Origin of the sequence: Phenylobacterium terrae (assembly GCF_042681205.1) — a bacterium.
Lineage (GTDB): Bacteria > Pseudomonadota > Alphaproteobacteria > Caulobacterales > Caulobacteraceae > Phenylobacterium > Phenylobacterium terrae.
Map to the genome: position 1 here is coordinate 55,324 of NZ_JBHUEY010000012.1, position 55,747 is coordinate 111,070.

Below are 55,747 nucleotides of genomic sequence, written 5' to 3' on the forward strand. Positions count from 1 at the left end.
GCGAATTCGCCACCCGCGGTCGGTCGGGACGAGGAGCATGGTGAGGACGCCAGTCCGGTCCTCAGCAGTAGCCAAGGCGCTCGACCGGAAGCCCGGCCATTCCCAGGCCGCATGTGCGAGCACGATCCCAGTGGCGAGCGCGCTGGCATCCAGGGGGCGCAGCACATAACCGCCAGTCTGGGCCTGCACCCATTCGTCCACCTTACGGTGGCCGGCGATGATCTCAGCGCGGGAGCGCCACCACACGCCGCCCCAGGTCACGAAATCCGCGTCCTCTTGGAAGAGCGAACCCCAGGCCTCCCAGTCCGCTGACCTGAACGTCTGCTGATAGACGCCCGCGAGCGACATGAACTCCGTGGGAATCGACATCGGCAACCTCCTGCTATCGCGAAACAGGTGGATTCTTGAACGCCGGAGCGAAAGACAGGAGAAAGGGAACCCATCGTCCACAGGAATGAACGACGCTTGAGGCACCTCACCGAGCTCTTCGTCTTCGCCCATGTCGTGGACCATGGCGGCTTCACCGCCGCGGCCCGCCGGCTCCGGCTCCCCAAGTCCACCGTCAGCAAGCGCGTCTCCGACCTGGAACAGCGGTTTGGAGCGACCTTGATCGCGCGCACCTCGCGAACCTTCCACGTTACGGACCTCGGCCGAGAGGTTCATCGTCACGCGAAGGCGATGATCGCAGAAGGCGAGGCGGCGGCGGCGAGCGCCGAACGGCGACAGTCCGAACCGATGGGCGTGGTCCGCATGACCGCTTCCGCGGCCAGCTGCCAGTCCGGGCTAACGTCGGTGCTGGCCGACCTGACGACGCGGCTGCCGCGAATCCAGGTCGTACTGCACGCGACGAACCGCTACGTCGACCTGGTCCAAGAGGGGTTCGACCTCGCCGTCCGCGCGCACCGGAATCCGCTGCCCGACTCCGAGCTGGTACAGAGACGCATCGGTGAGGCTGTCTCGATACTGGTGGCCTCACCCGACTACCTCCGCCGCCGCGGCGAACCGGCGGCGCCGGAGGATCTACATCAGCACGATGGACTGCTGAACGCTCCAGAGACGGGCGCTTGGGTCGTCCGCAGCAGCGAACGGCTGTTCGAGGCGCGGCCATCGGCTCGACTTTTCGCCGACGAGCCCTCCACCTTGGTGCGCGCCGCCATGGAAGGCTTCGGGATCGCCGCCCTGCCGCTCGGCCTCTGCCGCCCCCTGATCGATCAAGGCGCTCTTCGGCGCGTGCTACCAGTCTGGTCGGCGGGCGCCACCAGCATCTCGCTGGTCATGCCCTACAGGCGCGGCGTAATGCCGTCCGTTCGGGCCGCCGCCGATCACTTCGTGGAAACGTTACCGACCGCGATGACTCTGGCACCCTAGACGTCGCCATCACGTGGACTCACCCGTGATTGAACTTGGGACAGTTCGACATGAGATAAGCCTCGTCACGAATGCCGAGGCGAGAGCCTGGGCCGCTATCTGACCGGCAGGCTGACGCCGGTGTCTGAACCTCAAGACGTCGCGGGGGCGCCGTGGAAGGCGGCCACCCCGGCTTTGCGAATAGCCGCTGCGCGCCAGTTGGCTCAGCGCCCGGAAGCGGACCTCAGCCGCCATGCCCCAGCAGGCGGTTTCGACCCGTTGCGGAAGTCGGAGCGCACCTCCTAAGGTGCCCCTCATGCTTAGGCTCCACCGCCGCCGCTTTTTCCTCGCGGTGGCCATAGTGGGATTGCAGTCGGCCTGCGTAAAGCAGGCGGAGGAACCTTATCGGCGTGTGATCGTGACGTTGAACGAGAGGCATGAACCCCGCTTCTTTTCCGAACTAAGCGCCTATGCCCGTGAAGAAGGTATGTCTCTGGTGGACACCTCCGGCGAGGCCAGAGTGTCCGCACGTCGCGTGGGGGCGAACGAGCTTGGAGACACTCTCTTCATCACCCTTAAAAGGGAGGGTGCCACGGAAGCCATCATCTCCAACCCATCGCTCACAGGCAGCGGAGTGTCAGTCGGGTTCTTCCGCGGAAACGATCCTGCTAGGAGCCAAGCTTCGGCTGAGCGCTTGGTCGCACGCCTGACTGCCATATGGGCGGTCGAACCAGTGCTATAACTGAAGTCCTCGAACCTTTCGGCCCAACACCGGCAGAGTAGCCCGCGACCGCGCAGCGAGCCGTAGCAGAGTGTCGACCAGCCACCCTGCCGTCACTCTTGGAAGACCGCGGAAGCAGGGCTGGTGCCCGGCGATCGAGAGTCCGAGCAGCGCCAGGAGCGAACATTCAGCCGCCGGCCCGAAGCTGACGATTCACCCGACAGGCTGAGCGGACGCGCCGAGCTTCAGCTATGGGTCGAGAGCAGACGTTAGACCGTAGACTGGCAGCGGACGTTCGGAAGTTGCCGTCCCTCAGGCGATGCACGCGTCAAAGACGGCCCGACGTCTGCGCACGCTGAAAAATATCCGCCATCCAGTCCGCGAACACCCTGACGCGGGCCGGAAGATGCCGACGCTGCGGATATAGCACCGAGACCGGCATTCTCGGCGGCGGGTGCTTTGTGAGCACAGGCACCAGTTCGCCGGCTCTCAGCTCTCGGTCCACGCGATACCGCGGGATCTGGATCAGGCCGAGGCCGGCGACGGCCGAGGCTGTGTAGATCTCCGCGCCCCTGACGAGGATGTCGTACGCGAGTTCGATCTCGCGGACGATGCCGTCCTCGACGAAGTCCAGGGCGTAGGGCTGTCCCGTGCTCGACGCGGCATAGCCCACCATGCGGTGGCCGGCCAGGTCATCGAGGCTTTCAGGGACGCCATGGCGCTCGAGGTAGCCGGGACTCGCCAGCGTCAGCTGCTCAGAGGCCGCCACCTGGCGCCCGACGAGCGACGAGTTGGGAAGATCGCCGGCCCGCAGCACGCAGTCGATCCCCTCCGAGATCAGGTCGACCATCCGGTCGCCTTCGCTGAGGTGCAACGAGATGTCCGGATAGCGGCCGATGAAGTCCGGCAGGGCGGGGATGACGAAGAACCGCGCCAGGGTGCCCTGCAGGTCGGCGCGCACCGGGCCGCCGGGTTGCGCCTCCCGGAAGGCGTTCTCCACCTCGTCCACGTCGGCGAGGACCTGAATGCAGCGGTTGTAGTAGAGCGCGCCATCCTGGGTCGGCCGTACCGCGCGGGTCGTGCGTTCCAGCAGCCGGACCCCGAGCTGGCCTTCCAGCCGCTGGATCGCCCGGGTGACGCTGGCGCGCGGGACCTGCAGGTCCCGCGCCGCGTCGGAGAAGTTCGCCCGTTCCACGATCCTGACGAACAGGCGCATGACCTCGAGGCGATCCATGCCGCACCATTGCCGACGGGTCCTGCGGCATCAATCCCGCGATTGTTGTCGCCGATGGAACGCTGTTGTTCCGTCAGGTCGGCTTCAGCAGGCGGCCGCAAGCGGTCAACCTAGTCCTGGGCAGACAAGACCCACGGAGGCCGCCGTTGCGCGCAGAACAAGGATCAATTTCGGGCCAGGGCGGCGCTCTTGTGCTCCCGGGCCTCGCCCCGGTGTACGCGCGCGGCAGGACGATGTCCTACGTCCTTCTGCGCATCGCCTTCGGACTGACGATCGTGACCCATGGCGCGCCCAAGCTGACGGGCGGCCCCCACGGCTCGATGGCCGATCCGCTGCAGGGCTCCGCGAGGCTGATCGCCGATGTGCTGCACCTGCCGTTCGCGCCCTACCTCGCCCTCTTCGTGGCGGTGCTCGAGGCTTTTGGCGGCCTGGCGGTGGCGCTCGGTTTCGCCGTCCGTGTGTTTGCGCCGATGCTGGCGGTCCAGATGGCCGCCATCTGCTTGGCGCTCGGCCCCACCTACCCGTGGATCGACCGGGGCGTCGAATACCCGATCATCCTCGGCTTCATAGCCCTTCTGGTCTCGATGCACGGCGCGCTCGCGTGGGGCGTCGACACCTGGATCGGGCGCGAACTCTAACCAACCGGCGAGGCCAGATGTCCCAGCCACCCGATGAGGGATTCCCCAGCGTCGACCGGCGCGACCTGCTGGAAGCCGGAGCGGCCGCCTCCGTGGCGAGCCTCCTGGCCGCCGCCCCAGCCGCCGCCCAGGGCGCCCCGCGGCCGGCGGGGCCGGAGAGCGGCGCGACGGTTCGCCTCTCCACCCGCGTCAACGGAAGGCCGGTGGCGCTCGACGTGGACGCCCGCGCCTCGCTCCTCGACCTGCTGCGAGAGCGGCTGGGCCTGACCGGATCCAAGAAGGGTTGCGACCACGGCCAATGCGGGGCCTGCACCGTCCATGTGGAGGGGCGGCGGGTCGCCGCCTGCCTGACCCTGGCGGCCAAGGTCGACGGCCGCGAGGTGACGACCATCGAGGGGCTGTCCGACGGCCATGACCTGCACCCCATGCAGCAGGCCTTCATCGATCACGACGCCCTGCAATGCGGCTACTGCACCCCGGGCCAGATCATGGCGGCCATCGCCTGCGTCCAGGAGGGGCACGCCTCCAGCCGTGAGGAGATCCGCGAATACATGAGCGGCAACATCTGCCGCTGCGGCGCCTACGTCGGGATCGTCGCCGCCGTCGAGCAGGCCGCCGCCCAGATGCGGCGGAGCTGAGCATGCGGCCCTTGACCTACACCCGCGTCCGCACGGCCGAGGAGGCCATCGCCGCCTTCGCCAAGGCCGGCCCAGAGGCGCGCTACATCGCCGGCGGCACGACGCTCTACGACCTGATGAAGCTGGGCGTGGAGCGGCCGACGAACGTCATCGACATCGCCGCTCTCGAGGGCGCCGACCGCGTGGACACGCGTGGCGACCGGCTGGTCTTCGGCGCCGGCGCGCTGATGGCGGACGTGGCCGAGGATCCCGTCGTGCGCAACGAGTACCCCGTCCTCGCCGAGAGCCTGTGGAAGGCCGCCTCCCAGCAGCTGCGCAACATGGCCAGCATCGGCGGCAACCTGCTGCAGCGGACGCGCTGCCCCTATTTCCGTGGGGGCGCGGGCGGAGTCTACCCGTGCAACAAGCGCGAGCCGGGGTCGGGCTGCGCCGCAATCGGCGGCCTGGACCGGGGCCAGGCGGTGCTCGGCGTCAGCGACGCGTGCACGGCGGTATCGCCGGGGGACTGGCCGGTGGCGCTCACGGCTCTGGACGCCGCCGTCGAAGTTCTCGGACCCGGGGGCGCCCGGACCATTCCCATCGCCGACTTCTACCTTCTGCCGGGCTCCACCCCGCACCTGGAGTTCGCCCTTGCGCCCGGCGAGATCGTCACCGCGATCTCCGTGCCGAAGACCCCCGCGGGCCGGCGCTCCACCTACCACAAGATCCGCGACCGCGAGTCCTACGCCTTCGCCCTCGCTTCGGCGGCCGTGGCCCTCTCGATGGACGGCGACCAGGTGAGCCGCGCGCACGTGGCCCTGGGCGGCGTCGCCGCCCGCCCCTGGCGGGCCCGCGAGACCGAGGCCCGGCTCCAGGGCCGGCCGGTGACGTACGAGGGCGCGCTGGCGGCGGGCCGGGCCGCGTTCGCCGGCGCCCGCCCGGGCGCCCACAACGGCTTCAAGATCGAGCTGGGCGCCCGGACCATCGCCGACGCCGTCATGATCGCCGCGGCCAGGAAGAGCTGATGACCCTCGAAAGCCATCCGGATCGCCCGCGCATCGACGCCCGCGACAAGGTGCTCGGACGCGCCCTCTTCGCCGCCGATCGCCACTTCCCCGGCCTGCTCCATGCGATGACGGTCCCCGCCGCCATCCCGAAGGGCGAGATCGAGGCGATCGACGTGGAGGCCGCCGTTCGCGTGCCGGGCGTGGTCCGGGTGTTCACCTGGCGGGACTTTGCGTCCATCCGCGAGACACCCGCCACCCGCGGCGGCGGCGGCGACGTGCCGGGCTACCAGCCCATGAAACGGCCGTCCGTGCGCCATCGCGGCGAGCCGGTCGCCTTGGTCGTGGCCGAAACCCTGGAAGCCGCGATCGAAGGCGCCGAAGCCGTTCGTCCGCGTTTCAGGACGACCCCGTTCACGGCCTGGGGCGACCAGCCCGGCGCGGACCGCGAGCCGGTGACGACCGACCGGGAGGCCGGCGACCCCGTGGGCGCAGTCGCCGCGGCCGCCCACAGGCTGGACGTCACCTATCTGCACCCCCAGCAGCACCACAACCCGATCGAGATGATCTCCACGACCGCGGCCTTCGAGAACGGCCGCATCCTGGTCCTGGAGGGCACGCAGAACGCCGGGGCCTTCAAGTTCGGCCTGGCCGGCATGCTCGGGGTCGATCCCAAGGTGCTGGACGCCAGCAGCCCCTACGTCGGTGGGGGCTTCGGCCAGAAGAACCAACTGCAGCAGCAGACGGCCCTGGTCGTCCAGGCCGCGATGCTGTTGCAGCGTCCCGTGAAGCTGGTGATGCCGCGCGGCCAGCTGTTCCATACGGCCACCTACCGCCCGTTCACCCGCCACCGGGTTCAGGTCGGGGCCAGCGCTGACGGCAAGCTGCAGGGCGTGCTGTACGATGTCGAGCAGCAGGCCAGCCGTTTCGACGTGTTCGGGACGGCTCACGGCGAGCACGTCAGCCGCATGTATGCGACGCCGAACTGGCGCTCGACGCATCGCCGGGTGCGCATCGACGTGCAGGCGCCGGCCCACCAACGGGCGCCGCATGAGCATCCGGCCAGTTACGCCACCGAGTGCGCCTACGACGAGATGGCCTACGAGCTGGGGCTCGACCCGCTGCAGCTGCGGCTGCTGAACGAGGCCGACCGGGATCCGATCACCGGCAAGCCCTTCTCCGGCCGCCGGCTCGCCGAGTGCCTGCGCCGCGGGGCGGCCCGCTTCGGCTGGGACCGGCGAACCCCCGCGCCCCGCTCGATGCGAACGCCGGATGGTCGTCTGCTGGGCCTCGGGGTGGCGGCGGGCGCCTACAAGGCGTCGATGTCGCCGGCCCTGGCGCGGCTTCGCATCCATGCGAACGGGACCGCCTACCTGGCGATCACCGGGCAGGAGATGGGACAGGGGATGCGCAGCGCCGTGGCCGCGGAGGTCATCGACGTGCTGGGCGTAAATCCCGACCGCCTCGAGATCCACATGGGCGAGACCGCGGCGGCGCCGCAGCACCTGACCGCCGGCTCCTGGGGGTGCGCCAGCGCAGCGCCGGCGGCTCGTGCAGCCGCGCTGAAGCTGCGCGAGCAACTGGTCGCGCTCGTCGGTCCAGAGCGCGCCAGGGGCGATGTTCACGAGGCCCTGGCGCGGGCGAAGCGCCCCTCCCTCGAGGTGGAGGTCACGCTGCGCGGGCTCGGCCAGGCCGAGGCCGCCGTCCAGCGGTTGAACAGCGGTCTTCCCGCCACCACAGGGCCTGACTACGAGCAGTTCACCGCCTTCAGCTGGATCGCCCACTTCGCCGAAGTGCATGTCGAGCCCGCCAGCTGCCGGATCCATGTCCCCCGCGTGGTGAGCGTCGCCGACTGCGGCCGGGTGATGAATCACCGCACGGCCGCCAGCCAGGTCCGCGGCGGGGTGGTCTGGGCCCTGGGCTCGGCCATACGCGAGGTCAGCGAAGTCGATCACCGCTACGGCCGCGTCCTCAACAACGACCTGGCCGAGTACGTCGTGCCCGTGAACGCCGACGTTGGCGACATCGAGGTCGAACTGCTGGACGAGCCCGACGAGGCGCTCAACATCTCCGGGGCGAAGGGCGTCGGCGAGGTCGCCATGGTCGGCGCCACGGCGGCCATCGTGAACGCCGTCTACCACGCCACCGGCAAGCGGATCCGCCACCTGCCCGTCCGCATCGAAGACCTGCTCTGAGCTCCTCGGAGCACCGCCTCCGACGACCGCGTGCGCAGCCTCGGGGAGACCAGGACGCGACGGCGGCGAAGAACTGAGGCGCCGCCGCCGCCCGCTGCCCGCCGAGAACGGTCCGGATCAGGATGCGCCGGGCTTGCCGCGGGCGTCGCGGACCTTTTCCAGCACCTCCAGCACCTTGAGCACAGAGCCGAGCACCGGATCGGCTGCGGCTCCGATCGCCTTGACCGCGGCCAGCACGCCTTTGGCCGACAAGGGGACCCAACGCCTTGCCTGCACCGTCTGGGCGGCCGCGTCGGCGAAGCCGGCGACTTCCTTCTCCAGCGACGCCGCCGCAGGCGAAGCCGGCGAAGCCTGAGCGGCCTCGGCGGCGAGCTGACGCAGTCGGGCCAACTCCAGCTTCAGGGACACTGCGTCACGCTCGAGGATCTGCAGCTCCCGCACGGACATGTCCCGGCCTTCGCCGATGTCGATCTCGAATTCCGAGCGGTGGGCAAGGTCCGCGGTAAGTCTGAGCGTCGACCGGCCGCTGCTTGGGCCGATGTTGATCTTGGCCATCATCCCCTCCGTCCGCCTCCGCCGCCGGTCCCCGTGGCGCCCGGCGCCGCCTGCTCCTTCTCCCACGCATCATGCGCTTCCTTGGCCTCGAAGTATTCCATCTGCTCGGCCAGCGGCGCGTCGAATTCGAGGACGCTCAGCGCGTTCAAGCTTTCGCCGGTGAAGCCTTCCATGGTGACGTCGCCCAGCCCGTCCATGAGCACGATGGTGCGGAGGGGCGGAGGCCCCGTCTGCGGGGGCGTCAGGCTGAAGCGGGCGTGTACGATCACCCCTTCGCGGACGACGAACTCCGTCTCGCTGGTCCGCGCCCCGCCGATGGCGCCCACATGCAGGTTCGGCTTGCCGTGAATGATGTAGACGTGGGCGTCCTCGGGCCCGAGCGTCGAACCATCGTTGAAGTCGACGCGGAAGGTCCGTTGGGAATCCCATGGGATGGGATCCATCATGGCCGAGTACGGGTCCGAGGCGTCGATATACCGGATCCGGTACTTCCCGCCCGTCAGCCGCAACACGAACTCTGTGCCATCCGGAAGGGTGGCGTAGAAGCTGGCGGTCCGGCCGGGCGGCTCCGGAACCGGCGGCTCGCGGTCGCTCAGCGCGCCCAGCATCCCGATCAGGCCGAGGACGCAGAAGATCCCGACGATCCAGTCAGCCGCAAGCGCCGGACGGCTCCGGGGCGGCCGACCGCCGCCTTCACGGCTCAGAGTGTGCGCACCGTCGTCCGTCACAACTCCCCCCGGGCCGCCAGCGCCGAGACGCATGGGCGAGTTATGGCGGCGCAGTGACTACAGGTTGCGCCAGAGGTCGGCCCGCTTCAAGTCGCCGAGCCTCCCGTCCGCGCCGCCAAGGCATCCGGCCGGCCGCGTCGCCGAGGAAACTCGCTGCTGCGGGGCTTGCCCCAGCAGCGTCAAGGAGAGCCTAGCTCCCAGTCGGCAAGCGGACCTTAGCGGGCGAGCGGCGAGGGTCCAGTTCTTGACGGGAGCCGACGCGTTGCGCCCCTTGGCAGTTGATGTGTGCCGGGCGAGGGGCGCGATGCTAGTTCGGTCAGCGGAAGGTTATGACCAGCCTGCCCGCTGAATCACCTCGCGAGCGGCCTCCTCGACGGATCGATCATAGGTGATCACCTGGAAATCCCGGATGTCAGCGAGATCGGTGCGGCTATGGTAAAGGTCCACAAAGTCCCGCAGCCGACTCTGCCAGTACTCATTCGGCTCCCGTTCCGTCACGCGCTGTTTCAGGATGTGTTCGGGAGCGCTTAATTCGCAGACAATGAACCTTGAGCCCGGCGCGGCCGCGCGGAGTTGCGCCGCCTCATCGGCATTGGCCAGAACTGATGGGATTATCACCTTCAACTCTGGGATTGCGGCGAAGTTCGGCCAGATCGCTTTGAGATTCTGTCGTGCGAAGTCGCGGCCAGGCGAAGGGTAGACCATACTGAGGTCGTCGAGGTCGATAACTGCATGAGGCGCCTTGGACATCCTCAGTGACTCGGCGATCCCCCTCGACAGGGTCGTCTTACCGGAACCGGGGGCCCCGTGAAGAATAAGAACTTCGATGCCCACAGAGGATGGCTTGCCCGGAGTCAGCTCGAATCTCAAGGAGCAGTAGGTCCCAATCCACCCTGCCCTGCCGTTGGCCAGGGCCGCGTCCGACCCAAACGTCTAGGACGGTCGGTGCGGCAGGAATGCGCCACGAGCGGAAGTCAGTATGGATGCCCTAAGCGGACCTTCACCGCCCGCAGCGCCCGGGGTCCGGGGGCGCTGACAATGGTCAGGCTGGCCCAGGCGCCTTGCGCGCGAAGGGAGCGAACGCCGCCCGGATGAGGTCATTTGAGATCTAGCGGCGCCTTTGTGTTCGTCGGCGAAACCAACGCGGCAGCCAGTATCGCAACCAAGCCATGGCATAGGCCGCTCGCGGCCCCATCCGCGGAGGCCCAAGTCCAAGCCGCTGATGCTGGTCGATGCTCTTCCGCGTTTGGAGCCAGTCGGCCTTGCGTCTGAGCATGGACACGCCGGGCACCTTCCGGATCTTACGGCCCAGATGGCCCAGGCGCGCGCGGTCGATGTGCGCTTCGAGATGCACCTCGCCGTGCACCAAGTTTGCTGCGGGCAGCGCACCTGGCTGATCCGTCCCATCGTGCATCCGGCGAATGTGCCAGACCAGCATGTCCGCCGCCTGCAGCGGCAGCGCGTGTCGATCGTCCGCAAATCGCGGAGTCCCCAAGAGTTCGCGCCACGGCCCTGGGCTGCTACGCCGGATCCAGGGCCACAGGACCGTCAGGTCGATGTCGGCGCCTTCCTGCGTGTCGAACACAAACTCGATCGGCTCGCGAAAACCCTGCTGATAGAGACACCTTGCGAGGCCGCTGGCGAGCGCCTGAGCGCAGACATTGTAGGGCTTGCTAAGCCCATAGGGGACGCTGTCGCCGAAGTACTGCTTGTGCTCGGTCATGCTCACGGAGAACTGGAAAGAGAACAACGGGTAGCGCGCGATCAGACGCGCAAGTGACATGACCTTGGCGTCACGCGCCTCAACCGACCACCCCTGGAAGGGGCCCCGCAAGCCCTGCGCTTCCACCATGTGGAACTGTTCGATCGCCGGTGCGCGCGCCAACTGGGCCTGCCACTCCAACGTGAAGGCCGCCCAAATGTCGTCTCGCGTTAGATAGCCGGCGAGAAAGAGGCGTTGGTCACTCTGGCGACCGATAGAGTCGTCGATGAAGGCGATGAGCATTCCCTGGCGCCATCACGAACGTTCTGCGTCCTGCACAACTATCTCCGCCAGTTCTGGCCCAGTTCATCGTCGAACCACCGCTCCGCATCTTCGAGAGGTCCAGCCAGCGAGCGAAAGCGCAGGATCTGCGGATAGTGTTCGTCGAGCCAGTATCTAAACGTAAGGAAGCTAGGGTGACCTCGATCTGCACCAGCCTGCGCTCTCAGCCAGGTGTGGCAAAGGCTGCGGACCGCCCGTTCGCTATCTGACTTGAGCATCGCCCGTCTAAGCTACTGCACTGGGGTCGATTCGTCTGGCCGGGCTGGCTGCCGCCCCAAGGAGGGGCGTCCCCCGAGAGAGGGCGCCCCTCTACTCAGCGCAAGCGCATCCACAACGCAGCGCCGGCTATGATCGCGAGTGCGTATAGCGCCCACTTCTGAAACTTTAGCATCTCCCGCATTAGGGGTGCGAGATCGGCGCCGACCGCGGTCTGAGGGACGCGGTGAGCCTTGGTCTCGTCGTCATCGTAGTCAGGCTCGGGCTCCTCCAGGAGGGGAAGCTCGTAGGAGACGTTCACGACCGGCAGCATCTTATTGTCGGCGTTGTCCGCCCACTTCTTGATGCTCCCGTCAGGCGCCCACCCGTACTCTAAGCCTCGCACTTCAAGGGTGAGCGACTTTACGAAGCGACCATTCTCCGCGAAACGGACCATCGAAGTCATGACTTCGTGAGGAGTGTAGAGGTCGAAGAGGATACTCGCCGGGCGGCCGTCGAGCCCGTCCTTGCTATTCCACTCGCGATGGTAGCTCATCGTCCCGCAAACGATGTCGTCCTCATGACTGAAGGTGTCCTTGACGTCCTTCGTCCGTTCGGTCGCCCACTCCACCAAGTCGGGATTGGCGTGCCTGAATGTGAGGTGCATGTCGAAGTCATCCGACTTGCCCAGCTTCCCGATTTCCTCGCCTGTGCCCAGTTCGAGACGCTCGGGCCACGCGAGCCCCACCTTGCAGGACAGCGACCATTTCCCATCCGCCACGACGCCATAGTCCATGCCGAATTTCGAGGTTAGCTTCGCTGACTGGGTGGTCAGTCGGATGGATGGCATCGGGCTCCCCTTAAGGCCACGCTAGGCGGACTTGTTTGGGAGGGCAACGCTGTGCGCCGCAGGCTTCAGAGCGGTGCGAACGGAATACTAAGCCCGACGTGAAGAGCGGCTCGCCCTGGCATCGCCTGCTCGATCGTTGAGATCAGGCTGCGATTTTAGGAGGGGAGCCTTGCTTGGGTTCAGACGAAGGTCCGAGGCTGCGGCCAGAGTCCAACTCGTGAAGAGTTTCGAGGCCCGCGAGCTCCACCAGGCGCTCAGCGGAAACTGGCTAACGCTGGCGCTCGCTCACTTCGAGACTCCGTTCACGACCAGCTTTCGGCGCAACAACAGTCAAACCCCAGTCGCCTACGGCGTCGTGCACTTCGACACCGGTGTTGATCAGATGATCCCTGCCGAGCTGACCCTGCGGACCGACGCGACGCCCGACCGCGCGCGTGTGGGGACGGCTTGCTTCAGTGGCTGGGGCCGGCGAGGCGAACCGATGGACTATGTTCTCCTCAATGTGGTGGTCGATGATCCGAGAGCATTAATTGCGGATCGGCTGCACCAGGCCTTTCTCAGCGCCGCTGCGTGTCGCTCCCGCTTTGTACACGTGTCGTTCCGACGAGAGCCTCACGACGTTACGGCCACCATTCAGCAGCTGCGCGAGCGGGGTTACAGCAGCCGGCATGATCTTGCCGAGATGACCTTCGCCCGGTCCGCACATCTTTCGGACGCCCCTTCCTGGGCCTGGACGTGGCGCAGACCCTGACGATGGCGGCCTTCCAATTCCAAACGCAGGGGTTCGACATCGGATACGGCGAGGAGGGGCTCTTCGCCTTCGGGCAGACGGATGATCACAGCTGGTCGGACAGCGGGTTTGGGGACTACACGCCCACTCTTCATGACCAGGTCATCAGCTGGCACATCGACATGGATACGACGGCGCAGTGGGATCAGTACAGCTACGCGCTCCGGCCGGAAGAACTGACCCCTCGCAAGGAACTGTTGTTGGACTTCTGGAGGACGACGAGCGCTCCGGTAGGCCGGCTGCTCCGGAGCCGGTTCGAACCAACAAGGCTCTCGCTGAACTACTCTCTGCCACGCGACCCCTGCCTCGCCGCGTTCCTGCTCTCCGCCCTGACTAGCGGCAGGCAACTCGACGTGTTCTGCCCTGGCTTCCACTTTATCGACGAAGATCGCTTGGCGCCGGCGCCCAGCCTCATCGGATTCAATGAGCGCTTCGAACCGGCTTTCGTCGAGGAGACGCCTATACTCCGGCTAAAGTGACGGAGAAGGAGGGCTTTGGCCCCTCCGGATCCAGCACTAGCCCCGAAGTAGGGCGCCACAGGCAATCTTCAGGGGCAGGAGCGGCTGTCCGTTGTCAGCCTAGCGCCAAAAGCCGTCCTTGGCTCAGCTCGCTGAAGCGGACGCCGCCGCCCTGCCCCCGACGAGCGCTTTCGACCCATTGCGGACGCAGCGAAGTTCCAGCTACGTCGTGACCATGGGCGCCTGGACCTCCTTCCTCAGCTGGTGGCGGCCGATTCCCCGGTGGCTGCAGTGGGTTACAGCTCTCGTCGCTTTCCCGGCCTGGCTCTTCGTCGTGTATTGCGTTTTCTCAGGTCGGTCGGAGAGCCCAGCGGCCTTTGCCGCATTCGTGGCCTTCGCGCTGGTCACCGTCCTTCACCTCGTATCTGACGGACGCAACCGTCGTGGGCGCCGGGAGCCTGGCGAGGGTGTGGAGATTAGCGATGGTGGCGAATGACCGCTGCCCACCCACTGCGGAAGTTGGCCATGGCGGCCATGGGTGCGCCGTGGTGTTCCGCAACGTCAGAGAACCAACCCAAGCCCTCGAGGGAAACCTGTCCCAGCGCAACTTAGCACCAGTCCGCCTTGCGCCCCTGCCAGCGCTGAGCAAGGCCTTCGCGGATCAGCAGGGCGCCCACGTCTTGTCCGTCAATCCGAACGCGGCGCAGCTGCCGATCATATTGATCGCGATCGCGCCCCTCACGAGCCAGCGTGATGATCTCACCTGACTCTATGAGCTCCGCGAGCCGGGCCTTTGCAGCGAGAGCAAGTTCGCGCTCTCGCGCGCACTGCGATCGTGGCGGCATCTCGGCGGTATCAATATTGAGGATCCGCACCCGCTCGCCGCCGATCAACTCGAAAGTGTCGCCGTCGACGACCCTGCCGACCTGCACGCCTGGCGTTTCGCCAGGGCCATTGTCAGATCGTAGAATCGGCAGCTCGGTGATGGGCCACAGTAAGCCGCCGACGAACACCAGGACGAACAGCCCAACCGACGCCCCAAATAGCCGCCACCCGGCCAGCCGATGCCGAGGCTTGCCATTCGACCTCACCTTGATCGCGGGCACCGCGCGACGGCGACGCCGGCGGTTGTCGAACGGAACTACTGTTGACGGTTCTCGCGCCATGCCCGCACGCTAGCCAACGCACCTTTCGGCAAGGTTCATCGACAGCGTCCGGCGCCGCGTCGAGGGTCGAGCATGCGCCACGAGCGGGCGTTGGGATCGGGTCGTAGAGCGGACGTTCGGGGGCCGTCTCCCCGGCGCTGAAACCCTCCGGTGCCAGCGTGCTAGCGTGAGTTGGCCGGCGGCCCCCAGGCCAGCCCCTTCGTGTCATAGATGGCGACGCTGAGTTGCGGCTTGCCCGCGGCCGCCCTGGCCTCGATCCACGTCTTGGCGATCGCTTTGAACGCCTCGATCTCCTGGGCGCCATAGGCTCCCAGGAAGACCCTCCTGATCTTCCCGCGCTTCACGGCCTCAAAGATATGGTCGTCCTCAAGGCCGAGTCCGTGCCCGAGCGTGAAGAGTGCACGGTCCGGACTCTTGGCTGTGTAACCGAACTTCGTCAGCGCCTCGCGCAGATAGCCATCTCCGGATGGCCGCTTCAGAGTCGAAGCGCCCTCCGACACGAAGATCGGATACGCACCCGCCCTCAGGTGCGCGGCCACTTGGTCGTGCAGCGCGCCTTTGGCGTCACTGTAGCTGAGCTTGCGGACGCCGCGGCCGGCTGGAAACAGGTGGAGCGCCCCATGCAGATAGATGAGGTCCGCGCTCCCGAGCCCCTCGTACTGATCAAGCCGGAACCCGTCGTGTCCCTTGAACAGCTTGTCAGGCTTGTGGCGGCCCCGGTCCGGCGTCACCGCCCACCAGAGCAGCAGGTCGTAGTTGGTGGTGAAGACCCGGCCCGCCAGGCGCCGGCGGTCTCGCGCGCGGCCGATGAAGTTCGTCAGGAACTGCTCGCAGTGTGCCCAGCGCTCCGGGCCAATGGCGGTGCGCCGCGCCGGATGCACGCGATGGACCGCCTCGACGAGGGTGCGCTTCAGAAGGTCGACCTTTGCAAGCGCGTCCGACCTGGTGGCCGCCGACCCGTTGAACGCCTCGGCAAGCCAGTAGCGCATGACAGCTTCGAAGTTGGTGGTCCGCGCGGCGGCGAAGATCGCCCGCACCTCGGCGTCGAGATCGGCTGCTTGGAGCAGGCCGCCGTAGGCGAACGGCGGGTGAGCCGCGATGCTGAACCCGTTGCCCAAGAGAATGTCCCGCGGCTGGGCGTCGCTCTCGGCTAGCGCTTGGTCAAAGGTGACGATGTCGGCGGTCAAGGCTGCTTCCCGCTCCGCATCGCCGCAGCTTAGCCGTCGAGAAGCTTCACGGCACCTGTCGCTTACTTTGTCCGCGGAGACGGCGTCGCGCCAAACAGGAGACATTGGTTCTGGTCCGAAAGCGCGCGCAGGGAAGATCGGACAACTGGCCTGTTCCCAATCATGGAACATTTGTCTTGTTCCCACGTTGGGAACTCGCTATGGTCCTTTATGCATGTGATCTCCCGCAAGGCGTTGCGAGAAGCGGTTCAGCGCCTGCCACCGGCACAGCGTTCGGCCGCCGAGAAGGCTTATTCGGCGTGGTACAGGGTGGCGTCCGATGCCCAGTGGAGCAGCTATGCAGAGGTCAAGTTGACCTTCAACACGGCGGACAACGTCGGCGGCAAGCTGGTGTTCGACATCGGCGGCAACAAACATCGGATCGTTGCGCTGCCAGCGTATAGATCCAAGAGGCTCTACCTGCTCTTCGCCGGTAGCCATAAGGAGTACGACGCGCTCGACGTCGCGAATATGTAACTGGGCTTCGGCCCTCCACATTCACCTCATTGGGGCAGCGCCCCGGAGGCTATAATGATCAACTTTAAAACCGTTCACACGATCAGCTCTGAAGCCGAATACGAAGCCGCCCTGCGGGCGATCCGGCCCTACTTTGACGTCGAGCCAGAAGAAGGCACGCCTGAGGCCGCGAACTTTGAGGCGCTCGCGCTTCTAATCGGCCACTACGAGGAGCGCCAACATCCGATCGCCGCAGCCGACCCAGTCGACGTGCTTCGTCTGTCCATGGAAGCGAACGGCCGAAGCCAGTCGGATCTCGCGGAACTTCTAGGCTCTCGCTCTCGAGCGTCGGAGATCCTGAACAGACATCGTCAGCTCACGCTTGAGCAGATCCGCAAGCTGGCGAAGGAATGGCACATTCCGGCCGGAGCGCTCGTGGGCGAACTGGAGTTAGCCTGACCCAGGGGCCCTGAGGGTTCGGCGAGACCAATTTGTGGGTCAACTAAGCGCCACGACGAGACATCGGGTCGGGGCTGGAGAGCAGACGTTGAGCGGCTTTCCGACGCCGGCGGAATTGGACCTCTTGGGCGGCATCGTGATCTCGCGACCCTTAGCACCCCACAATCGCTAGGGTGCGCGCGGACTGGAGCGCCGAGTGAGATTCGATAACACAGCTGCGCTGGCGGATGAGGGCGTCGCCGCGATTGGCCGCCTGTTCAATCGCCGCCTACGATGGATCTTCCGCGAGGTCGCCAAACGCGACGTCGGCATCGACGCCCAGGTCGAGGTGTGCCGTGACGGGCTCGTCACTTCTCGCCTCCTGGCGCTGCAGATCAAGTCTGGCTCATCCTACTTCCGCGAGCCGTTGGCGAACGGCTGGATTTACCGTGGCGGCCCCGATCACCTCGACTATTTCCTCGCCCATTCGCTCCCGGTGCTGCTGGTGCTCTATGACCCCGAGGAGGAGCGCGCCTGGTGGCAAGAGGTGACCGCCGCAAACGCCCGACGCACCGAGCACGGATGGACCCTCCACATCCCCAGAGCCCAGGAGGTTGAGCCTGAGGCGGCCGACGCCATGGACGCGATTGCCCATACGGTTCCGTCAGGGGAGTGGTCGCGGCTTCCTCGGCTAAAGCGCCTCAGCAGCGCCTCTACGGGCTTAGCGCCGATCTACGAGGTGCTGGCCGCCGCGCGCCGCGAGCTGCAGATCTCGACCTCAACGATCTCGCCCGAGTTCGTGGCGATCCTCGACTTCCTTTCCGTAGAAATCTCGGTGAAGCTGCTGGTGGCTGCCGATGCACGCAGCCGCGAGGCCTTAAAGCTGGCATCGCCCCGCTCGAGGCTCGAGGTCATGCTCACTCGGCAGCCCCTGCACGCCAAGTACTTGATCGTGGATGGCCGGGTGGCGTGGATGAGCTCCGGGAGCCTGACCTGGTCGCTACACCACAACTATGAGGTCCTAGAGCCGATCGACGGGCGCCCCCGGGTGCGGGCCCTGATCCGTGAGTTTGAGGACGTCTGGGCGTCGTCCTGGCCGCTGGCGGACCTGGAGCCCTAGCTCATCGCCGCCGTGGGGTCGCCGCGCCGAGGGTCATCCCGTTTATGGCGGCGTGGGCATCACACACGACACCCTCCAACCGCTCCGACCACTGTTCAACTGCGCCAACAGCTGACATTCACCGAGCGGCACAACGTGGACTCGAGTTCTGATGCGTGCGGAAGGGCTCGACTTGGCCACGAACGCTGACGCGTCGCCTCTAAGGCGCCTGAGACGGACGGCCCTTGCGTCCGCGAGCTAAGCCTTAGGCGCGATTCCACGAGCCGCGATGCGCTCGCTTCAGCTAACCCAGTGCGGCCACCAGCGACGGATGGATCATGAGTTGCGCGTCAGGGTCGGCCGTGATCAGCGCGCCGAGGTATTGCCGCTTGTACCCGCAGTCGAAGATGAACTTGGAGTTGGGGCCGTCCATCACGCCGATGCTGCCGTTCCAGAGCATAATGTCCAGGAGCTTCTCAACCGCCTTGGCGTCGTGGAGACGCTTGCCGACGATGTACTTGAACTTGTGGGCGGTCAGGTCGCCGTTGGCCTGGAGGATTTCGAACAGGAGATCGGAACTATCGGGCACGAGGTCGGCGATCTCGCGATCCAAATCCTCGATCACCTGCCAGCCAAGCTCTTTCAGCGCGGCTTGGTAGTCGGACTCCTCAATCCGGTGCCGTCCGAAGGTGATCGCACGTCGGCGAGCCGTCTCAAAAAGCCTGATCAGGTAGCGCGGCCTCATAAGGCTGCCGTCGACGAGGAAGTCGAGCGCGGGCTTTCCGCCGACATGGGGAGCCGACGCCTGGGCCCACAACTCGTCCCACCGCATGCTGATGCGCGCGCCCGACGTAACGCGGCGCTCGAACATCACCTTCAGCAGGTCGCGATCCGACCATTCGAGGCTCTGAACCGACAGCTTGCCGTAGTCGGCCATGCCCCGGATCAAGAACTCGTAGACGTCACTGCGGACGAAGATCGCCCAACGGAAATCTAACTTGCGCCGCGTGAGCTTGCGCGTGATCTCCTGCATTGACTCGATGAGGCCCACCACGATCAGCGCGTCGTCGTCAGTGAAGCCGCCTGGCGTCCAGAAGCGATCCAGATTGTCGAGCAGGAAGAAGACGAACCCCTTCACGCGAAGGTAGTCTGAGACGGTCTCCCGTAGCTCGTGGACGTCCTGCCCGTAGACAATTTGCAGCACCTCCGAGGAGTTCATGTGTCGGGCTTCGCCGGTCGCCGGGATCGCTGAACGGAAGCGGTCGATGATACCATCGGAAAGCCTGCGCAGCCGTTCCGAGAAGTCGCCCGCGCCGGTGTCGACCCGCGAGGTGAACAGCTTCTCCAGTTTCCTGTATCGCTCTAGTAGGGAAGGGTCTCGATAGGCGCGCGTCTGATCCTTTTCGAGCAGCTTGTAGGCGATCTCCAACCAAAGGACGTATTCCCAGAAAGCGGAGATCACCTCCTTGCGCGCTCCGCGAGCAAGCTGATCGAGGATGAACTCCTTCATTTTCACGAGCTGATACCCGTCCGGGATCAGGTCGATAATAATGTTGTCCTTGTTGGCGCGGGTGCGATCGCGGACCTGAAGGAAGACCGCAGTCTTGCCGCTGCCCTTTCGCCCGACGAGCACATTCGCCTCGCCGTTCAGAGCGCGCTGATACCCCTCGGTTTCCAGAAAATAGTAGGCAAGGCCCGAGGCTTCGTTCTCGGCGGTGGGGTCCCCGCAGGACACCTGCTCCAGAATGCTGGTGGTCGAAGGCTGAGCCTGGACGAAGTCATGCTGGAGGTCGGCGACCTCGTCGCGGAAGTCCCGGATCGCCTTGTCGATGTCCTGATATTGGTACCAGCGCGTGGCTTGGTCCTGGAGGTCCAGCGGCAGTTGCGATTTCTCGTGCGCGAACAGGCGCGCCGGGATGCCACGGCCCCGTGCCAGCCCGAATACGAACGCGGCTCGCTGGTTATTGCGGATGATCTCTTCGCTGTCACCGTCCACCCACGACGCGATCACGCCGTAGGACGACGTCGTCTTCTCGTAGGCTTCCCGCGCATCGAGGCGGCTAATCTCCCACGGATTGAAGTGGCGGTACTTCAGCCGGGCGATCTTCTTGACCGCGCTCGTGATCCGCAGCGACCAGTCGGTCGGGTTGTTCGGCTGCAGCACGAAGACCGGCTGATCGCGGTTCTTCGGCAGATCAGGCCAGGGGGTGGATCGGTCCTGCTTCTTGAGTACCTTCACCAGAGAGGCGTCCAGCGCGTACTCGTCGTGGCCCAACGTGTCCAAGAGCCCGATGTTTTGGATGGCTTTTAGAGGGAAGTGGGTCGAGCGGATAAGTCGTACGGGCTTCCCGAGTCCGATGGCGAGGCCGATCTCGTAGGTGACGTTCGCGTTTACGACTGAAATGTCGGCGACGAAGCTCTCCGCGCGCTCGACCCAACTCTCCACCGACTCGGAAATCGGCGATCCCGAGGTATCGCGCTCCGACCACGGCAACAGCTTGCGGGAATCAGTCGAGGCGGTCTGAGCCGCGGTGCGGATCATGTCGCCGTGGAACTTGTTGCCCGACGCGTAGGCTACGAAGACTTCGATCATGGAACGAGCCGTGGTGCTTCCAACAGCTCACGCTGCTCCGATTCGCGCCAGGAGGTGAGGCCGCGCGCAATAGCGAAGGCGTTTGCTCGAAGTCGGCACGGCCGCGTGATTTGGCGGAGGGGCGCTGAGACGGGAGCGTAGAGCGGACTTGGCCAAGGACCGCTAGGAGTCAGAACCGGATGCTACCTGGCGCGTCAGATGTCGATCTTAGCCGGCAGCTTAGCTTCGATCTCGCGCAGTACTCCGACTGCATCGACGTTCATGGCTCTGCACAGTGCGAAGAACTCAAGCACATCAACTCGACGCTGTGAGTTCTCGATCAGGGAGATGAAACTCTGATCACGGCCAATCGCCTTGGCTACTTGAGCCTGCGTCAAGCCCGATCGTTGCCGAGCCGCCACGAGAGCGTCGACGACGTGTCGATGCGCTCCCGAGAAGACAGACTTCGGCATTGGAGGACCGCCACCGTTGGTGCGGCCCTTGAGCTATACGGAAAATCGTCATATGCAGATTTTCCATATCCGCTGTGGAGACACGCGGGTGCCCCCTGCCCTCTCGATCGCCGAGCCCGACCCCCCGCAGTTCGACGGCGCGCCTCCAGCTGCTCCCAGCGCCGACCTCGCCGACCTCTTCCGCCGCAACCGCCCGTGGCTCCTCGCGCTCCTGAAGCTCCGCGCCCCACGCGACGCCGAAGACCTCCTCCAGGAGACCTTCCTCCGCGCCAGCCGCCACCGCCTCGACGAGATCCGCCGCCCCCGCGCCTGGCTGGCCGCCATCGCCCTCAACCTTGTCCGCGAACAGCACCGCCGCAGCAGCGTCCGCGTCCCGGCCGCGGAGACCGACGGGGCCCTCCCCTACGAAGACGCGGGGTCGGCCGCAGGTCAGGACGAGGCCTTGCTCCTAAAACAGATCATCCTCTCCCTTCCGCCGACTCTGGCCGAGGTGTTCGTCCTCAGCCGGTTCGAGGGCTTGACGTATCCCGAGATCGCGCAACGCTGTGGCGTCTCGACCAAGACGGTCGAGTGGCGGATGTCCAAGGCTCTGGCCATCTGCGCGGCCCGCTTGAAGGACTGAGGCGGCGGCAAAGGCCATGGGAGACGCTCGACGCGAGACCGACCGCGCGCGCCACGAGGCCGCGGACTGGTTCACGCGGCTGAGCCAGCCCTCCGTGACCACCGACGCCCTGCGCGAGTTCCGCGCCTGGCGCAGCGCCCCCGAGAACAGGGCCGCCTACGAGAAGGTCGAGCGGGTCTGGGGCGCCGCCGGCGCCCTGGCCGGCGATCCTGAGGTGATGGCGCTCGGTCAGCGCTCGTCCCGTCGGCGTCAGCGCAGCCGCCGGAGCGGAATGACTGGCTGGACCTGGGTCGCGCCCGCCGCCGCCGCGCTTGCCCTGGCGATCGCCGCCTTCATCGCCTGGAATGTCCGCGCCACGGTCTATGAGAGCGGCGTCGGCGAGCAGCGCGTCGTGCGGCTCGAGGACGGCTCGGTCCTGCGCCTGAACACCGACAGCCGCGCCGTCATCCGCTTCGGCGACGAGGAGCGCCGGATCCAACTCACCCGCGGCGAGGCCCTGTTCGAGGTGGCCCACGAGCGGGCGCGTCCCTTCATCGTGGAGGCCGGAGGCGCCGAGGTGCGGGCCCTCGGCACCCGCTTCGATGTTCGCCGCACGGCGGAAGGCGTCGACGTCGTGCTGCTGCAGGGCGTGGTGCAGGTGCAGTCGGGCGACGACGCTTCGGTCACCCTGAAGCCGAACCAGCGCGTCGCCGTCGCCGGCGCGCAGATCCGGCCGGTCACCACCGCCGACGTCTCCCGGCTCACCAGCTGGACCGACGGCCGCCTCGTCTTCGATGAGACGCCGCTGGCCGAGGCTGTCGCCGAGGTGAACCGCTACTCCGCGCGCAAGGTGCGCCTCGAGGCCGCCGGTATGCAGGGCTCGGCCGTCAGCGGCGCCTTCCGGACGGGCGACGCCGAGGCCTTCGCCGCCGCCGTCGCCGCCATCTTCGACCTGCAGGTCGCCGAGGGCCGTGGCGGCGTCCTCATCCTGAAACGCGCCGTCCCCGACGGCGCCTGAAAGAAAAACCTCCCCACGCGCCAGGGTGTCCCCGCTTCGCCTGCATCTACCCCTCAGAGCCCGGAACATTCGAGGCGCGCCGCAAAGGCGCCCGGCCGGGCCTGGGGGATCGGACGCCGTGAAGAGACCAGCCGCACCACATCGTCACAGGCTCGCCTGCTCGCTCGCCGCCCTGGCCATAGCCGCAGGCCTGGCCGGACCGGCCCTGGCGCAGACGCACGCGCTCGACCTGCCCGCGGGGGACCTGGATAGCGCCCTCTCGGCGCTGGCGGCGCAGACCGGCCAGCAGCTCCTCTACCGCTCCGAACTGGTGGCCGGCCGGCGCAGCCCGCCTGTCGCCGGCCGGCTCACCGCCGAGGAGGCCCTCGCCCGCCTGCTCGCCGGCACGGGCCTGGCCGCGACGCGCGTCGGCCCAGACACCCTGGTGCTCAAGGCCGAGCCGCGCCCGGTCACCGCCCAGGCGAAACGGCCGACCGCCTACGCCGCCGCGCCGGCGCCGGCCGCGGAAGCCGCTCCGCCGGCCGCCGGTCAGGACGCGCCCGGGCCGGTGCGCGCTTCGGCGCCTCCGGCCGACGAGCCCCACCTGCTCGAGGAGGTGCGGGTGACGGGCACGCATATCCGCGGGGCCGGCCAGGGCCCCTCCCCGCTGGTCGTGGTGGACCGCGTGGACCTGGAGCGGTCCGGACACGCCACCGCGGCCGCGGCGCTGCAGGTCCTGCCGCAGGTGTTCGGGGGCGAAAGCACCGAGGCGACCGTCGGCACGCGAGCCGACCGCCAGGGGACCAACGCCTCGTTCGGGACCGGCGTGAACCTCCGCGGTCTGGGGTCCGACGCCACCCTCGTCATGGTGGACGGGCGCCGCACCGCCGGCTCGGGGCTGAAGGGCGACTTCACCGACCTCTCCTCGCTCCCCACCGTCGCCGTCGAGCGCATCGAGCTGCTGCTCGACGGCGCCTCGGCCCTCTACGGCTCGGACGCGGTGGGCGGCGTGGTCAATGTGATCCTGCGGCGCGACTTCGAGGGCCTGGAGCTGCGGGCGCGGTCGGGCGCCGGCCAGGGCGGCTCGGCCGCCGAGGGGCTGGTCGGCCTGGTGGCCGGCCACGGCTGGGCGGGCGGCAGCCTCCTCTTCGCCTACGAGGCCTACCGGCGCGAGGCGCTCAAGGCGTCCGACCGCGCCTTCACCCGCTCGGCGGACCTACGCCCCTACGGCGGGACCGACTGGCGCCAGACCTTCGCCTTCCCCGGCAACATCCTGCGCACCGACCCGGCCACCGGCGCCAGCGTCCCCTACTGGGCCATTCCGCCGGGCCAGGCCGGCGTGGGATTGCGCCCGCAGGACTTCGTCGCCGGCGCGCCCAACCTGGAAGACCCGCAGCTCGGGACCGACATCCTGCCGGAGCAGCGCCGGCAGAGCGCCTTCGTGGCGGTCAAGCAGTCGCTAGGCGAGTCCCTCGAGCTGAGCGGCGACGTCCGCTACAGCGTCCGCCGGGCCGCGGCCGCCTTCGGCGCCTCCACCACCATCCTGACGGTCCGCCCGGCCAACCCCTTCTTCGTCTCGCCCAACGGGGCCGCGTCCAACCAGATCCAGTATTCCTTCTCCGGCGAGCTGCCGAACCCGGTCACCCGGCGCACCGCCGAGAGCCTCTCCGCCTCGCTGGGCGGGCGGCTGCGCCTGCCCGGCGACTGGCAGGCGGACGGCTACGTCGCCTTCGCCGAGGAGATCGGCGAAGGCGGCAACTCGGGGGTGATCAACACGGCCCTGCTCAACGAGGCCCTCGGCAACGTCGCCGACCGACCCGAGACCGGCTTCAGCACCGCCCGCGACGGTTTCTTCAATCCCTACACCGGCCTCGGCGCCAACCCGCCCGGCGTCCTCGCCGCCATCGGCTCCGGCTTCACCCACTCGCGCACCCGCAGCCGGGTGGAGACCGCCAACCTGCAGGCGGACGGCGCCCTCTTCCAGCTGCCCGGCGGCCCGGCGCGGCTCGCCGTCGGCGCCCAGGCGCGCCGGGAAGGCTTCGTCCGCGTGGGCTCCAGCTACACCTCCACCGTCGCCCCGAGCCACCAGCGGCCGGTGGACGCCGAGCGCACCGTGGAGGCGCTGTTCGCCGAGCTGCGGGCCCCGCTCCTCGGCGCCGAACAGGCGCTCGGCGCCCTGGAAGTCTCGGCGGCGGCGCGCTGGGAGCGCTACAGCGACTTCGGCGAGTCCCTCGCCCCCAAGATCGGATTCACCTGGTCGCCGCTGGGCGGGCTGAAGCTTAGGGCCACGTACGGCGAGAGCTTCCGCGCCCCGGCGCTCCAGGAGCTGTTCGACGCCCCGACCAACAATCCGATCCTGTTCAGCGTGGGCGACCACCGGATCCTGGCCCTCGCCCTGCAGGGCGGCAACCCGACGCTCCAGCCCGAGACCGCGACCACCTGGACGGCGGGGTTCGACCTCGAGCCGGCGCCGCTCCCCGGCCTTCGCCTGTCGGCCACCTGGTTCCGGACGCGTTTCAAGGACCGCATCGACCGGCCCGTCTCCCAGAACGTGGCCGGCGCCCTCACCGACCCGCGCTTCACGCCCTTCGTCCGCCTGATCGCTCCGGCCACGAACGCCGCCGACCGCGAGATCATCGCCCGCCTCCTCGCCGACCCTGCGACCACCACCAGCCAGGGCGTCTTCCCGCCGGAGGCCTACGGCGCGGTGGTGGAAATCCGCAACGTCAACACGGGGGCCCTGGAGGTGGAAGGGATCGACGCCCAGGCGACGCTCGCCCGGGACGTGGCCGACGGCCGGCTCAGCCTCTCCCTCAATGCCTCCTGGATCCTCGATTACCGCCAGCAGCTGACGCCGACCGCCACGTGGCAGGCGCTGGCCGGGACCGCGACCTTCCCCGCCGACTTCCGGGCGCGGCTGGCGGCGGACTTCACCCGGGGGCCGTGGAGCCTGGGCCTCGCCGCCAACCACACCTCGGGGTTCGAGGACGGCCGCGGCCGCGACATCGACGCGCTCACCACCCTCGACGCCTACGGCCGGATCACCGGCGCGACGGGCACGCTGTGGGAGGGGCTCACCCTCGCCCTCAACGTCCGCAACCTCTTGGACGCGGACCCGCCCTTCTACGACAACCCGCTCGGCTTCGCCTTCGACCCCTCGGCCCATGACGCGGTCGGCCGGTTCGTCTCGCTCCAGCTGACCCGCCGCTGGTGACCCCGTGCGCCTTCTTCGGCGGCTCGCCGCCCTGGCCGCGGCGTCGCTGACGCTCGCTGCGCCGATCCCACCGGCCGCGCGGCCCTACACCCTGGACGACCATCTCGCCCGCGAGGCGCTCGGCCGGACGGGCGTCTCGGCCGACGGCCGGTGGCTCGTCTGGGAGCGGCGCGGCCCCTACCGCACCGGCGCCCGCTTCGACCACGACCGGTTCAACGACCTCTTCCGCACCCGGCTGGAGGTGACCGACCTCACAGGTCCGCTCGGCCGCCGTCCCCTCGGGCCGCATGCGCCGGGCGCCGGCTACGCCCTCGGCCCGCTCTCCCCCGACGGCGCCCGCGCCGCCGTCTTCCGGCTCGCCGGCGAGGACTGGCGCCTGGGGCTCGCCGACCTTCCGGCCGCCGAGGTGCGCTGGCTGGACGTCGCGCCGGAGATCTCCGACTTCGGCGAGACGCTCATCTGGCGCTCGCCCGGGGAGCTGCTGGTCATCGCCACTGCGGACGCCCGCCCGCCGTTCGCGCTGCGCTGGGTCCGGCCGCAGGCGCAGCTGGCGCGTCGGTGGGCCGAAAACGCCCGCGGCGGCGCGCCCGCCACTGCGGTCGGCAGCGGCCGATACATCGGCCTGCGGCCGCGGGACCCGCCGAAGCGGCTCCTGCGCATCGACGTCCGCTCCGGCGCCGTCCGCGAGCTCCTCCGCGGCGACTTCACCGACCTGGCCCTGTCGCCGGACGGCCGCACCCTCGCCCTCTTCGAAGCCAGCGCCGACATCCCGCTCGCGGCCGGCGAGCCCGTCCAGGGGGAAGCCGGCATCGCCACCCGCCGCCTGCGCCTTCGCCTCCTGGACCTTAAGACCGGCCGCGCCACGCCCGCCGCCCCGGGCTGGGACCTCCTGGCCCACCTGCTCGCCTGGTCCCCCGACAGCCGCGAGCTGCTGGTCTACGGCCGTCAGGGCCGGACCTGGCGGGACGGCCGGCTCCTGCGCGTCGTCCGCCTGACCGGCCGGGCCGCACCGCTGCCAACAACGGGGCTCGAGGTGGTCGCGCGCAGGCGCCCGGAAGCCGTCCGCGCCGGCTGGCTCGCCGGTCAGCCGGTGCTGTGGGCGCGCGGCGCCGAGGGCCGCTGGGACTGGCGCCGCTGGACCGGTTCGGGATGGCGCACCCTGACGGCGGCGGCGCCGGCGCCCGCCACGGCCGCCGCCGTGTCGGGCGGCCGGCTGCTGGCGGTCGCGGGCGGTCGCGCCTGGTCGTTCGGCCCCGCGGGCGAGGCCCGCGCGCTCGCCCCGGAGGCCGCGCCCTTCCCGTTCGGCCCCGGCGGCGTGCCCGGCCGCGCCGATCTGGCGCTGCCCGCCGGAGGCGGCCTCCTGGCGCTCCGCGGAGCCGCGGAAACCCGCGAGCTCGTCCGACTTACGCCCGGCGGCGCGGCCCTCGTCGCCCGCCTGGGCCGCGGCGAGGACCCCGTCGCCGTCGGGCCGGGCGGCGCCCTCCTGCGCCAGGTCGGCGGCGGCGGCCGCGAGGCGTACAGCTGGACCGGCCCGGACGGCCGGCGAACGCCGCTCCTGACGCTCAACGCCCGCCTGGCCGACGTGGAGGCCCCTGACCTCTGCACGGTCGCCCACACGGGCCCTGCGGGCGAGCGGCTGACGAGCTGGCTCGCCCTGCCGCGCGGCCGGCCCGACCCGGCCCCGCTGGTCGTCTGGCCCTATCCCGGCCGGGTCCACCGCGCGCCCCCCGCCGCGCTGGATCCCCGGCGCCTGGGCGAGCTGGCGACGCCGCTGCTGCTGGTCGGCCATGGCTACGCCGTGCTGCTGCCCAGCCTCCCGACACCTGCGGCGCAGGACGGCCCCGCCGACGGGCTCGCCGAACGGATCCTGCAGGCCGTGGACGCGGCGACGGCGGCCCGCTGCGCCGCCGGGCGCGTGGACGCCGCCCGGCTCGGGCTGTGGGGCCATTCCTTCGGCGGCTACGCCGCCCTCGTCGTCGCAGGCCAGACGGACCGCTTCGCGGCCGTCGTCGCCGCCGCCGCGCCCAGCGAGCTGGCCAGCCTTCACGGCGAGTTCGGGCCCAACCGGCGGCTCTCGCCGGAAGAGGGCCTCGCCACCCCCTGGACCGCCGGCTGGGTGGAGAGCCTGCAAGGCGCAATGAGCGCGCCGCCCTGGGACGCTCCCGAGCGCTATCGGCGCAACAGCCCGGTGTTCGCCGCCGGCCAGGTCCGCACGCCGCTGATGATCGTGCACGGAGAGCTCGACGGCTTCCCCCTCGGCCAGGCCGAACTGATGTTCTCGGCCCTCTACCGCCAGGGCAAGGACGCCCAGCTCGTCACCTACTGGGGCGAGGGCCACACCTTCCGCTCCCCCGGCGCCCTCGACGACCTGCACCGGCGCGCCTTCGCCTTCCTGGATTCCCACCTCGGCCTCACCGGCGGGCGGCCGCCGCGTCCGGGATCCGCGCCTGCCAGTGGCGCACCCAGGCCTCGACGGGAACGGCGCGAAGGAGGGCGAGCCCCTCGCCGTCGCGCATGAGGCGCTCGGCCGTGAGCGCCTCGGCGGCCCGGTCCCGATCCAGGACCCCGGCGCTCGCCAGCGCGCCGTCGAGCAGCAGGGGCCGCAGCACGTCGAGGCTGGCGGCCGCCTGGCGGGCGTACAGGGAGGTGAGCGAGCCCTTGGCGCGCCGCACCACGAGCTGCGGCGGCAGCCGGTCCGCAAACGCCTGGCGCGCGAGCCCGCGATCGACGCCGCCGGCGACGTGCGTCCAGGCGGGGATGGCCAGGCACAGCTCCAGCACCGGCTGGCTGAGGAGCGGCTGCAGGACCGGGGCCGTCTCGGCCCGCCGGCTGGGCCCGTAGCCCTCGTGCGCCGCCACCAGCGCGGCGACCTGCAGCCGCTTGCCCGGCGGCAGGCCTTCGGCGTCCGCGAGCCATGGATGCGGCCGCCCGACGCCGGCGCTCCGCGCCTCGGCGCGGAGGAACCGGCTCATCGCCAGCCGAGGCGCGCCCTCGCGCCCCCGCGCCGACGCTAGCAGGACGGACCAGATCGAGCGCCCGAGCCATCGCGCCACGTCCTGCACGAAGGGGTCGAAGGCGTGGGCTATGCCCTTCGCCGCCAGGTAGTCCGCCACCACCTTGGGCGAGGGCGCCTGGAAGAAGGCGGCGTCGCCCCCGCCGCCGCTCAGGATCGCGCCGGCGCCGGTGCGCCGCGCCAGCGCCGCCGTGTCGGCATCGCGGTCAGCGTCGAGGCCTGCGAAGGACGGTCGGACCGCGCCGGACCCCCAGGCCAAGTCCGCGACCCGCCAGGGCCGGGGGCGCTTGACCCGCACCGCGAGCCTCAGCCCCAGCTCCTGGCACAGCGCCTGCGCCCAGGTCCGCTCGTCGCCCTCGGGCCGGTCGCCGGCGTAGTTGAGCGCGAAGCCGTCGGCGCACCGGCCGCCGCCGCCCGCCCAGCCGGCCGCGACGATCGCCGAATCCAGGCCGCCCGACACCTCGACCAGGGCGCGTTCCCGCCCCCTGGAGAGGACGCTCACCGCCTGCGCCACCCGGCCCGCCAGGGCGGCGGCCGCATCGGCGGGCGCCGCCGCGCCCACGAAATCGCTCGGACGCCAGAGGTCCTCCTCGGCCGCCGAGCGGCCCAGGTGCAGGAGCCGGCCCGGCGTCAGCGCCTGCACGCCCCGAAGCGGCGTCTGCGCCAGGGCGGCGAGCGGCCGCTCGAGGCAATCCACGACCGCCGGCCAGTCGAGCGCGATCTCGTCCGGCCAGAGCCTCGCCGGCAGGGGCTCGAACCCCGAGGCCACCACCCACACGCCGGCGCGGCGCCACGCGAACGCCTCCAGCGCGCCCGAGGGATCGCGGAGCGCCGCAGGCGGCGCCCCGCCGGCCCCGGGACTGATCGCGACATAGCGGCCCCAGGCGCCCTCGATGAGGGCGCGGCCCCAGCGCCTTGGCGTCAGGTCCGCATCGGCCTCCGGGACCGCACCGTAGATGTCGCCGACGATCGCCGCCGCGCCGGCGCGGCGAACCGCCAGGGACCAGCGCCCCCAACTCCAGACCCGCAGGCCCGGCGCGCTCGCCCGCGGCGCCAGCTGCGGCTGGGCGTCGAGGGCGCGCACGAGCCCCTCGGCCGCGACGGGTGCGCCCGTCCCCTCCCAGACCAGCGCCACGAAACCGCTCACGCCGAGACCTGGTGGATGACGGCGTAGGGCGCCAGGCGCTCGGGACGGTCGTCGAGGACCACCCGTCCGTGCTGGAGCCAGCAGTGGGCGGCGAAGGGCCAGGTGCGCACGCCCACGACCCACGCGCAGCCGTGGCCGCACCGCTGCAGCAGCCGGGCCAGGACGAAGGAGCGGACGAGGCACTTGCGGGAGATCGGGAGCCAGATGGCGAGGCGGCGGAAGGCGCGCGCGATCCTCAGCACCGCCTCAGGGTCCGCCGGCCCCGCGCGCCGGCGGCGCTCCACCGCGCCCAGCACGCCGGCCAGCCCGCGGCCGGGATAGAGGCGGACAAGGTCGAGCAGGCTGAGGATGAGCGCCAGGCCTTCGACCGGGCGCAGGACGTCCGGACCGGGCGGCAGCGCCTCGAGGTCCGCCGGCGCGCCCGCAGCGGCCGCATCGGCGCTGGCATGGGGCCGGGCGGCGCTCCGCCTTGCGGCCTGCGCACAGTCGTAGCGGTCGGCCGCCAGGTCGAGGATGACCAGATCGTCGCCGATCCACGCCTCTCGGCGGTCGGTGGCGGGTGCGGACACGGGAGAGAGGGAGGCGGCGCGACCCGCGAGGCGCGCCGCCGGGGCCTTACGCTTCGTACGGCCGTTGGTCGATCTCGAGCTCTTCGCCCGTGACGCCGCCGTTGGTGGACGCCTTGGCGCCGCCCAGGGTGATGAGCCGCCGGGCGAAGTCGATGAGCTTCGTCATGTTGACCTCCTCTGGTTCTCGTCGCGGTTGCGACTCGTACATCACGCCACCTCCGGGACGCCTATTCAAACTATAGCGGCGCTATAGCGGGCCGGCCCCCGGCGAGGGCGTCCGCCAGCCGGCCGGCCATCCGCACGCGGCGGGCGTGGAACTGGCGGACCGCCGCCAGACGCTCGCGAGCCCCGCCGCGGTCCGCCGCCGCCAGGCGCGCCCACTCGGCCGTGAGGTCGGGGAGGCAGAGCGGCTCCAACCGCCGCACCGGCGCCAGCTGCAGCTGGAGCCGGCCGAAGGACAGCGCCAGCCGGCGGCCGGCCTGCTCGGCGACCCAGCCGGCGAACAGGCGATCGGCCGCGACCACCGCCGACGCGGCGTCGGCCGGGCGCTCGAGGATCGCCGCCCCCAGGCCGTTGGCCGGCCGGTCGACGTGTGCGCCCTGCAGCGCCGCCTGCAGGTGCGCCTGGCTCAGGCGGTAGAGGTCCGCCACGTCCTGCCCGGCGTAGAGCGGCAGGAAGGCGCCCTCCCCGCGCCGCTCGTCCAGCAGGCCCTCGCCGGCCAGCCGGGCGAGCGCCTCCCGGATCGGGGTCGCGGACAGCCCGAGCTCCCCGGCGAGGTCGGCGGCGGCCAGCCGGGTCCCCGGGGGGTAGGTCCCCGCCGCGAGCCGCCGCCGCAGTTCGGCGAGCGCCAGCTGGAAGGGCTCTCGACGCGTCGCATTCATGAGCTTCTCGACCCAAGACCAAGATCAGCCTTGCGTCATCCGGGCGGGCGGTCGAGACAAAACGGCGCTTCCGCCACAGGCGTCGAGTAAACCCGAATAGTCGATGCGGGATGGCCGCAACAGGCTTGCGGCTTGCATTGATGAGGCGGGTCGGCGGGTTGCGCTGCCCGCCCGTTGGTGGGCTATACCTGTCAGCGCGAACCGTCCTCGCCCACAAGCCCCGGTTGCCGTTGCCTGACCGAAAGCTCCCCCTTCCCGCCGATCAGCCCTCCGGCCGCCGCCCGCTGCTCTCGCGGATCCTGAAGGCGATCCGCCGGCGCCGCGGGTTGCTGTCGCAGGAGGTGGCGGACCGGATGGGATTGCCCCTGCGCACCTACGAGCACTTCGAGGCCGGCGGCGGCCGCCTCAACCTCGCCCGGCTGCAGAGCTTCGCCGAGGCCACCGACAGCGACGCCTACGCCATCGTCGCCAGCCTGGCGTTCGGCGAGATCCACTTCGCCCTGCGATGCGCGGACAACAAGGCGATGACCATCGCCATGATGGCGATCCAGGACCTGGACCGGGAGGTGGGAGACGACCTCGCCCTGCTCGACGCCCGGCGCATCCTCCACGAGTTCGACGCCGCCTGCGGCCGGCTGGCCGAGGAGGCGCGGTCCCGGCGCTTCCCCGGCCCGCGGGACGGCCCGGCCGGGTCCGCCCGCTGAGGCCTTGCGGCCCGCCCGCAAGAGTTTTGCGGCTTGGCCGCCAGCTGTCTGCATTTACTTCGTAAATACTTGCCGCACGCCCAGCCTCGCTCTCAATTACTTCCCTCGATGTGCGCGGCCCCTGGGCCGCCGGACACGAAGAGGGGATGCGGCGTTGGCGACGCGGGCGGTTGCGCTTCTGCTCGGCCTGCTCCTGGGCCTCCAGGCGGCCACCGCCTGGGTCGCCTGGACCTTCCAGCACGCCCCCGCCCTCGGTGCGGGCGTGACGCTCCTGGGCGTGCGGGCGCACGCCCCCTGGTCGGTCCTGATCTGGCGCGCCCGCTACGGCCACGAGGAGCCCCGGGTCTTCGCTTCGGCCCTGTGGCTGGTCCTGCTGGGGCCGGCGCGGGGCTCGGGTCCGGCGTGCTCGCCTCCGCCCGGCGGCCCCGCCGGGTGCGCGGCTGGGGCGGCCGGGCCGACGCCCGCCGAGCGGGGCTGCTGGCGCGGCGCGGCTGCGTGCTCGGCGAGTTCGATGGCCGGCTTCTCGTCACCGACGACCTTCGGCCGACCCTGGTGACCGGCGGCACGCGCTCCGGGAAGGGCCGCGGCCACGTCATCCCGACCCTGCTCTGCTGGAGCGGCGGCGTTCTCGTCCACGATCCCAAGGGCGAGCTCTGGTCGGCCACCGCCGGCTGGCGCGCCGGCTTCTCCCACGCCCTCTACTTCAACCCCCGCGATCCGCACTCCGCGCGCTGGAACCCCCTCGCCGAAATCCGGCCCGGCCCCGGCGAGCTCGCCCAGGTGCAGCGCCTGGTCGCCATCCTCGCCGACCCGGGCGGGGTGCGCGAGGACGAGGCCATCTGGGACAAGGCCGCCTCGGAGATCCTCGAGGCCGTGATCCTGCACGTGCTCTACGCCGCCGAGGACCGGGACAAGACCCTGCTGAAGGTGCGCGAGCTCCTCGCCGACCTCGACGAGACCGCTCAGGCCATGCTCCGGACCCTGCACCGCCCGGGGCCGGACGGCCGGCCCGAGACCCACCCCTTCATCCGAACGGCGGTGAAGGGCTACGCGGCCATGCACGACCGGTTCCGCACCTCGGTCCAGGGGACGGCCCGCGCCTACCTGAAGTGGCTCGCCGGCGAGGACGTGGAGCGGGCGCTCTCGGCCTCCGACTTCGCGCTCGGGGACCTGATGTGCGCGCCCGCGCCGGTCTCCCTCTATGTTCAGCTCGCCCCGGCCGACGCCTCGGCGCTGCGGCCCCTCGTCCGCCTCCTCTTCTACGCCGCCGCCCAGTCGCTGACCGCCCACGAGCGGACCGACGCCGCCGGCCGGCCCAAGCGTCACCGGCTGCTGGCTGTCATGGACGAGTTCCCGCTGCTGGGGCGGATCGAGTTCTTCGAGAAAAGCCTGCGCCTGATGAGCGGCTACGGGCTGAAGGCGATGTTCGTGGCCCAGAGCCTCAACGACATCGTCGAAACCTACGGGCCCAACAACACCATCCTGGACAACTGCGCCGTCTACACCGCCTTCGCGGCCCTGGACCCGCTCACCCAGGACAAGGTCAGCCGGCTCACCGGCACGACGACCGAGATCCGCACCAGCCGCTCCGGCCCCGCCGGCCTCGCCGCCGGCCGGGCCACCGTCTCCCGTTCGGAGGCGGACCGGCCCCTGCTGGAGCCCGGCGAGGTCCGCGCCCTGCCGGAGGACGAGCAGCTGGTCTTCGCCGCGGGCGTGCGCCCGCTCCGGGCCCGCAAGCTGCGCTACGACCGGCGCGAGCCCTTCCGCACGCGCGCCGCCATGCCGCCGCCCGACCAGTCGGTGCGCCTCGACACGCCCGGCGCGCCGCCCCACCCCTGGGCGGGACGCCGCGCCCTCGGCGAGGATCGGACCGCTGGCCTGCCCCTGTTCAAAGAGGTGGAAGCGGCCATCCAGGACAAGAAGGCCGTTGCGCGGGCGGCCGAGATCTACGGGCGCGTCGCCAGCGAGATGGCGGCGCAGGAAGCCGCGCTGGATCATCTGCAGGGACTGAAGGATGCCTAGGAAAGCCACCCGCGTGCAGGTCTACCTCACCGACCCCAAGGTCGCCGCCGCCCTGGCCCGGGAGGCCCGCCTGGCGCGCGTGCCCCTCAGCCAGGCCGCCGGCCGCGTCATCGCCCGGGGCCTGCACAAGAGCCCCGCCGCCGATCCCGACGACCGCCTGCTGCGCCTCGATCGGGCCTTGCGCGACCACATGCGCGCCATGGCCCGCGACGTGCAGATCACCCAGGAGCTGCTGGTCGAGCTCGCTCGCGCCTTCTTCCTGCGCCTGCCCGACGCGGTCGTCGACGAGGACCCGACGGTCCAGGCGGCGGTGGAGCGGCGGATCGAACGCCTGCTCGACGCCACGGCGGCCCGCATCATCGCCGGCGAGGCCCGCGCCCGCAAAGCCCGTGAGGCCGAAGAGTCTGCTCCCGGCCTCCGGGCCGCCGCCGAATAGATGGGCGCCCACCCGATCGTCGCCGAACGCAAGCTGGAGGCCCTCCGTCACGCGCTGGGGCCGGAGGTGCTGGCGGCCCTGCTGGACCCGAAGGTGGTGGAGGTGCTCGCCAACCCGGACGGGCGGCTGGTGCTGGACGTCCTCGGCGAGGGCCGCCGGACATCGCCGGCGCGCCTCACCGCCGAGGCCCGGGAGCGTGTCATCCGGCTGATCGCCGATCATGTGGGCGAGCCGGTCACCCGCGAGGATCCCCGCCTCGCGGGCGTGCTGCCGAGCGGCGAGCGTTTCCAGGGCTTCCTCCCCCCGGTCACCGCCCAGCCCGCCTTCTCGCTCCGCAAGCGGCCGCCGGTCGTCTGGGGCCTTGACGACTATGTCGACCAGGGGATCATGACCGGGGCCCAGGCGGCGCAGATCCGCGCCGCCGCCGCCGACCGGCGGAACATCCTCATCTCCGGGGGGACCGGCTCGGGCAAGACCACCCTCGCCAACGCCATCCTCGCCGAGCCCGCGTTCGCGGGGGACCGGGTGTTCCTGATCGAGGACACCCCTGAGCTGCAGTGCTCGGCCTGGGACCTGGTGCCGGTCCTGACCCGCCGTTTTCCGAAGCCCATCGGCGTCGTCGACCTGGTGCGCGACGCCCTGCGGATGCGGCCGGACCGCATCGTGGTCGGCGAGATGCGCGACGGCTCGGCGGCCCTGGAGACGCTCAAGGCCTGGAACACCGGCCATCCCGGCGGCCTCTCCACCGTGCACGCCAACTCGGCCGAGGAGGCGATCGCCCGGATCGAGGACCTGCTCGCAGAAGTGGCTGCGCAGGTCCCCCGCCGGCTGATCGGGCAGGCCGTCGATCTGATCGTCCACATCGCCCGCACCCCGACGGGGCGGCGGGTGGAGCAGATCCTCGAGGGGCGACGTCCCGGCGGTCGGTGAACGCCGAGCCGGCCCGGCAGGGGAAGGTGTCGCGCGGGCCGATTGCGACTTTCGCGCATCTGAGATGCGGGAAAGTCCTTGACCTTCAGGCCAATCTCTTCGACTTTCACGCATCTCACATGCGAGAAAGTCAATGCCGCTGCACCTCGTCGGCGAGACCATCGACAGACGCCGTGCGCACGCCCTCGCCCAGTCTGGCGAGCTGACGCCGCTCCTCCGCGGCGTCTACGCCGACGCCGCGGACGACGTCGAGGCGATCGTCCTCGCTCACGCCGCGCGCATCGCCCACTATCTCTATCCCACGGCCTATCTGTCGTCCGCCAGCGCGGTCCTGCTCGCGCCCACGTCGGACGGGCGCCTCTTCATCAGCGGGCGGCGCAACCAGCGCACCCGGATCCGAGCCCTGGAGATCGTCCAGAACGCAGCTCCGGACCATCCATCGACCGTGCCGGTGATCGTCGGCGATGATCTCGGGGAACTGCGCCTCGACGCCTCCTCCCCACGCCAGCGCTTCCTGGAGGCCTTTCGCCTGCGAAGCGAGCATGCGAGCGCGATCACCGAGGCCATGCGACGGGAGATGGCCGAGCGGCTGCAGGACGAGTACGGTGATCCCCGTTCGGCCGCGGACGCCCTCTGGACCCTCGCCCGCGAAAACGGCTGGTATCGCGAAGGCGAGGCGGCCGAACGCTATCTCTTGCGACGGCCTGCGCGCGCGGCTGCGCCCGGGAACAAGGCCGCGCTCGAGTTCACCATCGCCTGGCACGGCGAACCGCTCGGCCGCCTTCGCCACGACGGCTACGAGTGGCGATGGACCGCCGCCAGCTCTCAGGCGCCGCCCCTTGTCCGCGAAACCACGCCCGGGAAGCTGCCGCCGTTTTTGGAGTCCCTGCTGCCCGAGGGCTGGCTCGCCCAGGTGCTCAAAGCGGCCGACGCCCGCGAGGCCCTGAAGCAGGGAAAGCGGTACCTCTCGAACATCGCCGTGGTGACGGACCGCAAGGAGCTGACCGCCCTGCCGCCGGACGTCCTCACCACCGAACTCGGCGACTTCACAGACGCCGGCCGCTTCACCGGCCGCTATGCCGGGCCGGGGCGCGGACACATCGACGAGTCCTTTCAGCAGCGCCTGGCCGAGATTTTCGCCCGAGCCGAAACCCCCCGCCTCTCCGGCGTCCAGATCAAGGCGCCCATGTGGCTCAGCCCCGAGGGGGACCTTCTGCCGGCGACGGACGCCCCGTTCACCCACATCCTGAAGCCCGCCGGCTCTGCGGGATTCGAACACCTCCCGGTCGTGGAGTGGTTTTGCCTCCAACTCGGCGGCGGAGCCGGCTTCGACGTCCCGGCCGTCGCGATGGCGGCGATGCCCGAAGGCATGCCGCCGGCGCTGGTCGTTGAGCGCTTCGACGTCCGGCGGGGCCGCGACGACCGACGACGGTTGGCGCTCGAGGACTTCTGCTCCGTCCTCGATGTCCCCGCCGAGGCCAAGTACGAGGGGACCATCGAGCGTGTCGGCCGGGCGCTGCGGCCGCTTTCGACCGATCCGAGAGCCGACCTGGAACTCCTGCTCAAGCGCGCCCTGTTCGCCTGGGTGATCGCCGACGGCGACATGCACCTGAAGAATCTCGCCCTGCTGAAGATCGCCGAGCCGGGCGCGCGGCGGTGGAGCTCCGTCCGGTTCGCCCCCCTCTACGACGCGGTCACGACCCGCGTGTTTCCGGGTCTCGCCGGCGATCGGACGGCGCTGAAGCTGAACGGCAAGGACGACCGGCTGACGCCCCAGGACTTTCGCCAGCTCGCGCGCACCCTGGAGCTTCCGGCCGACCGCGCCGACGCGATCCTTTCCGGCCTGGCGCAGGCGGTCCTTCACACCCTCCCCCGCATCGCGCTTCCGCCGATGGACTTCGCCGACCGCGCGGACGAGGTCATCGGCAGGCTCAGGGAGATCGTCCAACAGCGGGCCGGGCCGTTCGTCGTCGGCTGACCGCCTCCATGGCCGGCGGGAAACCATCCGTAGGACAACTCGCCTGCTCGGGCTGACCACCCCGCCACACCCAAGTCCCCCTAAACGCGACGTCGGGCGATGGTGCAAAACCGGCTTGCCGAAACTCGCGAACTCGCAATAACGCCGGTTGATGAACCGAGCCGACGAGTACCGTCGAAGCGCCGTGTCAGGCCCGCGCTGAGGCGGTCGGCAAGGCAGGGGTCCTAAGGGACGGGGGCGAGATTTTCCCAATCGACCTTCGCGAGCAGGCCGGCAGCTCGCGGACACCATCCAACGGCTGCTGAACCTAGTCTGGGGCCGCCCGGACCAATCGTCGGCGACGGTGCGCACCCTGGCTCTTGTTTCGCGGTTTACCCATCCGTAGAACCGCCGCTCGCGGGCGGCGGGAAGTCGACTTTGTGACGAAGGCGTAATGGCTGGGGAGCGCTGATGGCCGCGAGTTGCGCAGAGACGGACATCCACCGACGCCTGCTCATCGTGGAGGATGATCCGGCGAGCTGCGAGGCGATGTCGGACGTGCTCGGGGACCTCGGTTTCGCTGTTCTATGTGCGAGCACCGACCGAGAGGCTTACGCTCGACTGACCACTACGTCGAACTTGGCTGGGCTCATTGTGGACGTGAACCTCGGTCCCGGAACGACGGGGTTCGACGTCGCCCGTTTTGCCCGACAGCTACACCCAGATCTCCCCGTACTTTACGTGACCGGAGAAGCCTCCCAGGAGTCGTTCAAAGCCTTCGGCGTGCCGGATAGCGAGTACATCGCCAAGCCGTATGGGGTAGGTGAGCTACTTCGCCTCGTACAATCGCGCATCGCCGCCAACGACTGAGCAGCGCAACGGCGGGGCGCGGAGCCTGCGACTCAGCGATCCCGGAGCGGGGCGTCAACGACGGGTCCCGTCCACAGCTAGGAGCCCGCGAGCAGGCTCATCGTGAGCACCTCCTCGGTTGCCGGGAACGACGCCACGTCCTCCCGTTGTGGGAGTTCTTCGGGTTGAGTGCGCGTAGTGAGTAGCCAGGGTGCCGGGCCGGTTCGACCCTCTCGCTCTTCAGAAGAGGAGATCGAGCAAGCCCTTCGTCGGATGGTTGAAGAGGCCGCCGCGCTTCCACTCTCCGCCGAGCTTCAATGCGCATTGGAACAGATCCTGGCCGACGATGCAGACGATCAGATCGAGGCGGCCTGCTGCGCCCCACTACCGAAGTTCAGTCCGTAAGCAGCGCCGAACTCGAGGTGCAGCCGAGCGTCGATCATCACGCCGCCGGCGGCATACAGGTGCGCACGAGCGCTATGACCGCTCGACAGGCGTCGTCGTCGAAGGTGTCGCTTCTCTGCGTGTGTGTCAGCGCCCCCAGGGCTAAATTGGACCATGCCGACGGCTTCACCCGCGAATCGATGGCGCAGCCCGACGGGCCGCTCGCGCGGCGTTCGCACCCGCGCCTATCTCACGACCTTGGCCGTGATGGCGGCGGCCAACCTTGTCACCTTCACAGCCCGCAACGAGCTGAGCGGCACCAACGTCGTCATGATCCTCCTGTTCGCGGTGCTCATCCCGGCGGTCGCCTACGGACTGGGACCTGCGATCCTCGCCGCCCTTGCGGCGACGATCAGCTACAATTTCTTCTACCTGGAGCCGCGCTTCACCTTCTGGATTCTGCACCCGGTCGACGTCCTCACCTTCGTCGTGTTCTTCGCAGTGGCGATCGCAACAGGCTGGCTTGCCGGCAGGGTCCGCGATCAGGTCCGCCAGACCGCGTTGCGGGCGGAAGCGGCCAGCGCCCTGTTGGACGCGAGCCGCGATCTGTCCGCCGCCGGGACCTCGGCGGAGGCGGCCAAGGCGCTTTCCGAGCATGCATCGCGGCTGTCGGGCAGTCCGGCGGTGGTGCTCCTGAAGGAGGGCGAGGGATTGGAGCTTGCCGCCGCCCCAGACGGCTTGTCGCGTCTGGGCCAAGAGGCCTTCAAGGCCGCAGAGCGGGCCTGGACGGGTGACGGCGCCGGCGCGGCCGGCTGGCATTTTTCGCCGCTGGAAGGCCTTCGGGGACGGGTGGGCGTCGTCGGCCTCCGGACATCGCCTGCTGCCGCCGGAGACCAGGAGACCCTGCTTGGGGCGCTCCTGCATCAAGGTGGGATCGCCATCGAGCGGGCCGAGCTGATGGCGACCGCGGCGGAGAACGACGCGCTCCGACGAGCGGACCAGCTCCGCATCGCGCTGCTCAACTCTGTCAGTCACGATTTTAGGACGCCTCTGGCGACCGTCCTCGGCTCGGCGACCACGCTGATGGAGTTCGAGGGCACGCTCAAACCCGCGGTGCGGCGCGACCTGCTGGCCAGCATCGCCGAGAACGCAAATCGAATTAACCGCTATGTCGCGGACCTGCTCGACATGGGGCGCTTGGAGAGCGGGGCGTTAGCCCCGCGCCGGGAGCTGGCGGACGTGCGCTCGGTGATCGGACGCGCCATCGGCCGGGTCGAGGATCGCATGGGCCGGCGCCGTATCCGGCGGGACTTCGCGAAGGACCTGAGCCGCGTTGCGATCGACGAGAGGCTGCTCGAGCAGGTGATCGTCAATCTGCTCGAGAACGCCATGGCGTACGCGCCGGGCGAGTCCGAGATCGTCGTGTCCGCCTTTGAGGATCCCGCCCACGTCGTGCTGTCGGTGGATGACCAGGGCCCGGGCATCTGCGCGTCGGACCTGCCGCAGATCTTCGACCGGTTCCGCAGGGTTCCTCAGGCTTCGGATCGCGGCAAGGGTCTGGGCCTGGGTCTTGCCATCGCCAAGGGGTTCGTGGAGGCCATGGGCGGCCGGATCGCAGCCGTCAGTCCCATCCTCGAAGCCGGCGGCGCACGCTTCGTCATCTCGCTGCCGAAGACCAGGGCCACACCCGGGGACCTCCTATGAGCCTCTACCGCCCGCGTATCCTGGTCGTGGACGACGAGCCCCAGATCCACCGGTTCCTCACGCCGGCGCTCGAGGCGGCCGGCTATGAGCCGATCAGGGCCGACAGCGCCGAGGCCGCCCTGCGGGAGATCGCCCATCGCGCCCCGGACGCCGTGATCCTGGACCTCGGCCTTCCCGATTTCGACGGCAAGGAGGCGCTGAAGAAGGCGCGGTGCTTCTTCAGCGGACCGGTGCTGATCCTGTCCGCCCGTGACCGTGAGGCCGAGAAGATCGACGCGCTGGATCTCGGCGCCGACGACTACGTGGAAAAGCCCTTCAGCATCGGAGAGCTGCTGGCGCGGCTGCGGGTCGCGCTGCGGCGCGGCGCCGGTCACGAGGCCGGGCCGCCGATCATCCGCAGCGGCGATCTCGAGATCGACCTGAATATGCGCGCCGTGAAGCGCGCGGGCGCACTCGTGCGCCTCTCCCCGAAGGAGTATGAGCTCCTGGCCCGCCTCGCCCAAGGGGGTGGCCGGGTGCTCACCCACAAGCAGCTGCTCACCGCCGTCTGGGGGCCGGCGCACGAGCATGACGTCGCCTATCTGCGCGTCTTCGTGGGACAGTTGCGCCAGAAGCTCGAGCAAGATCCGGCCAAGCCGTCGCGCATCGTCACGCAGCCCGGGGTCGGCTACCGCTTCATCGCCGACTGAACCCGCCGCTTGTCACCAGGCTTCGGACCAGATCGGCCAGCCTGCGGACGACATCGTGGCGCGAGCCGGGAAGCAGCCGGAACGACGCCCCTTCGCCCACGGCCGTGGACGAGAGCCTCAGCTCCACCAGCGAAGCGCCTTCCGCCTGCGCGGTGGCGATGAGGAAGTACTGGTTGTCCATCACCGTGAGCCTTATCGAACATCCGTGCGCGTCGAACCGCTCATCGTGCAGCAGGCCTGACGGGCCGCCTGCTCCCTCTGAGGACGTCATCGCCTAGACCACAACCTGGGTGCCGAGCTCGACGACCCGGCCGGGCGGGATGTGGAAGAAGTCGGTCGGGTTGGCGGCGTTCTTCATCATGAAGACGAAGAGCTTGTCCTGCCACAGGGGCATCGATCCCTTCGGGGAGGGCACGACGGACCGGCGGCCGAGGAAGAAGGAGGTGGCCATGATGTCCAGCCTGGTTCCTTTGCGCCGCAGCAGGCCTAGCGCCTTGGGGACGTTGGGCGTTTCCATGAACCCGAAGGCGACCCGGACGCGGGTGAAGTCCGCGTTGATGGGCTCGACCGTCACGCGTTCCTCGTCCGGCACGCGCGGCGTGCCGGCGGTCACCACCGTCATGACGATGTTCCTCTCGTGCAGGACCTTGTTGTGCTTGAGGTTGTGCATCAGCGCGACCGGCGCGACCTGCGGGTCCGACGTCATGAAAATGGCGGTTCCGGCCGCGCGGTGAGGCGGGCGATGGCGGAGCGACTCGACGAGGTCGGTCAGGGGGATGGAGTCCCGGTGGCTCTTCTCGGCGAGCAGGCGGGCGCCCTTCGTCCAGGTCCACATCATCAGGACGAGGATCGCGCCCAGCACCAGGGGAAACCAGCCGCCTTGGGGAATCTTCAGGACGTTCGCGCCGAAGAAGGTGAGGTCGAGGGCCAGCAACGGAGCGACGACCGCCAGGCTCGCGTAGATGCTCCAGCGCCAGTGTCGCCGCATGATCGTGAACACGAGCAGCACGTCGATCACCATGGTCGCGGTGATCGCGATTCCGTAGGCGGCGGCCAGGTTGGAGGAGTTGCGGAACATGACGAGCAGGGCGAGGACGCCCAGCATCAGGAAGGTGTTCACCTGCGGCACGAAAATCTGCCCGGCCACGGATTCGCTCGTGCGTTGGATGTCGATCCGCGGAAGAAGACCCAGCTGCACGGCGGCCTGGGTGACGGAGAAGGCGCCGCTGATCACGGCCTGGCTGGCGATCACCGTCGCCGTCGTCGTCAGGGCGAGCACTGGCCAGTAGATCGCTTGCGGGATCATCCGGAAGAACGGGTTCTCGGCCGCCGTCGGATCGCTGATGACCAGCGCGGCCTGGCCCAGGTAGTTGATCAGGAGGCAGGGGAAGACGAGGCCGAGCCAGGCGGTGCGGATCGGCCGGATGCCGAAGTGTCCCATGTCGGCGTAGAGCGCTTCCGCGCCGGTGACGACGAGGAACACGCTGCCGAGGATGGCGAAGCCCAGCCACCCGTTGTTGACGAGCAGCAGAGCCCCATAGTGGGGGCTCAAGCCCCTGAGAACCGAGGGCTCCTGGACCAGGTAGAGCAGGCCAAGCCCGGCAAGCGTCAGGAACCAGACCAGGGTGATCGGGCCAAAGAACCGTCCCACCGCCGCTGTGCCGCGGGACTGCACCATGAAAAGGCTGATCAGGATCCCCGCGGCGACGGGCAGGATGAACGGATCGAACGCGTCGCCCACGCCCGGTGCGTCGGCCACGCCTTCGACAGCGGACAGCACCGAGATCGCCGGTGTGATCAGGCCGTCGCCGTAGAAGAGGGCGGCGCCGCAGATCCCCAGAAAGAAGACGAAGGGGGCGCCCCCCTTGCTGACCCGCTGCGCCAGGGCCATCAGCGCGAGGGTTCCGCCTTCGCCGTTGTTGTGGGCGCGCAGCATGATCACGACGTACTTGAGCGTCACGATCAGCGTCAGGGCCCAGAAGATGAGGGAGACCACCCCCAGCACCGTGGCTTCGGATTCTGCGCCCCGTGCGTGGTGTAGGGCTTCCCGCATGGCGTAGAGCGGGCTGGTGCCGATGTCGCCGAACACGACGCCCACAGAGGCGAGCGTCAGGGCCCAGAAGCCTGCGTGGCGCTGCGGATCGACGCCGGGGACGGCAGGCGAAGAGGATGTGTTGGCCACGGGAGCTCCGAACCGAGAGGCGGAGCCTTGGGTTAGCCGCGTCCGACATCAGGGTTCCACGCGATGTCGGAGCGTGACGCGTAAAGGAAAAATAAGGGACGCCCCCGGCCGGTCGGCTTCAGCGCCTGCAGCCCACACGCTTGGACCATGCAAGGCGCGGTCGATGCACATGCATTGATGCGTACGCGTCGCCTGCTCCCGGGCGCCAAGTCTCTCGCAAGTCGAGAAGCCCCGCGCCCACAGCACGCGAGCGACTTTCTCGCGGGTCGTCGGAAAAGTCTTCGCAGCTCAACTTTCGGATATTTTCGGACAACTATTGACAACCGCCGGCTGCATTTGCTTGCGTTGATGCAGCCGCCGGACGTGGCGGCCTGATCACCGGAAGCACGTCATGCGACGAATACTTGCGCGCGCCCCCGGCGCCGCGACGCTCTTCTGCGGCCTGCTCTGCGCTGGCCCGGCCGTGGCGGGCGGAGCCGGAATGCCCTGGGAGGCGCCCCTCCAGCAGATCGTCCAATCGGTCACCGGTCCGGTCGTTCAGGCCGCGGCGGTGATCGCCGTGGTGCTCTTCGGCGCAGGCGTGGCGATGAGCGAGACCGGCTCCTCCATGCGGCGCGGCCTCGGCATCCTGTTCGGCCTCTCCATCGCCTTCGCCGCCTCCACCTTCTTTCTCGACTTCTTCGGCTTCGCCGGCGGCGTGGAGGTCGGGTGATGACGCGGCCGGAGGGATGGGAGCTGCCGGCGCCCCAGGCGCTCGCCGAGCCCGTGCTCCTGGCGGGCATGCCGCGGGACTACGCCATCCTCATGGGGACCATCGCCCTGACGCTGGGGCTGGCCCTGCGCATCTGGTGGCTCGGGCTTCTCTGGTGGGCGGGCGCCCACGCCGTGGGGCTCTACTGCGCGCGCGCCGACCGGCGCTTCTTCGACGTCGTCCGGCGGCACCTTTCGCTGGCCGGGCATCTGGACGCGTGAGGCGGCCATGCGCTTCCTCGACGAACACCGCCGCCGCCCCGCCCTCCTCGCCGACCACCTCCCCTGGGCCGCCCTCGTCGCCCCCGGCGTGGTGCTCAACAAGGACGGCTCATTCACCACCGCCTTCCGATTCCGCGGCCCAGACCTGGAGTCGTCCACCGAGGACGAACTCGTCGCCGTTCGCGCCCGGCTCAACAACGCGCTGAAGCGGCTCGGCACGGGCTGGTGCCTGCATGTGGAGGCCCGCCGCCGCCCAGCGGACGCGTACCCGGAGAGCCGCTTCGACGCGCCCGCCGCCTGGCTGGTGGACGCCGAGCGGCGCGCCCTGTTCGACAGCGCCGAGCCCGCCTTCGAGACCGACTTCCGCGCCGCCCTCACCTGGCTGCCGCCGGCGGACGAGACGCGCCGATTGGAGCGCTGGCTGTTCGATGGGCTCGCGCAGGCCGGCCGCGACTGGCGCACCAGCCTCGAGGCGTTCCGGCGCGAGGCCGGCGCCATCCTCGACCTGCTGGCCGACGCCCTCCCCGAGGTCGCGCCGCTGGACGATGCGGCGCTGCTGACCTGGCTGCACGCCTGCGTCTCGCCGGACCCGCACCCGGTGCAGCCGCCGCAGACGCCCATGTTCCTGGACGCCTGGCTCGCCGATGCGCCGCTGACCGGCGGGATCGCGCCGCGGCTCGGCGAGCACTGGCTGAAGGTCGTCTCCGTACGGGGCCTCCCGGCCGCGACGCGCCCGGGGCTGCTCGACGCCCTCTCCACCCTGCCGTTCCCTTACCGCTGGACCGCCCGCTGGATCGGCCTCGACAAGGCCGACGCCGAACGGGAGATCGTGCGGCTGCGCAAGCGCTGGTTCGCCAAGCGCAAGGGCGTGGGCGTGCTGCTGCGGGAGGCGATCACCAAGGAGGAGGCGCCGCTCCTCGACACCGACGCCGCCGCCAAGACCGAGGAGTGCGACGGCGCCCTGGAGGCCCTCGGCGCCGAGGCCTGCGCCTTCGGCTACCTGACCCTGACGGTCGCCATCCTCGATCCGGACCCTGCGGCGGCGGCCGAGAAGGCGCGGATGGCCGCCGCCGCGCTCAACGCCCAGGGCCTGGTCGCCCGCACGGAGGACCTCAACGCCGTCGAGGCCTGGCTCGGCTCCCTCCCGGGCGAGCCCTACGCCGATGTTCGCCGGCCCATGGTCTCCACCCTCAACCTCGCCGATCTCCTGCCGGTCTCCACCGCCTGGGCGGGACCGTCCCATGACGCCTGCCTCGGCGGCCCGCCCCTCGCGGTCGCCCGTACGACCGGCGCGACGCCCTTCCGCCTGGTGCTGCACGTGGGCGACGTGGGCCACGCCATGGTCGTGGGTCCCACGGGCGCCGGCAAAAGCGCCCTTCTGTCCTTCCTCGCGCTGCAGTGGTTCCGCTATCCCGGCGCTCGGGTGGTCTTCTTCGACAAGGGCCGTTCGGCGCGGGCGGCGACGCTCGCGGCCGGAGGGATCTGGCGCGCCCTGGAGCCCGGCGCCCCCTTCGCGCTGCAGCCGCTCGGGCGGGTGGACGAGCCCGCCGAGCGCGCCTGGGCGGCGGAATGGCTCGCCGAAACCGCCCGCCTGGCCGGGACGCCGGCGAGCCCGAGGGCGCGCGAGGAGATCTGGACCTCACTTGCGGCCCTCGCCGACGCGCCGCCGGCGCAGCGCACCCTCACGGTCTTCTGCGCCCTGCTGCAGGACCGGGCGGTGGCCGCCGCCCTCGAGCCCTTCACCCTGCAGGGGCCGTACGGGAGCCTGTTGGACGGCGCCGAGGCGCGGATCGAAGAGAGCGCCTTCGACACCTTCGAGCTCGAGTCCCTGATGGCCGCCCCCTCGGCGCTGGCCCCCACGCTCGCAGCCCTCTTCCATCACCTGGAGCGGGGCTTCGACGGGCGCCCCACCCTCCTCGTCCTCGACGAGGCCTGGCTGTTCCTCGGCGAGACGGCCTTCGCCGCCAAGATCCGCGAGTGGCTGAAGACCCTGCGCAAGAAGCGCGTCGCCGTGGTCTTCGCCACCCAGAGCCTCGACGACGTGGCCGCCTCGGCCATCGCCGCCAGCCTGATCGAGAGCTGCCCGACCCAGGTCTTCCTTCCGAACCCGCGGGCGCTGGAGCCGGCCTCGGCCGAGCTCTACTCAGCCTTCGGCCTCAACCGGCGCCAGCTGGAGCTGATCGCCTTCGCCGCGCCGAAGCGGGCCTACTACTGGCGCCAGCCCCAGGGGCGGCGGCTGTTCGACCTCAAGCTCTCCGGCGCAACGCTGGCCCTCTGCGGCGCCGCCTCGCCCGACGACCAGGCCCTCATCGACGCGGTGCTCGCCCGCGCCGGGCCGGACCGCTTCGCCCGCGAATTCCTCAAAGCCAAGGGAGTGCTCCATGTCGACCCCGTCCTCGACGCCTTCGCGCCGCTCGCGGCCGAGTAGCGCCCTGGCCGCCGCGGCCGCCCTCGCGGCCCTCGCGGCGGCGGCCTGCTCGGACCCGCAGCCCGCCGCGGCCCAGCAGGTGGTGTTCGACCCCAAGAACCACGTGGAGAACGCCCTGCAGGCGGCCCGCCAGCTGGAGAGCCTCGCCAACGAGGCGCGCATGCTGGCCAATCAGGCCCGCCAGCTCGCCGCCTCGCCTTACAGCCACCTCGGTGAGACCAGCCGCACGCTCCGCGATATCGGCGAGCTCGCCCGCACGGTGAAGGGCGTCGCCAGCGACGTCCGCGACCTCGAGCGCCAGTTCGCCGACCTCTATCCCACGGCGGTCGAAGGCCTCGACCCGCGCAAGGCCCTCCAGCAGCACCGCGCCCGCACCGAAGCGGCCCGCGACACCGCCCAGGACCTGGCCCGCACCGCCGCCGAGCTGGAGCGCCTCGCCGCCACCCGCGAGCGGCGGATCAGCGGCGCGCTCTCGGCCAGCCAAAGCGCGAGCGGCCAGACCGCGGCGATCCAGTCCTCCAACCAGCTGCTCACGGTGCTGGCGGAGGACCTCGGCTCGCTGCGCACCATCCTTCTCGCCCAATCCCGGCTGATGGCCGAGGACACGGCCCGCCGCGCGGCCGAGCGGGCCGCCGCCGCCGAGGCGCGCCGCCGGTTCTGGGGGCGCGACGCCTCGACCCCGGCCAATCCCGAATTCGATCCTTACTCACCTGTCGCGCGCTGACCCGATGCCGAGCACCGTCAGCATGGAGACGCCGAACGACCTGATGACGGTGTTCTCGAACACCGTCTCGGCTGGCTTCGCGGCACTTCAGGGACCGATCAACGGCGTCTTCGGCCTGATGATCGCGCTTGTCGTGGCGCTCACGGGCATCCAGTGGGCGCTGTCGGCGAACCGCGAGGTGCTTGCGAGCGGCTTTGGCAAGGTCCTGCTGATCGGCGCGTTCGCCTACCTCATCAACGACTGGGAACGATTGAGCCTGATGGTCCAGGCAGGGTTTGTGGACCTCGGCCTGCGCGCCGGCGGCGGTGAACTGTCCCGCGCCGACTTCCTCAACCCCGGCGCCATCCTCGAGCAGGGCTGGCGGATCGTGAAGGCGCTGGGCGAGACGCCGGCTCCGGTCAACAACCCCCTCGACGTGGCCGGCAACCTCACCGACGCCCTGATCCTGGGCGCTGCGATGATCGGCATCATGCTGGGCTTTGCGGTCCTGGCCCTGCAGATCATCGTCACTCTGCTGGAGTTCAAGATCGTCACCCTCGGCGGCTTCGTCCTCCTGCCGTTCGGGATCTGGTCCAAGTCCGCCTTCCTGGCGGAGCGGCCGCTGGGCTATGTGGCCGCCTCCGGCCTGAAGGTGCTGGCCCTCGCCATCGTCGTCTCCGGCGCCCGCAGCGTCTTCGACCAGCTGCAGCCCTCGGCCAACCCCGACCTCTACGAGGCGCTGGCCATCCTCGCCGCGGCCCTGCTGCTGGCGATGCTGGCCATCTTCATCCCCAACCTGGCCGCCGCCCTGGTCACCGGCGGCCCCGCCCTGGGCGCCGGCGCGGCCGTCACGGGGACCCTGGCCGTCGGGGGCGTGGGCGCCCTGGCCGCGGCGGGCTCCGCCGGCGCAGGCGCCCTGGCCGGGCGCGGCCTCGCGGCGGTCTCGCGCGCGGCCGCCGGCGCGGGATGGGGACGCCCGCCCACGCCGCCCGCGCCGTTCCGGCCCTCCAACGACAACCCGCCCCGCGGCCCGGCCGGACCTTCCGGGCCCACGGTTCCCGCAGGCGGCGGCCTCGCCCAACCGCTGGCGGGCGCTGGCGCGCCGCCGCCGCAGCCCGCACCTGAGCCGCAGGCCGCCTCCGAGGCGGCCCCGGCCAGCGGGCGTCCGGCGGAGCGGATCGAGGCGGAGGCGCGCAAGGCGCAGGCCGACTTCCATCGCGCCCTCGGCGCGCAGTCGGAAGCGCCCGCCCAGACGGCCGCGGCGCGCCGCTCGGCGGCCCTGCAGGCCTTCTTCACCGCCAACGCCGGCCGCTCGCTGCTCCCGGCCTCCGAGACCAGCGGCTCGGCCTCGCCCCAGCTGAAGCCGGAGGATCCCTGAGCCATGCACCCGTTCTTCAGGCCCAACCGCCCGCTCTCCTCGGCGCCCGAGTCCACGCCCTACCAGCGGGCCGGGCAGGTCTGGGACGAGCGCATGGGGCTCTCCCTCGCCCACGCCCGCAACTGGCGCCGGATCGCCATCGCCAACCTGGCGCTCGCCGCCTTCCTGGGCGCCGGCTGGTGGGTGCAGGCCGAGCGCGCCGTCGTGAAGCCCTACGTGGTGGAGGTCTCCGACTGGGGCCAGACCCAGAAGGTCACCGCCATCGGCGGGCGCTACGAGCCGACGGAAGCGCAGGTCGCCCATATCCTGGCCGCCTGGGTGCGGGACGTGCGCTCCAAGTCCATCGACCCGATCGTCATCCGCCAGAACTGGCTCCGGGCCTACGACTTCGTCACGCCGAAGGGCGCAGCCTTCCTCAACACCTGGGCCCAGGCCCACGACCCCTTCGCCGAGGTCGGCCGCGAGGCCGTGAACGTCGAGGTGCTCAACGTGGTGCGGCGCACCCGGCGCACCTACGACCTGCAATGGCGCGAGACGCGCTTCGTCAACGGCCAGCCGGCCGGCGCCGAGCGCTGGCGCGCCCTCATCACCACCACCCTGCAGCCCCCGAAGACCGAGGCCGACCTCATGAAGAACCCCCTGGGCCTGAAGATCGAGGACGTGTCATGGACCCCGGACGCCGCCTGACCCTGGCTGCGGCCCTGGCGCTCGCCGGCTGCGCGTCGACTCCCGACGCCCCTGAGGGCCCGCGGGCGGCGCCGGCCGCCGCGCCCAGCGTCTCCGCGCAGGCTGCCCTGCCTGCCGGCTACGGCGTCATGGCGCCGATCCCCAATCCGCCTGAGCAGACTCCGCGCATCGCCTCGGCCGACCGCCCGCAGGCTCGGCGGAGGGCGGCGCCGGCGCCTGCGAGCGGCCGCAGCGCCATCGCGGCCGCCAACGCCCAGGCCCGCGAGGCCTCGCGCGCCGACAGCTTCGTGGGCGGGATGCAGGTCTTCGCCTATGCCCCCGGCCGGGTGTTCGAGGTCTGGACCGCGCCGCTCAGGGTGACGACGCTCACCCTCGGGCCGGGCGAGACGGTGATCGCCAAGGCCGCCGGCGACACGGTGCGCTGGCAGATCGGCGAGACCGCCTCCGGCGAAGGCGCGGCGCAGCGGGCCCATGTGCTGATCAAGCCGCTCGACGCCGGCCTGGAGACCAACCTCGTCGTCACCACCAACCAGCGGGTCTACCTGGTCCAGCTGAAGAGCGGGCCGCCGGAGAGCTTCAACGCCGCCGTCGCCTGGGACCTGGGCGCGCTCGCCCCGCCGGCCGCGGTCGTCAACGAGCCGCCCGCCGCCGATCCGCTGGTCACGCCCGATGGGCCGCTGGAGGCGCGCTACCGGATCTCGCCCCAGGGGCGGCGTCCCCGCTGGACGCCCACCGGCGTGGTGAGCGACGGGACGCGCACCTTCATCGCCTTCCCGCCGGACCTGCAGGCGGACGAGGCGCCCGCCCTCTTCGTCATCGCCCCCAGCGGCGAAGCCCAGATGGTCAACTACCGCCAGCAGGGCGGCCTGATGGTCGTGGACCGCGTCTTCGACCGCGCCGAGCTGCGTCTGGGCGACCGCCGCCCGCAGGTGGTCCGCATCACCCGCCTGGCGGGAGGGCGGACATGACCGCCGCAGAGCCCGTTCCCGGGAAGTCCCCGCCCCCCGAGCTGCCGCTTCGGGCCGCCCCGCCCGCCGCCGTCCGGCTGCGGCGCTCCGCCGTCCAGATCGCCGTCCTCGGCGCGGCCGGCGTGCTGGCGAGCTCGCTTGCATGGGCGTTCGTCGTCCAGCCGGAACTGCGCGAGCGGGCGCGCACCCGAGGCCAGGAGCCGGCGCAAACGGCCGAGGGGACGGTGCGCCCGTCCGAGACGGTCACCGCCGCCCCCGCCTCCTACGACGGACTCGCCGGCGACCAGCTGCCGGAGCCGCGCCGGCTCGCCGGCGAGCGGGACGCGCCGGCCACGCCGGACGGGCGACAGCCAGCGCCGGCCGGCCCCGCTCCCGTCCCTCGTACGGCGCCGCGGCAGGCCCGCAGCCTCTCCACGGAGGCGCGTCAGTCCGGCCTCTTCTTTCCTGCTTCGGCGCAGGCCGACCGGCAACGCGAGGCGACGGACGGCCCGGCTGCGGTGGAGCGGGCCGAGTACGGCGCGGCGTACAGCGGACACCGGCTGCTCCCGCCCCTCTCGCCCTACGAGCTGAAGGCCGGGACGATCCTCCCGGCCACCCTGCTCACCGGCATCGATACAGAGGGGGCCGGCCCCGTGGTCGCGACCGTGACCCAGAACGTGTTCGACACGGTGAGCGGCCGCCATCTGCTGGTCCCCCAGGGGACGCGCCTCATCGGCCGGCACGACGGCGACAGCCGCTACGGCGACCGCCGCGCCTTCCTCGTCTGGGAGCGGCTGATCCTGCCCAACGGGAAGAGCCTGCTGCTCGACAAGGAGCCCGGCGTCGACGCCCAGGGCGCGGTCGGCGTCCGCGGCCGTGTGGACCGGCGGCTCTTGCCGCTCATGGGCGCAGCCCTGCTCGCTGGCGCCGTCACCACCCTCGGCGAAGTCGCCCGCGGTGAGGACGACGGCGGCGGCTTCTGGGGGGACGCCGGCGATGCCGCCTCCATAGAGGCCGCGCAGGTGGGCGGCCGCCTCATCGACCGCGAACTCGACGTCCGCCCGGCCATCCGGCTGCGCCCCGGCGCCCACGTGCGCGTCCTGATCACCCGCGACCTGATCCTGGAGCCCTACCGCCCATGACGCCTCGCCGCCTCGCCATCCTCGGCCCGCCCCTCGCCGCCCTCGGCGCGCTCGCTGCGATCTCCGCCGCCGCCCCGTCCCTTGCCCTCGTCAACGAGAGCCCAAGCCTGCCGAAGGGCCTCTATGTGCGAGCCGCCGGCGCGGCGCCGGAACCCGGCGCCGTCGTGGCCTTCGCCCAACCGGCGGACGCCCGCCCCTACCTCGCGGCCCTTGGCGTCCCTGCGGACGTGAGCCTCCTCAAGCGCGTCGCCGGACGCGGCGGCCATCTTGTGTGCGCCGAACGTGAGAGGGTGGCGCTTCCGGGCCGCTGGGCGCCGGCGATGTCGCACGACCGCCGCGGCGTGGCCCTGCCGCGCTGGCGGGCGTGCCGCGCCCTCGCGGACGACGAGGTCTTCCTGCTCGGCGACAGCGCCGAAAGCTTCGACAGCCGATACTTCGGGCCCGTCCGGCGGGCCGATCTGGACGGCGTCTACCGGGAGGTCCTGACATGGTGAGGGCCGCGCTCGCCGCCCTCGCGATCAGCGCCGCCGCCGCCGAAGCCGGCGCAGCGGACTGGCGCGACGCCGGGGGCGCGCTGTTCGTGGGCGAAGGGCCCCCGCAGCTGGAATACGTCCCCTCTCCGGCCGAGGCCCAGACCCCGAGGATCGCGCCGCCGTCCCAGCCCTTCGCGGACGCGGTCTCCCTGGCCGCGGAGCGCCATGGCCTCGATCCCAAGCTGCTGCATGCGCTGGTGGTGGTCGAGAGCGCCTACCGGCCCGACGCAGTCTCTCACGCCGGCGCCGGCGGCCTCACCCAGCTGATGCCCGCTACCGCCGCGGAACTGGGCGTCCGGGACCGCTTCGACCCGGTCGAGAATCTGATCGGCGGCGCGGACTACCTGGCGCAGCAGGTGCTGCGCTTCGGCGACATCCGGCTCGCGCTGGCGGCCTACAACGCCGGGCCGTCCCGTGTCGCCCGCCTGGGCCGGATCCCGGACATCGCCGAGACCCGGGCCTATGTGTCCGCCGTCGTCGACTGCTACCTCGCCCTCGCCGCCGGCCGTGGCGTGCGCAGCGCCCGCGAGTGCCGGGCGCCGGAGCACGGGCCATGATCCCGCACGTGGCCGGCCCCGACTCCCCCACGCCGGAGTCCGACGACGACCTGCTCACCCGCGCGGAGGCGTCGGACTACCTCAGGCGCTTCGGGATCCAGCTGAAGCCGGCGAGCCTCGCCAGGCTCTGGTCGACGGGCGGCGACGGGCCCGCCTGCCGGCACATCCGAGGAAAGCCCTATTATCCCCGGGGGGTTCTTCGGGCCTGGGCCGAGGCGCAGGACACCGGGCTGCGGCGCTCTTCGCGCGAGGGCGCTCCCTCCAGGCGAGGCCGGCGATGAGCCCGCCCGCCGAGCCCGGAGACCGCCTGCTCGCCTGGAGCAAGGTTCGGGAGATCACCGGCATCAGCCGGACCACGGCCTGGCGGCTCCAGAGAGCCGGGGCCTTCCCCGCGCCCGTCGTCGTCTCGCCCGGGCGCGTGGCGTGGCGGGAGAGCGAACTGGAGGCCTGGAAGGCTGCCCGTGCGCCCCGCCGCACGCCGCCGCCCATGCCTTCGCTTTCCCCGCCCCGGAACGCGCCGGCTGAACCGGCCTGCAGCGCCAGCGCCCGGCCTCAGCGGCCTCCAAGGCCCGCGCCTGCCGGACGGAAGGGGCCGCGCCGCCGGGGCGCCACCGACGGCGGCGCACAACTGACCTTCGACTTCTAGCGGGCTGGGCCGCACGAGCCCACGCGCATCAGCGCGAGACGCTGTCATGCGCGCGCCTCTGCTCGGCCCTCGCCGACTTCGCAGATGCAGCGCGTTCCACCCTGTTCCGTCGCCGCCGCAGCGCAGCGGGCGGGCGGGCCGCGGTGAAACAGATCGAAGACCGGTGGAGCCCCGTGAACTGTATTTGCTCAGCACACGCTACCGACAACGGAGTCGACTACTCTATCTATTCCATCCCGACCGCGCTTTACTCCGCGCCATACTGCGGTAGAATAGATTTTCACCCTCCACCTGGTGCGAGCGCTTCGCCGCCACGGAGGGGGAAACACAGACCAGCGGAACCGCCATGCTGAAGGATTGGCCCGCCCTGATGGACCTTGCGACCGCCGGCGACTACCTCGCCCTGTCGCCCGGATCGCTCATCAACCTCCTGCGGCGCGAGAACGTCTCCCCGGTGGACGTCGGCTCGCGTCACCGGCGCTGGCGCCGGCGCGACCTCGACGCGCTGGTGGAGCGCCTTCCCGCGGCGTGGGACCAGGGGGAAGATGGCCCGGACGCGGCGGTCGACACGGCCCTGGCGGCCGTCGAACGGCGCGCCCGTGAGCGGCGGCGCAACCCCAACACGCGGAGGTCGGGTGAAGTACGTCAACCGCATCCGGCAGCCTGACGGGCGGGTCCTCCTCTACCTTCGCAAGAAGGGCCTGCCGTCGGTCCGCCTGCCCGACGACCTCTCCGAGGCGGCGCTCGCCCGCCACGTGGAGCGCCTCATCGCCGACCTGTCGCCGAAGCCCGCCGCGGCGCCCGCCACCCTTCGCGCCGCCCTGCGGGCCTACGAGCTGGAGAGCCCCGATTTCCGATCCCTGGCGGCGTCCACCCAGTACGAATACCGACTGATCCTGAGGGAGTTCGACGATGATCTCGGCCACTTGGTGATCGCCGCCTTCACGCCGGCCCTCGTGGACCGCCTGAAGGCCTCCTGGGCCCGGCGCGGCCACCGCGCGGCCAACATCCGCCTCCAGGTCCTGAAGAACGTCCTCAAGCCTGCCCTTGTCTCCGGACGCCTGGAGAAGGACCCCTTTCCGCTGGTCGGGCAGGTGCGCCGCCCCAGGGCGCTCGGAGAGCCGCACCAGCTCTGGTCCGACGCCGTGGTCCAGACGGTCCTGGAAGCAGCCCTGGAGGCGCGCAGATACGGTCTGGCGCGGGCCGTGGCGATCGGGCGCTACGTGGGCGCCCGGCGCGGCGACCTGGTCGCCATCCCGCGCACGGCCCGGCAGGGGGGACGTTTTCAGTACGTTTCAGGCAAGCGCAGGGTCCGCGTCGACATCCTCGAGGACCCGGAGCTGAGCCGCTGGCTCACCCTGACGCCGGACGCGCCCCCGGCGGCGCCCCGCCGCGGCCGCAAGCTCAAGCCGGATGCGCCGGCGCCAGCGCCGGCCACGCTCGTCTACAACGTGGCCGGCCGCCCCTACACGGAGGACGGCCTCGCCCTGGAGCTGCGCAAGCTGGTGGGCGCCCTGCACGCGGCCGGGAGGCTCGACAGCGACCGCTACGACCTCCACGGCCTGCGCCACACCCGGGGCGTCGAGCTGGCGCTGGCCGGCTGCAGCGACGCGGAGGGCGCGGCGATGATGGGCCACGGCAGCCCCTCGAGCTTCGTCCAGTACCGCCGGCAGGCCGACCGGATCCGTCTCGCCGACGCCGCCGCCGCCCGCCTCGCGGCGGCCCGGGAACAGGCTGAAAACGGAAAGTGCAAAACCGGGCGCCAAGAAACTGCAAAACCGGGCGCCTGGAACGAAAAAGGACCGAGAAAATCCCCGGTCCTTTCAGCCCCTTGCGATGGTACCGCCTCCCCGGATCGAACGGGGGACCTCCAGAGCCACAATCTGGCGCTCTAACCAACTGAGCTAAGGCGGCGCATCGCGCCGGGTTCTTCTAGTCGGGCGACGGGGGGCGATCAAGCCGGCGCCGCGACGACCCTGCGATGAAAATAGGAAGGCCCCGGACGCGGCTTGCGTCCGGGGCCCGCCGAACTGGCGACAGTCGTCTTACGTCTAGTTGTCCGGCAGGGTGAAGCGGATCGGGATCCGCACCGTGCCGCCTTCGACGGGCGCGCCGTCGAGGGTCTTGGGTCGCATCCGGAACAGCCGCGACAGCCTCAGGGCCGCCTGGCCGAAGTCCTGATCGCCGGGCTCTTCCGAGACCACCGAGCAGTTCTCCAGGGTGCCCTTGGCGGTCACCTGGCAGCTGAGGGTCGCCCGGCCTTCGACGTTCATCCGTTGGGCGCGGTCCGGATAGTACCGGGCCATGTCCTCGCCGCTGGGCCGGCGGGCCCAGTCGGGATTCTGGATGACCGACGGCCGCGGAGGCGGCGCCTCGGGCGGCGGCGGAGCCGGCGGCCGGGGCTCCTCGATCCGCTTCTCCACCGGCGGAACCGGCAGCGGCGGGATCGTCGGAACGTCGACCGGCACGTTGGCCGGCGGACGCGGCTGCAGCTTCGGCGGCGGCGGCGGCGGGATGTTCTCCGGCGGAGGCGGAGGCGGCGGCGGAGGCGGCGGAGGCGCCGGCTTCACGATCGCCACATCCGTCACGTCGTCCGAGTACTCCCGGTACTCCATCTCGAACTTGTTCTTCCAGATGAACCAACCGATGAGCGCGTGCACGATGACCGC

Annotated in this window: 53 protein-coding genes and 1 tRNA gene (2 of these 54 running past the window's edge); 36 read left to right on the top strand and 18 right to left on the bottom strand. The window is 70.4% G+C overall.

Features of this window, described 5'->3' with window-relative positions:
* A protein-coding gene (locus tag ACFSC0_RS19710; RefSeq protein WP_377281667.1) for an SgcJ/EcaC family oxidoreductase crosses the window boundary here: on the bottom strand, window positions 1-369 show its 5' portion. 27 nt of this gene lie to the left of the window's left edge; only the first 369 of its 396 coding nucleotides appear in the window; its start codon is at window positions 367-369; its stop codon lies off the left edge, out of view.
* A gap of 96 nt (window positions 370-465) precedes the next feature.
* Between ACFSC0_RS19710 and ACFSC0_RS19715 the strand changes: the two genes are divergently transcribed.
* On the top strand, window positions 466-1,368 hold the full coding sequence (locus ACFSC0_RS19715; RefSeq protein WP_377281668.1) for a LysR substrate-binding domain-containing protein: 903 nt from the start codon (window positions 466-468) through the stop codon (window positions 1,366-1,368).
* Between the two features lie 1,028 nt (window positions 1,369-2,396).
* On the opposite strand, the gene ACFSC0_RS19720 is transcribed toward ACFSC0_RS19715, so the two are convergent.
* Window positions 2,397-3,302 (bottom strand): LysR family transcriptional regulator, encoded by a 906-nt coding sequence (locus ACFSC0_RS19720; RefSeq protein ID WP_377281669.1) that lies wholly within the window; start codon window positions 3,300-3,302, stop codon window positions 2,397-2,399.
* A gap of 233 nt (window positions 3,303-3,535) precedes the next feature.
* On the opposite strand from ACFSC0_RS19720, the gene ACFSC0_RS19725 reads away from it, so the two are divergent.
* From ACFSC0_RS19725 to ACFSC0_RS19740, 4 genes are read left to right on the top strand one after another with little or no spacing between them, the layout of a single operon-like run.
* Window positions 3,536-3,940: a DoxX family protein gene (locus ACFSC0_RS19725; RefSeq protein WP_377281670.1), complete on the top strand. Its 405-nt coding sequence runs from the start codon at window positions 3,536-3,538 to the stop codon at window positions 3,938-3,940.
* 17 nt (window positions 3,941-3,957) lie between these two features.
* On the top strand, window positions 3,958-4,578 hold the full coding sequence (locus ACFSC0_RS19730; protein ID WP_377281671.1) for a (2Fe-2S)-binding protein: 621 nt from the start codon (window positions 3,958-3,960) through the stop codon (window positions 4,576-4,578).
* Window positions 4,579-4,580: 2 nt separating this feature from the next.
* Window positions 4,581-5,582, top strand: a complete 1,002-nt coding sequence (locus ACFSC0_RS19735; RefSeq protein WP_377281672.1) for an FAD binding domain-containing protein — start codon at window positions 4,581-4,583, stop codon at window positions 5,580-5,582.
* A complete protein-coding gene (locus ACFSC0_RS19740; RefSeq protein WP_377281673.1) occupies window positions 5,582-7,756 on the top strand; it encodes a xanthine dehydrogenase family protein molybdopterin-binding subunit in 2,175 nt (724 codons plus the stop codon). Before ACFSC0_RS19735 ends, ACFSC0_RS19740 begins: the two co-directional genes overlap by 1 nt.
* Before the next feature lie 117 nt (window positions 7,757-7,873).
* Here the strand turns inward: ACFSC0_RS19740 and ACFSC0_RS19745 are convergent, their stop codons facing one another.
* The 5 genes from ACFSC0_RS19745 to ACFSC0_RS19765 all read right to left on the bottom strand — a co-directional run bounded on the left by ACFSC0_RS19745 (window position 7,874) and on the right by ACFSC0_RS19765 (window position 12,074).
* Window positions 7,874-8,311, bottom strand: a complete 438-nt coding sequence (locus ACFSC0_RS19745; protein WP_377281674.1) for a hypothetical protein — start codon at window positions 8,309-8,311, stop codon at window positions 7,874-7,876.
* Window positions 8,311-9,072 (bottom strand): hypothetical protein, encoded by a 762-nt coding sequence (locus ACFSC0_RS19750; protein ID WP_377281675.1) that lies wholly within the window; start codon window positions 9,070-9,072, stop codon window positions 8,311-8,313. Before ACFSC0_RS19750 ends, ACFSC0_RS19745 begins: the two co-directional genes overlap by 1 nt.
* Before the next feature lie 294 nt (window positions 9,073-9,366).
* A complete protein-coding gene (locus ACFSC0_RS19755; RefSeq protein WP_377355248.1) occupies window positions 9,367-9,873 on the bottom strand; it encodes an AAA family ATPase in 507 nt (168 codons plus the stop codon).
* 274 nt (window positions 9,874-10,147) lie between these two features.
* Window positions 10,148-11,044, bottom strand: a complete 897-nt coding sequence (locus ACFSC0_RS19760; protein ID WP_377281677.1) for a DUF3800 domain-containing protein — start codon at window positions 11,042-11,044, stop codon at window positions 10,148-10,150.
* A gap of 352 nt (window positions 11,045-11,396) precedes the next feature.
* Window positions 11,397-12,074, bottom strand: a complete 678-nt coding sequence (locus ACFSC0_RS19765) for a hypothetical protein (RefSeq protein WP_377281678.1) — start codon at window positions 12,072-12,074, stop codon at window positions 11,397-11,399.
* A 271-nt stretch (window positions 12,075-12,345) separates the two neighbouring features.
* On the opposite strand from ACFSC0_RS19765, the gene ACFSC0_RS19770 reads away from it, so the two are divergent.
* The gene (locus tag ACFSC0_RS19770) at window positions 12,346-12,879 is read left to right on the top strand and encodes a hypothetical protein (protein ID WP_377281679.1); all 534 of its coding nucleotides are present in this window, start codon (window positions 12,346-12,348) and stop codon (window positions 12,877-12,879) included.
* Window positions 12,864-13,397 carry a hypothetical protein gene (locus ACFSC0_RS19775; protein ID WP_377281680.1) on the top strand — a complete coding sequence of 178 codons (534 nt, stop codon included), beginning with the start codon at window positions 12,864-12,866 and terminating at the stop codon, window positions 13,395-13,397. The genes ACFSC0_RS19770 and ACFSC0_RS19775 overlap by 16 nt, the downstream gene beginning before the upstream one ends.
* Window positions 13,398-13,984: 587 nt before the next feature.
* Here the strand turns inward: ACFSC0_RS19775 and ACFSC0_RS19780 are convergent.
* Complete coding sequence (locus tag ACFSC0_RS19780; RefSeq protein ID WP_377355250.1) at window positions 13,985-14,542, bottom strand: thermonuclease family protein; 558 nt, start codon at window positions 14,540-14,542, stop codon at window positions 13,985-13,987.
* A gap of 161 nt (window positions 14,543-14,703) precedes the next feature.
* Complete coding sequence (locus tag ACFSC0_RS19785; RefSeq protein ID WP_377281682.1) at window positions 14,704-15,729, bottom strand: DUF4917 family protein; 1,026 nt, start codon at window positions 15,727-15,729, stop codon at window positions 14,704-14,706.
* A gap of 210 nt (window positions 15,730-15,939) precedes the next feature.
* On the opposite strand from ACFSC0_RS19785, the gene ACFSC0_RS19790 reads away from it, so the two are divergent.
* From ACFSC0_RS19790 to ACFSC0_RS19800, 3 genes are all read left to right on the top strand, one after another.
* On the top strand, window positions 15,940-16,245 hold the full coding sequence (locus tag ACFSC0_RS19790) for a type II toxin-antitoxin system HigB family toxin (protein WP_377281683.1): 306 nt from the start codon (window positions 15,940-15,942) through the stop codon (window positions 16,243-16,245).
* A gap of 54 nt (window positions 16,246-16,299) precedes the next feature.
* Complete coding sequence (locus ACFSC0_RS19795) at window positions 16,300-16,683, top strand: helix-turn-helix domain-containing protein (RefSeq protein WP_377281684.1); 384 nt, start codon at window positions 16,300-16,302, stop codon at window positions 16,681-16,683.
* A 196-nt stretch (window positions 16,684-16,879) separates the two neighbouring features.
* Window positions 16,880-17,782 (top strand): DUF4365 domain-containing protein, encoded by a 903-nt coding sequence (locus tag ACFSC0_RS19800; protein WP_377281685.1) that lies wholly within the window; start codon window positions 16,880-16,882, stop codon window positions 17,780-17,782.
* Window positions 17,783-18,065: 283 nt separating this feature from the next.
* Here the strand turns inward: ACFSC0_RS19800 and ACFSC0_RS19805 are convergent, their stop codons facing one another.
* Window positions 18,066-20,354 carry a P-loop ATPase, Sll1717 family gene (locus ACFSC0_RS19805; RefSeq protein ID WP_377281686.1) on the bottom strand — a complete coding sequence of 763 codons (2,289 nt, stop codon included), beginning with the start codon at window positions 20,352-20,354 and terminating at the stop codon, window positions 18,066-18,068.
* A 194-nt stretch (window positions 20,355-20,548) separates the two neighbouring features.
* Entirely contained in the window at window positions 20,549-20,806 is a 258-nt protein-coding gene (locus ACFSC0_RS19810; RefSeq protein WP_377281687.1) for a helix-turn-helix domain-containing protein, read from the bottom strand.
* A gap of 28 nt (window positions 20,807-20,834) precedes the next feature.
* Between ACFSC0_RS19810 and ACFSC0_RS19815 the strand changes: the two genes are divergently transcribed.
* From ACFSC0_RS19815 to ACFSC0_RS19830, 4 genes are all read left to right on the top strand, one after another.
* A complete protein-coding gene (locus ACFSC0_RS19815; RefSeq protein ID WP_377281688.1) occupies window positions 20,835-21,428 on the top strand; it encodes an RNA polymerase sigma factor in 594 nt (197 codons plus the stop codon).
* A 16-nt stretch (window positions 21,429-21,444) separates the two neighbouring features.
* The gene (locus tag ACFSC0_RS19820) at window positions 21,445-22,425 is read left to right on the top strand and encodes a FecR family protein (protein WP_377281689.1); all 981 of its coding nucleotides are present in this window, start codon (window positions 21,445-21,447) and stop codon (window positions 22,423-22,425) included.
* A 118-nt stretch (window positions 22,426-22,543) separates the two neighbouring features.
* Entirely contained in the window at window positions 22,544-25,618 is a 3,075-nt protein-coding gene (locus tag ACFSC0_RS19825) for a TonB-dependent receptor domain-containing protein (protein WP_377281690.1), read from the top strand.
* Between the two features lie 4 nt (window positions 25,619-25,622).
* On the top strand, window positions 25,623-28,136 hold the full coding sequence (locus ACFSC0_RS19830) for an alpha/beta hydrolase family protein (RefSeq protein ID WP_377281691.1): 2,514 nt from the start codon (window positions 25,623-25,625) through the stop codon (window positions 28,134-28,136).
* Here ACFSC0_RS19830 and ACFSC0_RS19835 read toward each other — a convergent pair.
* The 3 genes from ACFSC0_RS19835 to ACFSC0_RS19845 all read right to left on the bottom strand — a co-directional run bounded on the left by ACFSC0_RS19835 (window position 28,030) and on the right by ACFSC0_RS19845 (window position 31,228).
* Entirely contained in the window at window positions 28,030-29,778 is a 1,749-nt protein-coding gene (locus ACFSC0_RS19835) for an asparagine synthase-related protein (protein ID WP_377281692.1), read from the bottom strand. The genes ACFSC0_RS19830 and ACFSC0_RS19835 overlap by 107 nt on opposite strands.
* On the bottom strand, window positions 29,775-30,347 hold the full coding sequence (locus ACFSC0_RS19840) for a lasso peptide biosynthesis B2 protein (RefSeq protein ID WP_377281693.1): 573 nt from the start codon (window positions 30,345-30,347) through the stop codon (window positions 29,775-29,777). Before ACFSC0_RS19840 ends, ACFSC0_RS19835 begins: the two co-directional genes overlap by 4 nt.
* A gap of 236 nt (window positions 30,348-30,583) precedes the next feature.
* Window positions 30,584-31,228 (bottom strand): GntR family transcriptional regulator, encoded by a 645-nt coding sequence (locus tag ACFSC0_RS19845; RefSeq protein ID WP_377281694.1) that lies wholly within the window; start codon window positions 31,226-31,228, stop codon window positions 30,584-30,586.
* Between the two features lie 230 nt (window positions 31,229-31,458).
* On the opposite strand from ACFSC0_RS19845, the gene ACFSC0_RS19850 reads away from it, so the two are divergent.
* The 9 genes from ACFSC0_RS19850 to ACFSC0_RS19890 all read left to right on the top strand — a co-directional run bounded on the left by ACFSC0_RS19850 (window position 31,459) and on the right by ACFSC0_RS19890 (window position 40,903).
* Window positions 31,459-31,932 (top strand): helix-turn-helix domain-containing protein, encoded by a 474-nt coding sequence (locus ACFSC0_RS19850; protein WP_377355251.1) that lies wholly within the window; start codon window positions 31,459-31,461, stop codon window positions 31,930-31,932.
* A gap of 154 nt (window positions 31,933-32,086) precedes the next feature.
* Window positions 32,087-32,488 (top strand): hypothetical protein, encoded by a 402-nt coding sequence (locus ACFSC0_RS19855; protein WP_377281696.1) that lies wholly within the window; start codon window positions 32,087-32,089, stop codon window positions 32,486-32,488.
* Entirely contained in the window at window positions 32,428-33,954 is a 1,527-nt protein-coding gene (locus ACFSC0_RS19860; protein ID WP_377281697.1) for a type IV secretory system conjugative DNA transfer family protein, read from the top strand. Before ACFSC0_RS19855 ends, ACFSC0_RS19860 begins: the two co-directional genes overlap by 61 nt.
* Window positions 33,947-34,390, top strand: coding sequence for a hypothetical protein (locus tag ACFSC0_RS19865; RefSeq protein ID WP_377281698.1), 444 nt, complete (start codon window positions 33,947-33,949; stop codon window positions 34,388-34,390). The genes ACFSC0_RS19860 and ACFSC0_RS19865 overlap by 8 nt, the downstream gene beginning before the upstream one ends.
* Window positions 34,391-35,320, top strand: a complete 930-nt coding sequence (gene trbB / locus ACFSC0_RS19870) for a P-type conjugative transfer ATPase TrbB (RefSeq protein ID WP_377281699.1) — start codon at window positions 34,391-34,393, stop codon at window positions 35,318-35,320.
* Between the two features lie 133 nt (window positions 35,321-35,453).
* Window positions 35,454-37,298, top strand: coding sequence for a type II toxin-antitoxin system HipA family toxin (locus ACFSC0_RS19875; RefSeq protein ID WP_377281700.1), 1,845 nt, complete (start codon window positions 35,454-35,456; stop codon window positions 37,296-37,298).
* Between the two features lie 450 nt (window positions 37,299-37,748).
* Entirely contained in the window at window positions 37,749-38,147 is a 399-nt protein-coding gene (locus tag ACFSC0_RS19880; protein ID WP_377281701.1) for a response regulator, read from the top strand.
* Window positions 38,148-38,684: 537 nt separating this feature from the next.
* Entirely contained in the window at window positions 38,685-40,214 is a 1,530-nt protein-coding gene (locus tag ACFSC0_RS19885) for a DUF4118 domain-containing protein (RefSeq protein WP_377281702.1), read from the top strand.
* Window positions 40,211-40,903 carry a response regulator gene (locus tag ACFSC0_RS19890; protein WP_377281703.1) on the top strand — a complete coding sequence of 231 codons (693 nt, stop codon included), beginning with the start codon at window positions 40,211-40,213 and terminating at the stop codon, window positions 40,901-40,903. Before ACFSC0_RS19885 ends, ACFSC0_RS19890 begins: the two co-directional genes overlap by 4 nt.
* Here the strand turns inward: ACFSC0_RS19890 and ACFSC0_RS19895 are convergent.
* A complete protein-coding gene (locus ACFSC0_RS19895; protein WP_377281704.1) occupies window positions 40,890-41,084 on the bottom strand; it encodes a hypothetical protein in 195 nt (64 codons plus the stop codon). The two genes, ACFSC0_RS19890 and ACFSC0_RS19895, sit on opposite strands and share 14 nt — an antisense overlap.
* Before the next feature lie 93 nt (window positions 41,085-41,177).
* A complete protein-coding gene (locus ACFSC0_RS19900; RefSeq protein ID WP_377281705.1) occupies window positions 41,178-43,085 on the bottom strand; it encodes a potassium transporter Kup in 1,908 nt (635 codons plus the stop codon).
* Window positions 43,086-43,566: 481 nt separating this feature from the next.
* On the opposite strand from ACFSC0_RS19900, the gene ACFSC0_RS19905 reads away from it, so the two are divergent.
* The 13 genes from ACFSC0_RS19905 to ACFSC0_RS19965 all read left to right on the top strand — a co-directional run bounded on the left by ACFSC0_RS19905 (window position 43,567) and on the right by ACFSC0_RS19965 (window position 53,745).
* Window positions 43,567-43,797: a TrbC/VirB2 family type IV secretion system protein gene (locus tag ACFSC0_RS19905; protein ID WP_465264481.1), complete on the top strand. Its 231-nt coding sequence runs from the start codon at window positions 43,567-43,569 to the stop codon at window positions 43,795-43,797.
* Window positions 43,797-44,057 (top strand): VirB3 family type IV secretion system protein, encoded by a 261-nt coding sequence (locus ACFSC0_RS19910; RefSeq protein WP_377281707.1) that lies wholly within the window; start codon window positions 43,797-43,799, stop codon window positions 44,055-44,057. Before ACFSC0_RS19905 ends, ACFSC0_RS19910 begins: the two co-directional genes overlap by 1 nt.
* Before the next feature lie 7 nt (window positions 44,058-44,064).
* The gene (trbE, locus tag ACFSC0_RS19915) at window positions 44,065-46,485 is read left to right on the top strand and encodes a conjugal transfer protein TrbE (RefSeq protein WP_377281708.1); all 2,421 of its coding nucleotides are present in this window, start codon (window positions 44,065-44,067) and stop codon (window positions 46,483-46,485) included.
* Window positions 46,439-47,209, top strand: coding sequence for a P-type conjugative transfer protein TrbJ (gene trbJ, locus ACFSC0_RS19920; RefSeq protein ID WP_377281709.1), 771 nt, complete (start codon window positions 46,439-46,441; stop codon window positions 47,207-47,209). The genes trbE and trbJ overlap by 47 nt, the downstream gene beginning before the upstream one ends.
* A gap of 4 nt (window positions 47,210-47,213) precedes the next feature.
* Entirely contained in the window at window positions 47,214-48,566 is a 1,353-nt protein-coding gene (gene trbL, locus ACFSC0_RS19925) for a P-type conjugative transfer protein TrbL (RefSeq protein ID WP_377281710.1), read from the top strand.
* 3 nt (window positions 48,567-48,569) lie between these two features.
* A complete protein-coding gene (trbF, locus tag ACFSC0_RS19930) occupies window positions 48,570-49,253 on the top strand; it encodes a conjugal transfer protein TrbF (protein WP_377281711.1) in 684 nt (227 codons plus the stop codon).
* Window positions 49,232-50,221: a TrbG/VirB9 family P-type conjugative transfer protein gene (locus ACFSC0_RS19935; RefSeq protein WP_377281712.1), complete on the top strand. Its 990-nt coding sequence runs from the start codon at window positions 49,232-49,234 to the stop codon at window positions 50,219-50,221. The genes trbF and ACFSC0_RS19935 overlap by 22 nt, the downstream gene beginning before the upstream one ends.
* Entirely contained in the window at window positions 50,218-51,342 is a 1,125-nt protein-coding gene (locus tag ACFSC0_RS19940; RefSeq protein WP_377281713.1) for a TraB/TrbI/VirB10 family type IV secretion system protein, read from the top strand. Before ACFSC0_RS19935 ends, ACFSC0_RS19940 begins: the two co-directional genes overlap by 4 nt.
* Window positions 51,339-51,836: a S26 family signal peptidase gene (locus ACFSC0_RS19945; RefSeq protein WP_377281714.1), complete on the top strand. Its 498-nt coding sequence runs from the start codon at window positions 51,339-51,341 to the stop codon at window positions 51,834-51,836. The genes ACFSC0_RS19940 and ACFSC0_RS19945 overlap by 4 nt, the downstream gene beginning before the upstream one ends.
* Window positions 51,830-52,432, top strand: a complete 603-nt coding sequence (locus ACFSC0_RS19950) for a lytic transglycosylase domain-containing protein (RefSeq protein WP_377281715.1) — start codon at window positions 51,830-51,832, stop codon at window positions 52,430-52,432. The genes ACFSC0_RS19945 and ACFSC0_RS19950 overlap by 7 nt, the downstream gene beginning before the upstream one ends.
* Window positions 52,429-52,713 (top strand): hypothetical protein, encoded by a 285-nt coding sequence (locus tag ACFSC0_RS19955; protein ID WP_377281716.1) that lies wholly within the window; start codon window positions 52,429-52,431, stop codon window positions 52,711-52,713. Before ACFSC0_RS19950 ends, ACFSC0_RS19955 begins: the two co-directional genes overlap by 4 nt.
* Complete coding sequence (locus ACFSC0_RS19960; protein WP_377281717.1) at window positions 52,710-53,078, top strand: helix-turn-helix transcriptional regulator; 369 nt, start codon at window positions 52,710-52,712, stop codon at window positions 53,076-53,078. The genes ACFSC0_RS19955 and ACFSC0_RS19960 overlap by 4 nt, the downstream gene beginning before the upstream one ends.
* A gap of 346 nt (window positions 53,079-53,424) precedes the next feature.
* The gene (locus tag ACFSC0_RS19965) at window positions 53,425-53,745 is read left to right on the top strand and encodes a hypothetical protein (RefSeq protein ID WP_377281718.1); all 321 of its coding nucleotides are present in this window, start codon (window positions 53,425-53,427) and stop codon (window positions 53,743-53,745) included.
* Between the two features lie 1,170 nt (window positions 53,746-54,915).
* Here ACFSC0_RS19965 and ACFSC0_RS19970 read toward each other — a convergent pair.
* Both ACFSC0_RS19970 and ACFSC0_RS19975 read right to left on the bottom strand, forming a co-directional pair.
* Window positions 54,916-54,992: transfer RNA gene (locus ACFSC0_RS19970), tRNA-His, on the bottom strand.
* 137 nt (window positions 54,993-55,129) lie between these two features.
* A protein-coding gene (locus tag ACFSC0_RS19975) for an energy transducer TonB (RefSeq protein ID WP_377281719.1) crosses the window boundary here: on the bottom strand, window positions 55,130-55,747 show its 3' portion. 90 nt of this gene lie beyond the right edge of the window; the window shows 618 of its 708 coding nt (coding positions 91-708); its start codon lies beyond the right edge, outside the window — the gene reads right to left on this strand; its stop codon occupies window positions 55,130-55,132.

What these genes read in the sequence shown, in the direction of transcription:
- ACFSC0_RS19720 (WP_377281669.1), bottom strand. Translation starts at nt 3,302, where the DNA reads ATGGATCGCCTCGAGGTCATGCGCCTGTTCGTCAGGATCGTGGAACGG.
- ACFSC0_RS19725 (WP_377281670.1), top strand. Translation starts at nt 3,536, where the DNA reads ATGTCCTACGTCCTTCTGCGCATCGCCTTCGGACTGACGATCGTGACC.
- ACFSC0_RS19730 (WP_377281671.1), top strand. Translation starts at nt 3,958, where the DNA reads ATGTCCCAGCCACCCGATGAGGGATTCCCCAGCGTCGACCGGCGCGAC.
- ACFSC0_RS19735 (WP_377281672.1), top strand. Translation starts at nt 4,581, where the DNA reads ATGCGGCCCTTGACCTACACCCGCGTCCGCACGGCCGAGGAGGCCATC.
- ACFSC0_RS19740 (WP_377281673.1), top strand. Translation starts at nt 5,582, where the DNA reads ATGACCCTCGAAAGCCATCCGGATCGCCCGCGCATCGACGCCCGCGAC.
- ACFSC0_RS19745 (WP_377281674.1), bottom strand. Translation starts at nt 8,311, where the DNA reads ATGGCCAAGATCAACATCGGCCCAAGCAGCGGCCGGTCGACGCTCAGA.
- ACFSC0_RS19750 (WP_377281675.1), bottom strand. Translation starts at nt 9,072, where the DNA reads ATGCGTCTCGGCGCTGGCGGCCCGGGGGGAGTTGTGACGGACGACGGT.
- ACFSC0_RS19760 (WP_377281677.1), bottom strand. Translation starts at nt 11,044, where the DNA reads ATGCTCATCGCCTTCATCGACGACTCTATCGGTCGCCAGAGTGACCAA.
- ACFSC0_RS19765 (WP_377281678.1), bottom strand. Translation starts at nt 12,074, where the DNA reads ATGGACTATGGCGTCGTGGCGGATGGGAAATGGTCGCTGTCCTGCAAG.
- ACFSC0_RS19780 (WP_377355250.1), bottom strand. Translation starts at nt 14,542, where the DNA reads ATGGCGCGAGAACCGTCAACAGTAGTTCCGTTCGACAACCGCCGGCGT.
- ACFSC0_RS19790 (WP_377281683.1), top strand. Translation starts at nt 15,940, where the DNA reads ATGCATGTGATCTCCCGCAAGGCGTTGCGAGAAGCGGTTCAGCGCCTG.
- ACFSC0_RS19795 (WP_377281684.1), top strand. Translation starts at nt 16,300, where the DNA reads ATGATCAACTTTAAAACCGTTCACACGATCAGCTCTGAAGCCGAATAC.
- ACFSC0_RS19805 (WP_377281686.1), bottom strand. Translation starts at nt 20,354, where the DNA reads ATGATCGAAGTCTTCGTAGCCTACGCGTCGGGCAACAAGTTCCACGGC.
- ACFSC0_RS19810 (WP_377281687.1), bottom strand. Translation starts at nt 20,806, where the DNA reads ATGCCGAAGTCTGTCTTCTCGGGAGCGCATCGACACGTCGTCGACGCT.
- ACFSC0_RS19820 (WP_377281689.1), top strand. Translation starts at nt 21,445, where the DNA reads ATGGGAGACGCTCGACGCGAGACCGACCGCGCGCGCCACGAGGCCGCG.
- ACFSC0_RS19845 (WP_377281694.1), bottom strand. Translation starts at nt 31,228, where the DNA reads ATGAATGCGACGCGTCGAGAGCCCTTCCAGCTGGCGCTCGCCGAACTG.
- ACFSC0_RS19865 (WP_377281698.1), top strand. Translation starts at nt 33,947, where the DNA reads ATGCCTAGGAAAGCCACCCGCGTGCAGGTCTACCTCACCGACCCCAAG.
- trbB (WP_377281699.1), top strand. Translation starts at nt 34,391, where the DNA reads ATGGGCGCCCACCCGATCGTCGCCGAACGCAAGCTGGAGGCCCTCCGT.
- ACFSC0_RS19875 (WP_377281700.1), top strand. Translation starts at nt 35,454, where the DNA reads ATGCCGCTGCACCTCGTCGGCGAGACCATCGACAGACGCCGTGCGCAC.
- ACFSC0_RS19880 (WP_377281701.1), top strand. Translation starts at nt 37,749, where the DNA reads ATGGCCGCGAGTTGCGCAGAGACGGACATCCACCGACGCCTGCTCATC.
- ACFSC0_RS19885 (WP_377281702.1), top strand. Translation starts at nt 38,685, where the DNA reads ATGCCGACGGCTTCACCCGCGAATCGATGGCGCAGCCCGACGGGCCGC.
- ACFSC0_RS19890 (WP_377281703.1), top strand. Translation starts at nt 40,211, where the DNA reads ATGAGCCTCTACCGCCCGCGTATCCTGGTCGTGGACGACGAGCCCCAG.
- ACFSC0_RS19895 (WP_377281704.1), bottom strand. Translation starts at nt 41,084, where the DNA reads ATGGACAACCAGTACTTCCTCATCGCCACCGCGCAGGCGGAAGGCGCT.
- ACFSC0_RS19905 (WP_465264481.1), top strand. Translation starts at nt 43,567, where the DNA reads ATGCCCTGGGAGGCGCCCCTCCAGCAGATCGTCCAATCGGTCACCGGT.
- ACFSC0_RS19910 (WP_377281707.1), top strand. Translation starts at nt 43,797, where the DNA reads ATGACGCGGCCGGAGGGATGGGAGCTGCCGGCGCCCCAGGCGCTCGCC.
- trbE (WP_377281708.1), top strand. Translation starts at nt 44,065, where the DNA reads ATGCGCTTCCTCGACGAACACCGCCGCCGCCCCGCCCTCCTCGCCGAC.
- trbJ (WP_377281709.1), top strand. Translation starts at nt 46,439, where the DNA reads ATGTCGACCCCGTCCTCGACGCCTTCGCGCCGCTCGCGGCCGAGTAGC.
- trbL (WP_377281710.1), top strand. Translation starts at nt 47,214, where the DNA reads ATGCCGAGCACCGTCAGCATGGAGACGCCGAACGACCTGATGACGGTG.
- trbF (WP_377281711.1), top strand. Translation starts at nt 48,570, where the DNA reads ATGCACCCGTTCTTCAGGCCCAACCGCCCGCTCTCCTCGGCGCCCGAG.
- ACFSC0_RS19935 (WP_377281712.1), top strand. Translation starts at nt 49,232, where the DNA reads ATGGACCCCGGACGCCGCCTGACCCTGGCTGCGGCCCTGGCGCTCGCC.
- ACFSC0_RS19940 (WP_377281713.1), top strand. Translation starts at nt 50,218, where the DNA reads ATGACCGCCGCAGAGCCCGTTCCCGGGAAGTCCCCGCCCCCCGAGCTG.
- ACFSC0_RS19945 (WP_377281714.1), top strand. Translation starts at nt 51,339, where the DNA reads ATGACGCCTCGCCGCCTCGCCATCCTCGGCCCGCCCCTCGCCGCCCTC.
- ACFSC0_RS19950 (WP_377281715.1), top strand. Translation starts at nt 51,830, where the DNA reads ATGGTGAGGGCCGCGCTCGCCGCCCTCGCGATCAGCGCCGCCGCCGCC.
- ACFSC0_RS19955 (WP_377281716.1), top strand. Translation starts at nt 52,429, where the DNA reads ATGATCCCGCACGTGGCCGGCCCCGACTCCCCCACGCCGGAGTCCGAC.
- ACFSC0_RS19960 (WP_377281717.1), top strand. Translation starts at nt 52,710, where the DNA reads ATGAGCCCGCCCGCCGAGCCCGGAGACCGCCTGCTCGCCTGGAGCAAG.
- ACFSC0_RS19965 (WP_377281718.1), top strand. Translation starts at nt 53,425, where the DNA reads ATGCTGAAGGATTGGCCCGCCCTGATGGACCTTGCGACCGCCGGCGAC.